The following is a 43037-nucleotide window of genomic DNA, read 5'->3' on the forward strand; positions in this document are numbered from 1 at the left end:
GTTCATCCGGCTCAGGCTGCCCGGTAGCGCTCCGGGCTCACCCCGTCCTGCCACGCCGGGCCGGATGAGGGAGTGTTCGGTTCGGTTCATCCGGCTCAGGCTGCCCGGTAGCGCTCCGGGCTCACCCCGTCCTGCCACGCCGGGCCGGATGAGGGAGTGTTCGGTTCGGTTCATCCGGCCCGGGGCGCCCGGCCGCGCTCAGCCGCTCGCGAGCGAACCCACCACCGAGGCGCGGGCCGCGCGCCGGGCGGGCAGGACCGCGGCGAGCACCCCGGCCAGGCCGGACAGCGCCACGAACGACAGGATCTGCGGCACCGGCAGCTGGAAGATGACGTTCTCGGTCATCGTCCGCGCGGCGGCCCAGCCGAACCCGATGCCCAGCACCACGCCGACCAGCGCGCCGATGAGCCCCAGGACCAGCGCCTCGACCGAGAGCATCCGCCGTAGCTGGGGCCTGGTCAGGCCGAGCGCCCGCAGTAGCGCCGACTCGCGGGTGCGCTCGTGGACCGACAACGAGAGCGTGTTGGCGATGCCCAGCAGGGAGATGAGCACCGCCAGGCCGAGCAGCCCCGTGATGATCATCAGCATCATGTCGAGTGCCTCGTCGAACTCGCCCCGTACCTCCGTCGAGCTGGCGACCTTCGCCGTCGGGTACGGCCGCGTCGCCGCCTCGACGGCCAGCAGCGCCCGGTCGGGATCCACGCCGTCGGAGCGGTTGACGATCACCCGGCTGTCGCCCACCTCGCCGAAGTAGCGGTCGAACTCCCGCTCCGGCACCGTCACGCTGGAAAGACCCGACTCCCGGTTGGAGACGCCCACGATCGACAGCTCGACCGCACCCGCCTTCGCCGTCCGCACGGTGACCCGGTCACCGACCCCGACCTTGAGCCGCTCGGCGACGTGGTCGGCGACCAGCGCCGTACCCGGCACGAGCCGGCCGACCGAGCCCGCGTCCAGCTTCGGGACGAAACCCGGAGCCGGGGTGAACGTGCCCACCTCGTATTTCTCGTCCCCGGTCGCGAGCCTGGCGGTGCTTGACCGGAACGCGACGACCGCGGTCAGCTCCGGCCTGGTCCGCAGGTCCTCGGCGATCGCCCGGGGCAGCTCCGAACTGCGATCCTGGCTCTGCACCAGGTAGTCGATCGGGAACTGCTCGTCGAGCTGATGGGCGTAGGTCACCCGGATGGTGCCGGTGAGGACGGAGATGACGGTCATCAGCGTCACGCCCACGGTGAGCGCCACCGTGGTGGTCGCCGACCGCTTCGGGTTACGCCGGGAGTTGTCCACGGCCAGCCTGCCCGGCACCCCGAAGAGCCTGGCCGGAACCCAGCCCGCGAAGGCGGACAGCGGCTTCACGATCACCGGGCCGAGGGTCAGCACCGCCAGGAAGATGAGCGAGCAGCCGGCCATGACCACGACGAGCGCGGTCTCGCCGGGCTTCATGGCCATTCCCGCCGCGGTGATCCCCGCGCCCGAGACCAGGAAGAGCGCCGCGAAGATCATCCGTACCAGGCCGGCCCTGAAGGTCTGCTCCTCGGCCTGCGAGCGCAGCGCCGCGATCGGCGCCACCCGCGTCGCCGACCTGGCGGGCAACAGCGCCGCGCCGACCGTGACGGTCAGGCCGATGACCAGACCCAGGACGATCGTACGAGGCGTCAGGGAGGCCGCGACCGACGGCAGCGGCGCGCCGACCGCGGTGAGCACGGCCAGCGCCCCCGCCCCCATCCCGTAGCCGAGCAGCAGGCCCAGCACCGACGACAGCAGGCCGACCACCGCCGACTCCAGCACGATCGAGCCGAAGACCTGCCCGCGCGTCGCCCCGATACAGCGCAGCAGCGCCATCTCACGGGTCCGCTGGGCCACCAGGATGTTGAAGGTGTTGTAGATGACCAGCGCGGCCACGAACATCGCCACCACGCCGAACAGCAGCAGACCCAGGGTGAGGAACTCGCTGCTGGCACCGTTGGCCTTGGCCAGGTCCGCCGCGTACCGCTCACCGGTCTTGACCTGGTGACCCGCCCCCACGACCGCCGCGACCGAGGCACGCAGCGTCTCCTGGGAGACACCCTCGGCGGCGGCGACGTCGACCTCCCGGAACCCCTGCTGCCCGGTCATCTTCCTGGCCGTGCCGGTGGTGTAGCCGACCGCGCCGCTGTACCCGATCTCCTGGTCCAGGCCGATGTCGAACAGGCCCACCAGGGTGAACTCGTGCCTGACGTTCTCCGAGTCGAGCACCGCGATGGTGTCGCCGACCTTGAAACCACGAGTCCTGGCCGTACCCTCGTCGAGCACCGCCTCCTTCGCGGTCCTCGGCGCCGCGCCGCTGACGATCGAGGTACGGTTCAGCGCGCCCTCGGGCAGGGAGATCCCCACCGTGGGATAGTCACCGGCCGCCTTGCCGTCCTTGCCGATCAGGGCGGACGTGCCCCGCACCAGCCCTTGGGCGTCGGCGACACCTTCCGTGGCGCGGATCCTCTCCAGGGTCGCCTCGGAGACGACCGGTGCCTCACCGCCCTTGTCCGGCAGCGGGAGCACCGCGACGTCGATCCGGTCGGCCGCCGCCGCGAACTTCTGGGTGAAACCCGCCTCGATGGTGTCGGTCAGTACGAACGTCCCCGCGATGAAGCCCACCCCCAGCGCGATCGCCAGCGACGTCAGCATCAGGCGCAGCCGGTGCGCGCGCAACCCGGCCAGCGTCGTCCTCAGCACCTCACGCCTCCAGCTTCATCAGCGTGTCCAGCACCGACTGCGGCGTCGGCCCCACCAGCTCACTGACCAGCAGGCCGTCACGGAGGAAGACCACCCGGTCGGCGTAGGAGGCCGCCACCGGGTCATGGGTGACCATCACGATCGTCTGGTCGAGCTCACGCACCGACGTACGCAGGAACGACAGCACCTCGGCACCGCTCCGCGAGTCCAGGTTGCCGGTGGGCTCGTCGGCGAAGATGACCTGCGGCCCGCTGATCAGGGCGCGGGCGACCGCGACCCGCTGCTGCTGGCCGCCGGACAGCTCGGCGGGCTTGTGCCCCAGCCGGTCGCGCAGCCCCACGGTCGCCACGACCAGGTCGAACAGCTCCGGGTCGGCCAGCCGCCCGGCGATCTCCAGCGGGAGCCGGATGTTCTGCTCGGCGGTCAGCGTCGGCAGCAGGTTGAACGCCTGGAAGACGAAGCCGATCCGCTCGCGGCGGAGCAGGGTGAGCTGCCTGTCGTTGAGACCGGTGAGCTCCACGTCCCCGATGCGCACCTGCCCGCCGCTCACCGTGTCCAGCCCGGCCAGACAGTGCATCAGCGTGGACTTACCCGACCCCGAGGGCCCCATGATCGCGGTGAAGGCGCCGGACGAGAACGAGACGTCCACGCCGCGCAACGCGTGCACGGCGGTGTCCCCCCGGCCGTACACCTTCGTGAGACCCCTGGCCGTCACGGCCGGCTCCGCGCCTTTTCCACGCGCGCCCCACGCGCCGACCTCTCCGGTGATGGTCACGGCAGTTCTCCTCAACAACGTATGGCGTTATGACGCACCAAACGCTATTGGTGGGGAAGGTGGGATCCATCAGGCTTTAGGCCTGACCTGCGGTGCGGTGAAGGGCGCCCAGAGGGGGACATGCGCCACCTTTGTCGTAGTACGACCTCGGCCATTCGGCCGAGACGACCGGGGCCTCACGCGTGCCCGAGCTCACTTCCATCGGGGCCCGCCCACGCCGGAGGTCGTTTCCGTTGACGGTTACTTCCGCGGGTATCTGATCTTGAAGCTGCCCAGGCCGACCTTGCCGGTGACGCGCAGCGTCGGCGCGTCCGGAAGGCCCGGATCGGTGGCCTTGTTGCTGATCGTGCCCATGTTCGTCGCCAGCGTGTCGACCCACACGGTCCACCCGCGCGGCACGATCACCCGGATCTCACCCATCCCGCAGGTCACCTCCAGCAGCACCTCACGGTGCGAGCACACCGCCCCGGTGAAGTCGATCTTCACCCTGCCCGAAGCGCAACTCGCCACGATGTGCGCGGGCACCACCCAGTGACCCGTCCGCTGCGCCAATCCGTGCTTCGTCCGCAGCTCCAGAACCCCGCTGACACCCGGTACGGCAGGCGACGAGTCTCCCGGCAGATCCGAGGTCAGTGCCCTCAGGTCGTCGTACGTCCTGGCGGACTGCGCCTGCTCGATCCGCTCCTCCAGCTCCTCCAGCGTGAGCCGCCCGTCTCCCGCGGCCACGCGTAGCCGCTCAATGACCGCGTCACGGTCGGCATGCGATGCGCGGAGCCGACCGTTGAGATCCGTCATGTGACGATGCTAGTCGGCCGAATGTGGAGTTACGAGCCCGGATTCATAGGCATACACAACGACCTGTGCCCGATCCCGCAGGCCCAGCTTGGCCAGCACCCGGCCCAGATGCGTCTTGACCGTCGCCTCCGCCAACTCCAGCCGACCGGCGATCTCCATGTTCGACAACCCCCTCGCCACCAGCACCAGCACCTCACGCTCCCGCGCCGTCAACCCCGACAGCGCGGCCAGCTCGGCCACCCCCGCCGAGGGAAGATGCACCGCGAACCGATCCAGCAACCGCCGCGTCGTGCTCGGCGCCACCACCGCGTCCCCGCTGTGCACCGAATGGATCGCACTCACCAGATCGGCGGGCGGCACATCCTTCAGCAGGAACCCCGACGCCCCCGCTTTCAACGCCGCGAACGCGTACTCGTCCAGATCGAACGTGGTCAGGATCAGCACCCGAGGCCCCCCGGCCATCGAACAGATCAACCGCGTCGCCTCCACCCCGTCCATGACCGGCATCCGCACATCCATCAGCACCACGTCGACCTCGACCGCCCGCACCGCCTCCACCGCGGCGGCCCCATTGCCCGCCTCCGCGACGACCTCGATACCGGGATGGGCACCGAGCACCATCCGGAACCCGGTACGCAGCAACTCCTGATCGTCGACCAGCATCACCCGAATCACCCGGTCGCTCACCGCTCCACACCCGTCCTGCTCTCCACGGGACACACCCGGCCGTTCTCCACCGAACGCACCCGATCGCCACCACACCCGACCCGGACACCCACTCTCAAGCCGCCCGACCCGTCCCGGCCTCACCGATCGGCAGTCGTGCCACCACCCGGAAACCGCCGCCGGGACCGGGCCTCGCCTCCACACTCCCACCGAACAGCGCGACCCGCTCCCGCATGCCGACCAGGCCGTGCCCGCCCTCACGCTGCGGCGCCGCGGCACCACGACCGTCGTCGGTCACCCGCAACAGCAACTCCCGCACGCCGTACTCCATCTCCACCACGGCCCTGCTCTCCGGACCGCCGTGCTTGAGAGTATTGGTGAGCGCCTCCTGCACGATCCGATAGACGGTCAACTGCTCCCCCTCAGGAAGCTCCAGAGGAACACCGGACACCCGCAGCTCCACCGGCAGCCCGGACCCGCGCACCCGCGCCACCAGATCGTCCAGCTGCGACAGGCCCGGCTGCGGAGCGTACTCCTCCTGCACCCCGTCGGCCCGCAACACCCCCACCATCCGCCGCATCTCCGCCAGCGCCCTGCGCCCCGTGGCCGAGACCGCCCGCATCGCCTGACGCGCCTGCTCCGAATCATGCTCGATCGCATAACCCGCGCCGTCGGCCTGAACGATCATCACGCTCACGTTGTGCGCGACCACATCGTGCAGCTCACGGGCGATCCGAGCCCGCTCCGCCGCCGCCGCCAACCGGGCCTGCTGATCACGCTCCCGCTCGGCCCGCTCGGCCCGCTCCTCCAACCCCTCCAGATAGCGGCGACGGGTGTTCGCGTAGATCCCCGCGATCCAGATCGCGGCCACGAACGCCGAGGCCGATGCAAAGGTGTCCAGGTCGAGTTCCAGCCCCGGGCGCGCGAGTGCCAGCGCCAACCCCAACTCCACCACCAGGCCCGCACCGACCGCCCAGCGCAACGGACGGCGCGACGCCACCCCGTACATGGCGACGAGCACCGAGACATTGAAGAACAAGGGCTGCACACCGAGCAGCCACTGCAGGAAACAGGTCAGCGAGATGATCACGAAGACCGTGACGGGACGCTGCCGCATCCAGAACAGGGGCACGAACAGCAGCAGCCACAGCCCCGCGAACCCCCAGAGCTCGAGCCTCGCCGCCCCCCATGTCTCCAGGTCACCCGTCCCGAGGGGCCAGACATTGAGCACGGAGAGCAGCAGGAACGGGCTCAGCCACAGCGCGTCCGTAATCCCGGGATGGCGCCTGCCCCAGGCGCGTAGTCTGCCGAACACACCACCACGATACGTATACGCAGATCACCGCCCTTCCCCCGGAAGGTGGAGCCCGATGTACGACCCAGGTCGCACATCCGGCGAGACTTACAGGGCCTTTACGGCCCCTGCGGCACCATGGTTTATGGGAGCGCCCTCCGGGGTGTGTAAAGGGAGACAGTTTGTGGTGATCAATCACAACGACGCTGGGTCGCGCGGCATTTAGACCACGCCGCGCGACCTGACGTTTTCCCCCGTTTCCCCTGCCACACCGGATAGAGCCGCCACACCGGATACCGCTCCGCGCCCGCTCGGATGCTTCGGTGATCTCACCCGACGCGCGGATCCACAGGGTTTTTCCCGTCCAGCGGTGGACATCGTGCCGTTCCGGGCGACGCCGGTCCCACGAGCGGTCGACCGGAGCTCACGCGGGTGACTCACCGAAGCCGTCTCCCACGGCGAAGCCACCCGAACGTGCATCCCCGGCCTCACCCGCCACACCGGACGCGGCGGCACGGTCTTCCGCGAGGACGGATTCGCGCATTAATTGAATGGCTCTGCGAATGACCGCAGATCTCGACGCGAATCGTCTTTCGGTCCGGCAATATTCTATGAAGAATGAATCCTGGGCCGATATTGTTATGCTGGTGTCTATCGACTTCATGTCGGCCGATTGGCTTTGAATTGTTTTGTGGGGTCGACGGGATTCGAACCCGCTCTGGACGGTACCTAAAACCGTGGCCTCTGCCGTTGGGCTACGACCCCTGTTCTTGCCTGCGAAATTCTCTGTCTGTGAATGGCAATTGGGGCAGAGAAAGCGCAGGTTTTCTTTTCTGTTGTCCAGCCAGTTGCCATTGATATGGTCAACGTGCAGTGTCAATGCCTGACCTTGCCAGGCGCCCTCGATCCTACAGCCCGCGCAGCGGTATGGCATCCCGATCTCGATCAGGCTGCGCCTGAGCTGCCCGGGGTTCGGGCGAGGGCTGCCCTCCGGCCGCATGGCGAGAACCTGTTCCGGGCGACTGCGTCGTGGTGAGGGCTTCCCTCTGTTGGGGGAGACCCTGCGAAAGTGCGACGTGTCGATTCCGAAGCGCTTCAGCTGGCGGCTGATGTGGGTGTAATTGCCGCCCGCGATGGTGATGCCGAGGCGGCGGAGGACATCGGCGATGCTGAGGGAGTCGGCTGCGGCCTCCGCCAGCATTTCGGGGGTGTATTTGTATTTGACGGGCACGCGTCAAGTCTAGGTAACGGGTATGACAATTCTCGACGCGTGCCCATGTCATGATAAATGGCTAAAAAAGGGATTTAATCGACGCCGAGTTCGCGGCGGAGCCGGGCCACGTGGCCGGTCGCCTTCACGTTGTAGAGAGCTTTCTCGATCTTGCCGTCGGCGTCGATGACAAAGGTGGAGCGGATGACCCCGACCGTCGTCTTGCCGTACATCATCTTCTCCCCGTAGGCGTCGTAGGCCTTGTGGACCTCCAGTGCGGGGTCGGACAGGAGCGGGAAGGTCAGGGCGTCGCGCTCGACGAACTTGGCGAGCTTGGCGGGGGTGTCCTTCGAGACGCCGAGCACGGCGAGGCCGGCCGAGCCGAGCGAGGCCAGGCTGTCGCGGAAGTCGCAGGCCTGTTTGGTGCAGCCCGGGGTCATCGCGGCGGGGTAGAAGTAGAGGATGACGCGCCTGCCGCGGTACTGCTCAAGCGACACGGTGGTGCCGTCGGCGGCCGGAAGCGTGAAGTCCGGGGCGGCGTCGCCCGGCTCGAGTTTCATGATGTCCCTCCGAGGAATGGTTCCCAGGTCAACTTACCGGCCTGTCCGAAGTGCCGTGGGTAGGCCGGACCTGACAGACTGATCGATGTCAAGGAGTAGGGGAGGAGAGCCATGGCGGACACCGATCCCGCGGAGTTGGAGCGGCAGATCGAGCGCACGCGCGCGGAGTTGGCCCAGACGGTGGACGCCATCGCGGACCGGGTGAGCCCCAAGCGGGTCGCGGAGCGTGGCGTGGCGAAGGTCAGGGCGAATGCCGAGCATTTTGTCGCCCAGGTGGGTGATCTGGTGGGCGGTGTGGCGGGGCCGAGGCCGGTCAGGGCCGAGGGCGAGCCTGAGGACCTGTGGGCGGACGATCGGCCTGAGCTGGCGCCGATCCTGATCGGCGTGGGTGCGGTGCTGGCGGTCAGTGCGGTGATCATGTTGTGGCGGCGCCGTCGCCGGTGATCGGCGGCCCCGAATTGAGTAGGGGTTTACTCATGTGCCCTTTTCCTTGCTCGCGGAATATTGCGAGCAGGGAAAAGGGAGGGTAAATCCGTGAAAAGCATCATTCGCGCTGTGGTCGCGGTGGCGGCGACCACCGGTCTCATGCTGACGGTGGCTCCGGCCGCCTTCGCGGCGGCGGCGCCGGCGTCGGCCGCACGTGACTTCGACGACAGCTTCGACCAGGAGTCCAGGAACGGGCTGGCCACGGTCGAGGCCGAATACTCGGTCGAGGGCGACGACGAGGACGAGAACACGTTCGTGCTGCGGGGCGGGCTGTACGACGGTGACCGGCGTTCGCTGGCGCGGGGCGGGCGGTGTGCCTACTTCGAGGTGCAGGCCGCCTCGTCCGATGACGAGGACTGGAATGTCATCAAGCGGGTGAAGCAGTGCGGCTATGACGACACCAAGTACTTCCGCGTCACGGCGCACGACGTCAGCGAGGTGCGGGTGAAGACCTGCCAGATCAGCTACCGGGGTTGGTCCACCTACAAGTGCAGCAGGTGGTACGAGCTCGACCTGGGCTTCTAGAGGTTTCCGCTGAGCCCCGTACGGGGGCCTCTCCGGGCGCGGGCGGCGCGGGCTGCCGGGGCCGGAGGGTGGGGGATGAGACACGAGCGGGCACCCGCCGGTGGGCGAGGTGCCCGCTCCGCGTGCACGGGTGGCGGGTCAGAGGAAGGTGCGGCCCTCGCCCCGGTAGGTGGGGACCTCGTCCACGACCCTGTCCCCGTCGATCAGGTACAGGCCGGCGAAGCGCTCGCAGAGCTCGCCGGCCTTGGCGTGCCTGAACCAGACCCGGTCGCCGGTGCGCAGGTCCTCGGCGGCCTGTCCGACCAGGGGGGTCTGGACCTCGCCGGCTCCCTCGTTGGGGTCGTATCGCAGCCCGCACGGCAGGTAGGGCTGGGGCAGGCGGTCGGCGCCGGGGGCGCCGGAGGCCGGGTAGCCGCCGCCGAGGACCGTGACGACGCCGGGTGCGGGGCGGCGTACGACGGGCAGGGCGAAGAGGGCGGCGGGGTGGCCGCCGAAGCCCCGGTAGAAGTCGAACAGGCGGGGGTGGAAGAAGCCGGAGCCGGCGGCGATCTCGGTGATGGCTCTTTCCCTGGCGGTCTTCTCGATGCTGCCGGTGCCGCCGCCGTTGACGAACTCCAGGTCGGTGATCTGGCGGACGGCCTGGACGATCCGGCCCCTGCGGGTGATCAGCTCGCGCTGGGACCGGGTCTGCATCAGGCGGATGGCCCGGGTGAGGGCGGGCTTGCCGGGAGGGTCGTCGCCGACCCCGGCGATCTGCGCCTCGTACGCCATCACGCCCACGAGGCGGAATCCGGGGCGTTTGGCGATCTGGGTGGCCAGGTCGGCGGCCTGGTCGCTCTCGCGGATGGGGGAGCGGCGGACGCCCGCCCGGAACCGGCCGCCGAAGGCGAGGTAGCCCGCGTCGATGTCGAGGCAGACCCGGATCTCCTGGCGGTCGTGGACGCCGGCGACGGCGGAGTCGACGAGGTCGAGGTGGTCGATCCGGTCCACCATGATGGTGATTTCCCGTGCGGCGAGCGGTTCGGCGGCCAGTTCGGCGAGCGCGGCGCGGTCCACCGTGGGGTAGGCGACGAGCACGTTCCGCATTCCGGTGGAGACCAGCCAGAGGGCTTCGGGGAGGGTGAAGGCCATGATCCCGGTGAAGCCGTCCATGGCGAGGATCCGTTCGAGCACGGCCCGGGACCTGATGGACTTGCTCGCGACCCTGATCGGCTTGCCGTGAGCCCGGTGGAGCATTCCCTCGGCGTTGGCGCGCAGGGCGGGCAGGTCGAGGACGGCGAAGGGGGGATCCAGGTGTGCGGTGGCCCGGTTGTAGCGCTGGAGGTCGTCCATGTTCGCAGGATAACCCGGCTCGAAAGAATATGAGTACTGTTCATGTTGCTGGAGAGGTGCTCAATGCTCCCGCCAGGAGGGGCCCAAGATCGCGCAAGAGGGCGGTTGATCCCGGCCTCGACCCCGCCGGAACGCGTACACCTGACCGAATGACGACTACTCTCCAGGACGTCCTGGCGGGCTCGGGGAGCACCGGGAGCGCGGGAGGCAGGGCGGCCGAGCAGTTTCAGGACGTCCGCCGCAGGTCGGTGCGGCTGCTCCGGCCGGGGAGGACCCCGGCGGGCGTGCCGGCGGCGCTGGTGGCGTCCGTCGTGCTGTCGGTCTCGGCCTCGGTGACCGTGGGCCTGCTGATGGAGTCGCCCGTCGCGCGAATGCCCTACCGGCGGCTCGTCAACGGGGCCGGCTCGTGGAGCTGGTCGGACCCCGTCGTGTTCGCCATGGCGGTGCTCGCCATGGCGGCGGGCCTGCTGATGCTCGGGCTCGCGGCCCTGCCGGGACGACCCAGGCTGGTGCCGCTGGAGTCGGGAGACCCGCACATGGTGATCGGGATCACCAGGTCCGGGCTCTGCCGCACGCTGGGGGAGGCGGCGGCGTCGGTGGAGGAGGTGAGCGGGGCACGGGTCCGGCTCGCGTCGCGGATCGTCGAGGTCACCGTGTTCACCGAGGCCGAGCGGACCGGGCCGGTGCTGCGCGGGGTGGGCGCGGCGGTGGGCGACCGGATGGCGGGCCTGGGCGCGATGTGCGCGGGCGACGTCGTGGTGCGGCTGCGCAGGCGGAGGGTCAGATGAGACCGTATCTCGGCAACCGGATCGGCCTGGCCGTCACCGGCGCGGTACTGGTCTGCGCCGGTCTCTACGCCTTCCTGCGGGGACGTGGCGACCTGCCCGGTCAGCCGCCCGGGGCCAGGCTCGTGCGCGGGGGGTTCCCCGGCTGGCTGGCCGCGCATCCGTGGCTGGGCTGGCTGGTCGCGCTGCTGCTGGTGGTGCTCGCGCTGCTGGCGGTGCGGTGGCTGCTACACGCCCTGGGCTGGGGACGGTGGGGCAGGCGGACCGGAACGGGGACCGCCATGCTCGCTGTTGCCCTTAAAGAAGTCGAAGGGCTCGTCCGGATTCGGGTCAGGTACGTAAGGCACGAGCGGTTGCGAATCAGTGTGGGCTGCGCGCCGGGGACCGATGTCGGCAGGCTCGTGGCGCGGCTGAACAAGGACGCGGTGGGGAAGGTCAGACGGGCTCTCGGGGAGGTAGAACTCGGCGCGATGGTTCGTCTGCACGTCCGCCGCCGCTGACCTGTCGTACGCCGGCTCCGCGACGGGGCTCGCGTACACCGGCCGCTCGACGGTCCTGGCGTAGTCCGGTTCGGAGTCCGGTTCGAAGTCCGGTTCCTCCTTCGCCGGTTCCTCGGGGGCGCTCTCCTGGTGCCGGACGCCGAAGGCCAGTCCGGCGGCCAGGCAGACCAGCGGGAGCGCGGGCACCACGTAGCGGTGGTCGAAGGCCGCGATGAAGGGCGGCAGGATCAGCAGCATGGTCCCCGCGGCCCAGGGCAGCAGCACCGCGCCGCCGAGCCGCCGCAGCCGCATCAGCACGCCGACCAGGCCGACCAGGCAGATCACCGCGAGGAACGGGCCGCGCACGAAGCCGTACTCCTGGTAGCCGCGCAACCAGCCCGCGTACGGCTCGGCCATCGTCGGCGCTCCCGAGGCGCCCTGGTAGGCCACGGTCAGCTGCTCGGCGGTCTTCCCCTGCGAGGCGGCCCCGGTGGGGAAGGGGCGCAGCGTGTCGGGGAAGACGTAGGCGCTCTGCGGTCCGGGGGTCGGGTAGACGCGCCGGGTCCAGTCGAAGATGTGGACCGCGTCGTCGAGGCCCGCCCGCAGGAAGTCCAGCGGCTGGGCCTTGATGGCCTGGGTGGCGAAGGCGCCGGCGAGCGCGTCGCGCTCGGCCCAGCTGCCCTTGACCTTGTTCAGCGGTGAGGCGCCGTCCCAGATGTAGACCGGCGGCGCCGCGCGCTGTCCCACCGGTTCGACGGGGCACAGGGCCGCCTCGGGGCCGGTCGGCTGGATCCTGGCGCAGTCGGCGAAGGTCATCGTCCGCGCCCACAGGAAGGTGCTGCCCCGGGTCAGCGCGTAGCTGCCGTGCTCGGATTCGAACCAGGCGGCGTACGAGCCCAGGCCGATGGCGGCGGTCAGGGTCGCGGAGACGACCGCCCGCCACCCGGCCCGGCGGATCACCAGGCAGACCAGCGCCACGGCGATCAGCGGCAGCCCGATGGTCCGGGTGACCGTCGCGGCGGCCAGCAGCAGGCCGGCCAGCGCCGCGACCCAGGCGGCCGGGCGTTGCCGCCACAGCAGCAGGGTGACCGCCAGCACCGCCAGGAACTGGAAGAGCAGGTCCGCCATGACGAGGTGTTCGAGCTGGATCTGGTGGGCGTCCAGCAGCACCGGCAGCGCGGCGAGCGTCGCGCCCCATCCCGGCAGGCGGCCCAGCCTGCGCAGCAGCAGGTAGACGCAGAGCGCCACGGCCAGCCCGAGCAGGTGCTGGACGACGACCACGGCCTGGACGCTGGCCAGCGGCTTGAGGATCCACAGGAACAGCGAGTAGCCCGCGGGACGGGACTCCAGGGGGCGAGGGTCGAGCCCGGCGTTCAGGTAGACGAAGGAGTCGGCCCAGAACCACAGGGCGGGCCGGTAGCCGAGCACGGCCAGGGCGCGCAGGCAGCCGCCGGCCAGCAGGGCGGCGATGAAGAGCCAGTGTGCCCCGAAGAAACGGAGCACCCGCGAGGCACGGTTCGCCGGGTGCGTTCCCGTTACCACCACGACCTCCCGAGTCCCGCGGACATGGCCACCCAGCATAGGCGCGGGACGGGAGGGGACTATACGTGATGCGAAATTTGGTGGCGATCGAGTTCTATGCGGCGTTCCTCATCTGAAGCGCGGATCCGGGGAGGCGTTCAGCACTCGATGACGTTCACCGCGAGCCCGCCGCGGCTGGTCTCCTTGTACTTGTCGAGCATGTCGCGGCCGGTGTCGCGCATCGTCTTGATGGCCTTGTCCAGCGAGACGAAGTGGCGGCCGTCGCCGCGCAGCGCGATCCTGGCCGCGGCGATGGCCTTGATCGAGGCGACGGCGTTGCGCTCGATGCACGGGATCTGCACCAGGCCGCCGATCGGGTCGCAGGTCAGCCCCAGGTTGTGCTCGATGCCGATCTCGGCGGCGTTCTCGACCTGCTCGGGGGTGCCGCCCATCACCTCGGTGAGCCCGGCGGCGGCCATCGAGCAGGCGGAGCCGACCTCACCCTGGCAGCCCACCTCGGCCCCGGAGATGGAGGCGTTCTCCTTGAACAGCACGCCGATCGCCCCCGCGGTCAGCAGGAAGCGGATCACCCCCTCGTCATCGGATTCGCGGACGAAGCGGTCGTAGTAGGTGAGCACGGCGGGGATGATGCCCGCGGCGCCGTTGGTGGGCGCGGTGACGATCCGGCCGCCGGCGGCGTTCTCCTCGTTGACCGCGAGGGCGAACAGCGAGACCCAGTCCATCGTCTGCAGCGAGTCCTTCTCTCCCGGCTCGCTCCGCAGCTGCCGGTGGAGCTGGTGGGCGCGGCGGCGGACCTTCAGGCCGCCGGGCAGCACGCCCTCCTTGCCGATGCCCCGTCGCACGCACTCGCTCATGACCTGCCACAGGACGAGCAGCTGGGCGCGGATCTCGGCCTCGGTGCGGCCGAACGCCCGCTCGTTCTCCAGCATCAGCCCGGAGATCGACAGCCCGGTCTCCGCGCACTGGGCGAGCAGCTCCGCGGCCGTGGTGAAGGGGTGCGGCAGGACCGTGTCGTCGGGTTTGATCCGGTCGGCGCCGGTGGCGTTCTCATCGACGACGAAGCCGCCGCCCACCGAGTAGTAGACCTTCTCGCGCAGCGTCTCGCCGGACTCCGACAGGGCGGTGAAGCGCATGCCGTTGGGGTGGTGGGGGAGCGAGATCTTGCGTTCGAAGACGAGGTCCTCGCCGATGACGAAGGGGATCTCGTGGGAGCCGTACAGGCGGACGGTGCCCGAGGCGCGCATGGCGGCCAGCCGCTCGTCGACCGTGTCGACGTCGACCAGCTCGGGTTTCTCGCCCGACAGGCCGAGCAGCACCGCCTTGTCGCTGCCGTGGCCCTTGCCGGTCAGCCCGAGCGAGCCGTACAGGATGGCGCTCACCCGCGCGGTCTTCTCCAGCAGCCCGTCCCGGTGCAGGCCCCGGGCGAACTTGTGGGCGGCGGCCATCGGGCCGCCGGTGTGCGAGCTGGACGGGCCGATTCCGATCTTGAAGAGATCGAAGACACTGATCGTCATCTGAATCCTTCCAGCGTGGACGGTCACGCGCGCCCGGGGACGCGCGTGACCGCGACGCGAGGCGTCGAACTTATGACTCACCCGAGGTGAGCGCGGTGTACTCCTCCGGCGACAGCAGGTCGTCGGCGGAGCCCTCAAGACGTACCCGGAACAGCCAGCCGTCGCCGTAGGAGTCGCTGTTGACCAGCGAGGGGTCGTCCACGACCGCCTGGTTGACCTCCACGACCTCGCCGGTGACCGGTGCGAAGATGTCACTCACCGACTTGGTCGACTCGACCTCGCCGACGGCGTCACCGGTGGCGATCGACGCGCCGACCTCGGGTACCTGCACGTAGACCACGTCGCCCAGCGCCTCGGCGGCGTAGGCGGTGATGCCCACGGTGAGGGTCAGGCCGTCGTCGACGCCGCTGATCCACTCGTGTTCCTTGGTGTAGTGCAGGTCCTCGGGAATGCTGCTCATTTTTTCCTCCTGTAGAAAGGCAGTTCGACGACCTCGACCGGCTCGCGGCTGCCCCGGATGTCGACGGCCAGCCCTGACGACAGGCCGCTGTCCACGTAGGCCATGGCGATGGGCCTGCCCAGTGTCTGGGAGGGCGCCCCGCTGGTGACCTCCCCGGCGACCGTGCCGTCATCGGCGACCACCACCGGATACCCGTGCCGGGGCACCCTGCGGCCGCTCGCGACCAGGCCGACCAGACGACGGGCCGGCGGGACGTCCCTGAGCGGTTCGAGGGCGGCCCGGCCGACGAAGTCGCCCGGCTTGTCAAACCTCACCACACGGCCGAGCCCGGCGTCGAACGGAGTGAGGTCCGCGGAGAGTTCGTTGCCGTAGAGCGGCATGCCCGCCTCCAGGCGGAGGGTGTCGCGCGCGGACAGGCCGGCGGGGACCAGCCCGTGCGGCGCGCCCGCCTCGGTGAGGGCGGTCCAGAGGGGTTCCGCCGCCGAGGCCGCGACGAACAGCTCGAAGCCGTCCTCGCCGGTGTATCCGGTGCGGGCGACGAGGACCTCGTGTCCGGCCACCACGGCGGGCAGGCCCGCGTAGTACCCGAGCCCGTCCAGGTCGGCGTCGGTGAGAGTGCTCAGGATCTCCACCGAGCGCGGCCCCTGGACGGCGACCAGCGCGTACTCCTCGGAGCGGTCCCGCACCGCGGCGTCGAAGTCCTTGGCGCGCTCGGTCAGCTCGGCGGCCACCCGGGGGTAGTTGGAGGCGTTGGCGACGACCATGAACTCTTCGGGGGCCAGCCGGTAGACGATCAGGTCGTCCAGCACGCCGCCCCCGGCGTCGACGATCATCGTGTAGCGGGCGCGGCCGGGCGCCAGCGCGGAGAGGTGGCCGACCAGCGCGTAGTCGAGTGCCTCGGCGGCCTGCGGGCCGGTCACGAAGATCTCACCCATGTGGGAGAGGTCGAACAGGCCGGCCGCCTGGCGGACCGCGTTGTGCTCGGCGGACTCGCTGCCGTAGCGGAGCGGCATCAGCCAGCCCGCGAAGTCGGTCAGCGTCGCGCCGAGGGACTCGTGCACGCCGCGCAGCGGCGTAGGTCGGGACATGTTCGCACCTCAGACAAGGGACAGATGAGATCATCCTCCCCCTCTGTCATTGGTGCCTGAGAGTTTCATCCGGGTTTTACCGGACTTTCACCTTCGGCGAGGTCGTGGGACCTGCTTTCCAGAGGCACCTACCCGCACGGTCCTTTGCCTTGAGAGGTTCGCGGGGAGGGCTTGCTCCTTCAGGGGTCCTGGCCTGGATGTCAGGACACTCTCCCGCGCGGGGTTCATCGGTGTCGCAGGCCAGCCTAACCGCCCGCACCGGCCGAGCGAAATCCCCTCGCGCCTGCCGGCCGGGATCAGGCCCCCTCGCCCAGTGCCCGGAGATCATCGTCCTCGGGCCTTACGGTGTGCACGTCCGCGCAGGCGGTGGCCATCGCCGCCAGGCGCTCCTCGGCGCCGTCGACGATCTGCAGGTCGGCTCTGGTGTGCGCGATGGCCGCGTCGATGAGCAGGGACACCAGAGGGTCGTCCTGTTCGCGGCGCAGGCGTGTCAGCGCCGCCAGGTCCGAGAGGTAGGCCTGGCGCTGAGCGGACACGAACGAGCCGAGCGCGTCCGTGCCCAGCCGGGTGGCCGCGAGCAGCTTGAGGAACAGTTCGTCCCGGAACCCCGACGAGCGGACCCAGGGAGCGCCCGCCCACTCCCGCAGCTCACCGGCGCCGCTCTCGGTCAGCCGGTACAGCGTCTTGTCCGGGCGGTCGCTCTGGGTCACGTGGCTGCGGGTCACGTGGCCGTCCCTGACCAGCCGGTCCAGGATCTGGTACAGGTGCCCGATGTTGAGGCCGCCCCACTGGGGGCCGACCGCCGCCTCGAACCGGGCCTTGAGTTCGTAGCCGTGGCTGGGCCCGTCGGCCAGCAGGGTGAGCACGGCATGGCTAAGTGGCATGATTCCTACATTGTCACAAGATAGGAACTTCACGGACCCTCGTACATTGTGACAATGTATCGGTCATGAGCGTTGAAGTCAGCCTGCGAGGCGTCAGCCGCGTCCACGGCTCCACCAGGGCACTCGACGAGGTCGGCCTGGAGGTCGAGGCAGGTCAGGCGGTCGCGTTCACCGGGCCCTCGGGAGCGGGCAAGTCCACGCTCCTCCATCTTGTCGGTGCGATGGATCTCCCCGACGGGGGCGAGATCCACGTCGGAGGGAAGCGCGTCGACGATCTCGGGCGCCGGGGTCTCGACCGGCACCGGCGCGCGGTGGGCTTCGTCTTCCAGCGCTTCCACCTGCTCCCGGCGCTGAGCCTGCTGGACAACGTGCTCGCCCCCGTGCTGCCGCGCAGGGTGGGCTTCGACCGTCGGGCCCGCGCCAGGGAACTGCTGGCCGCGGTCGGGCTGGCCGACCGGGAACGGGCGCTGCCCGGCGAGCTCTCCGGCGGGCAGCAGCAGCGGGTGGCGATCGCCCGGGCGCTGATCGCCCATCCGCCTCTGCTCCTGGCGGACGAGCCCACCGGCAACCTCGACAGCGTCACCGGCCAGGAGATCGTGGACCTGCTGTTCTCCCTGCGGGAGGAGTACGGCATGACCATGCTGGTCGCCACCCACAACCCCGAGGTGGCGGCGGCGTGCGATCGGGTGGTTCGGATGCGTGACGGCCGGATCACCGGCGACGACCGGGTGACGCCCGCCCAGGACGTGCTCGGCCGGATCGGGCGGCTCGGATGACCCGCCTGGTCTGGGCCCAGCTTCGCCACCGGCTCGTCCGGGCACTGGTGCTCCTGCTCGGCATCGTGGTCGCGGCCACCGGGTTCACCGTGCTGACCGGCACCGCCGAGACCCAGCGTCTGGAGATCATTGGCACCGTCGGGGAGAACTTCCGGGCGCAGTACGACATCCTGGTCCGCCCGGAGAACTCGGCCACCGCCATCGAGCGGTCGCAGGGGCTGGTCCGCGCCAACTACCTGTCGGGCATCTTCGGGGGGATCACCTTCGACCAGTACGAGCGGATCAAGCGGGTCAACGGCGTCGAGGTCGCCGCCCCGATCGGCATGATCGGTCATGTCGTGCACACGGCAGGTGTCAGGGTCGACGTGACGGACCTGCTGCACGAGGGCGACCGCACGATGCTGCGCGTGGAGCGCACCCGGGTCACCGACCGGGGCCTCACCCGGATCCCGTTCCTGCAGCCCCAATACGAGTACGTCACCCGCCGCCCCGTCACGCTCGACTTCACAGAGGTCGCGGACGGGGGCGAGTTCGTCGAGGCGGCCGAGGAGGAACTGCCCGGCGGCCGGCGGGTCCGGTTGGCGACCTCGCTCGGCTGGTCGCAGGACCCGGCGAGGACCAGCCCGTTCCCCTCCGAGCGGATGCTCCCCGACCGCGGCTACTGGTCCACGCGGACCGGTCTGGGCGACGGTGGCGGATACTTCTGGAACGGATTGAAGCCCGGCCAGGCGGGCGTGCCGCTCTACCAGGAGTTCCCGTTCGTGCTCGCGGCCGTCGACCCGGATGCCGAGGCCCGACTGGCCGGGTTGGCGGGGGCGATGGTCGAGGGACGTTACCTCACGGCGAAGGCGGCCAGGGACGATCCCAACGAGATCCCGCTGATCGCGGCCTCGGTGCCCTACGCGGACCAGCGGGACGAGGTCGTGATCCGGCGGCTGCCCGCCGAGGCGGCCGAGAAGGTCACCGAGGGTGTGCCGGCCAAGAGGCTTCTGCCCTATCTCGCCGCGAACCGGGGCGAGGAGGTCAGGCGTCTCACCCTCGACGCCGGACAGGTCTACGAGTCGATGCTCGACCGGTGGTCGGACCTGTCGGACGGGCACTACGTGCCGTTGACGAGGTACTGGGCATCCGGGCCCGTCGAGTACCGGCAGCGGGGAGCGCGTGAGCTCGCCGCGCTCCCGGTGCGGAACGGGTCCGGTGTCTGGAAGGATCCGTGGTTCTCGGGGGTGGCGGGCGTGGCCAAGGACTTCCCGGGTGCGACGGTCGGGGCATCCGACACCCAGTTCCGCACGCTGAACCGCAGGGCGATCTCCAGACGCTACACCGGGGACCTCAAGTCCCGCGTCGTCGGACGGTTCGACCCGGCCAGGCTGCCCGGTTTCAGCGAGCTGACCCGGCTCCCCATGGAGACCTACAACCCACCGGTCGCCACGCCGGGCGACGGCCGGACCGCCGCGCTCCTCGGCGGCCGGGCTCTGCTGCCCAACGACAACGTCGCCGGATACCTCCAGACGCCGCCCCTGCTCCTCACCAGCCTGCAGTGGCTGGAGGAGATCGCGGAGAGGACCGAGGGGCGGCCCGCGGCGCGGGCGCCGCTGAGCGTCATACGGGTGCGGGTCGACGGTGTCACCGGGCCCGACCCGGTCAGCCGGGAGCGGATCAGTCAGGTGGCCAGGGACATCGTGGCGGCCACCGGACTGAAGGTGGACATCACGGTCGGCTCGTCGCCGTCGCCGATGACGGTGGACCTGCCCGCCGGGTCCTTCGGGCGTCCCGCGCTGACCCTCCGGGAGGACTGGGTGAACAAGAACGTCGCCTACCGGATCCTGAACGCCGCCGACCGCAAGTCGCTCGTGCTGTTCGTACTGGTCCTGGCCGTCTGCGGGTTGTTCGTGCTCAACGGTGCGGCGGCGACCGTGCGGGCCAGGAGGTCCGAGCTCGGCGTGCTGGCCTGCCTGGGCTGGTCGCGGCCGAAACTGTTCGGGACCGTGCTCTGTGAGGTCGGCGCCATCGGCCTGCTGGCGGGCCTGCTGTCCGTCGCGCTGGCCTGGCCTGTCGCCCTGTGGTCGGGGGTCGCGCCGCCGGGGCAGCGGGCGTGGCTGGCGGTCCCGGCGGCGGTGATGCTGGCGCTGTCGGCGGGCCTGCTCCCTGCCTGGCAGGCCTCGCGGGTGCCGCCCGCGGAGGCGGTGCGGCCAGCCGTGCGGCTGCCGCGCAGGGCGCGCTCGCCGCGCGGGGTGGCCGGGCTCGCGGTGAGCGGGTTGACCAGGTCCCCCGGGCGGACCCTGCTGGGCGCGGCGACGCTCGCGGCCGCGGTCTTCGGGCTGACGGTGCTGCTCGGCGTCACCTACGGCTTCCGCGGCCGGGTGGTGGGCTCGCTGCTCGGCGACGCCATAGTGGTGCAGGCCCGCTCGGCCGACTACGCGGCTGTCGCGGTGATGTTCGGGCTGGCGGTGCTGGCCGTGGCCGATGTGCTCTACCTGGGGGTACGGGAGCGCGACACCGAACTGGCCGCGCTGCGCGCCTCGGGTTGGTCGGAGGGCTCGCTGGCCCGGCTGATCGTCCTGGAGGGGGCCGGTATCGGCCTGCTCGGCGCCCTCGCCGGGGTCCTGGGCGGGGTGACGGCCGCGTTCGCGCTGGCGGGCGACCTGCCGAGTGCGGTGGTCGTGGGAGCGGCGGTCGCAGCGGTGGTGGCCGTCACGCTCGCGGCCCTGGCCTCCGCTGTTCCCGCCCTGCTGGTGCAGCGGCTCCCGCTGGCCCTGATCCTCACGCGGGAATGAGCCCGGCTCCGGTGCTCCGCCCCACGGTGAGCGGGCCGCTCAGGAGCGGGCGTGCCGGACCAGCGCCTCGAACAGGGCCGGCTCGTCGTCGGTCTCGGGATGCCACTGGACGGCGAGGGCGAACGGATGATCCTCCACCTCCACGGCCTCCACCGTGCCGTCCTCGGCGTGGGCGGTCACGGTCAGGCCCTCGGCGAGCAGGTCAACGGCCTGGTGGTGGTAGTGGGCCACCTCCACGGTCTCGGTCCCGAAGACCTTCGAGGTCAGGCTGCCGGGAGCGAGCCGCACCGGCATCCTGCCGTAGCTGCCGGGGGCCGGGGCGTGCCCCTGGTGGCCCACCACGTCGGGCAGGTGCTGGTGGAGGCCGCCGCCGAGGGCGACGTTCAGGATCTGCATGCCCCTGCAGATGCCGAGGAAGGGCAGGTCCCGCTCCAGCGTCGCCCGGACCAGTCCCAGTTCGGCGTCGTCGCGGAACGGCCGGACGTAGCCGGTCCGCTCGTGCGGCTCCTGCCCGTACCGCTCCGGGCCGACGTCCCCGCCGCCGGCCAGGATCAGCCCGTCCAGGCGCTGCACGAGCGTCGCGGGGTCGCCCGCGGGCGGCAGGATCACCGGCTGCCCGCCCGCGCGGGCCACGTGGTCGACGTAGTCGTACGGCAGCAGCGCGGTGGTCGTCTCCCAGACGGTGAACCTCGCGGGCTCGACGTAGCAGGTGATGCCGATGACGGGACGGGACATGATCTCTTTCTCACGCGGACGCCGGGGACATGGGACATCCGCCCACGTCCTCGCACGTTATCGGGGCCAGGGTATGGCCTGGGCAAATCCCGCCACCGCCGGTCGCGAAGGTGGCGGGGAGCGGTCAGAGCGGCGTGACGTAGGCGCCCGAGATGCCGCCGTCCACCAGGAACTCCGCGCCGGTGACGAAGCTCGCGTCGTCCGAGGCGAGGAACGCCACCGCGGCGGCGATCTCGGTCGCCTCGGCGAAGCGGCCGATCGGGATGTGCACCAGGCGGCGCTGTGCCCGCTCGGGGTCCTTGGCGAACAGCTCCTGCAGCAGCGGGGTGTTGACCGGGCCGGGGCAGAGCGCGTTGACCCGGATGCCCTCGCGGGCGAACTGCACGCCCAGCTCGCGCGACATCGCCAGCACCCCGCCCTTGGAGGCGGTGTAGGAGATCTGGCTGGTCGCCGAGCCCATCACGGCCACGAACGACGCGGTGTTGATGATCGATCCCTTGCCCTGCCGCCGCATGTACGGGATGGCGTGCTTGCAGCACAGGTAGACGGAGGTGAGGTTGACCTCCTGGACCCGGCGCCAGGCGTCGATGCCGGTCTCCAGGATCGAGTCGTCCTCCGGCGGTGAGATGCCCGCGTTGTTGAACGCGATGTCCACGCTGCCGTAGCTGTCGAACGCGGTCTGGAACATCCGGACGACGTCGTCCTCGCTGGTCACGTCGGCCTTCACGAACAGGCCGCCGACCTCGGCCGCGGCCGCCGCGCCGGTCGTCTCGTCCAGGTCCACGCACACGACGCGGGCGCCCTCCTCGGCGAACCGGCGCGCGGTGGCCAGGCCGATCCCGCTACCGGCGCCGGTGATGACGGCCACCCGGTCCTGCAAACGCAGCATCGCTTCTACTCCTCGGAAATGAAGACGTTCTTGGTCTCGGTGAACGCGGACAGGGCGTCCGGTCCCAGCTCGCGGCCGAGGCCCGACTGCTTGAAACCGCCGAACGGGGTCCAGTAGCGGACGCTCGAATGCGAGTTGACGCTCAGGTTGCCCGCCTCGACGGCCCTGGCCACCCGGAGCGCCCGGCCGACGTCACGGGTCCAGATGGACCCGCTCAGGCCGTACGGGGTGTCGTTGGCGATCCGCACGGCGTCCGCCTCGTCGTCGAACGGCAGCACCGACACCACCGGTCCGAAGATCTCCTCGGTGAACGCCCGGTCGTCGGCCGAGGTCGGGGTCAGGACCGTCGCCGGGAACCAGAACCCCGGCCCCGACGGGCACGTGCCCCGCAGGTGGGGCGGCTCGGTGACGTAGGAGGCCACCCGCTCCCGGTGTTCGGCGCTGATCAGCGGGCCCATCTCGGTGCTCTCGTCGCGGGGGTCGCCGACCCTGACCTTCAGCACGGCCTCGCCGAACCGGGCCAGGAACTCGTCGTGCACCGAGCGCTCGACCAGGATCCGGGAGCGCGCGCAGCAGTCCTGGCCCGCGTTGTCGAAGACCGCGTACGGCGCGGTCGCCGCCGCCCGTTCCAGGTCGGCGTCGGCGAAGACCACGTTGGCGCTCTTGCCGCCCAGCTCCAGGGTGAGCCGCTTGACCTGCCCGGCGCAGACGGCGGCGATCTCCTTGCCCACCTCGGTGGAGCCGGTGAACACGATCTTCGCCACGTCCGGGTGCTCGACCAGCCGGGCGCCCGCGACCTCTCCGGCGCCGGGCAGGACCTGGAACACCCCCTCGGGCAGCCCGGCGGCCAGGGCCAGCTCGGCCAGGCGCAGGGCGGTCAGCGGGGTCCACTCGGCGGGCTTGACGATCACGGTGTTGCCCGCGGCCAGCGCCGGGGCCGTCCCCCAGGTCATGATGACCATCGGGAAGTTCCACGGCACGATCACGCCGACGACGCCCAGCGGTTCCTTGAAGGTGACGTCCAGGCCGCCGGGCACCGGGATCTGCAGGCCGTGGTCACGCTCGGGCGCCCCGGCGTAGAAGTCGAGCACGTCGGCGACGTTGCCCGCCTCCCAGCGGGCGTTGCCGATCGTGTGCCCGGCGCCCGCGACCTCCAGCAGGGCCAGTTCCTCGGCGTGCTCGCGCACCAGCGAGGCGAACCGGCGCAGCAGCCGGGCCCGGTCGGAGGGGCCGACGCTCCGCCAGGTGGCGAAGGCCCTTCTCGCGCGCTCCACCGCCCTGTCGACCTCGGCGGCGTCCGCCATCTCGACCTCGGCGAGCACCTCTTCTGTCGCCGGATTTATGATCTTCACCGTCACATCCGTTCGAATCCTCGGAACAGCTCCCAGTCGGTCACCGCCGCGTCGAAGGCGGCCAGCTCGGTCCGGGCGTTGTTCGCGTAGTGCGCCACGACGTCCTCGCCGAAGACGGAGGCCGCGAACGCGGAGCCCTCCCAGAGCTCCAGCGCGTCCCGCAGGGTGTGCGGGACGGTCTCCGCGCCCGAGGTGTAGGCGTTCCCCGTGATCGCCTCCTCAAGCGGCAGTTCGTTCTCGATGCCGTGCAGCCCGGCCGCGACCAGTGCCGAGACCGCCAGGTAGGGGTTGACGTCGCCGCCGGGCACCCGGTTCTCGATCCGCAGCGAAGGGCCGTGGCCGACCAGGCGCAACGCGCACGTCCTGTTGTCCACGCCCCATTTGACGGCGGTGGGGGCGAAGCTGCCCGGCACGTACCGCTTGTAGGAGTTGACGTTCGGCGCGTACAGCAGGGTCAGCTCGCGCATGAGGGCGAGCTGACCGGCGATGAAGTGCTGTCCCGTCGCGGACAGTCCGTGCGCCTCGGAACCCGCCATGACCGGCTCTCCGGCGGTGTCCCTGAGCGAGATGTGGATGTGGCAGGAGTTGCCCTCGCGCTGGTTCGGCTTGGCCATGAAGGTGATCGACATGCCCTCCTGGGCGGCGATCTCCTTGGCGCCGTTCTTGTAGACGGCGTGGTCGTCGCAGCTGGACAGGGCCTCGCCGAAGCGGAAGGCGATCTCGTGCTGGCCGAGGTTGCACTCGCCCTTGGCCGACTCGACGTACATGCCCGCGCCCTCCATGCCGAGCCTGATCCTGCGCAGCAGCGGCTCGACCCTGGCGGTGCCGAGGAGGGAGTAGTCGACGTTGTAGAGGTTGGCGGGCGTCAGATCACGGTAACCGCCGCGCCAGGCGTCCTCGTAGCTGTCGTTGAAGATCACGAACTCCAGCTCGGTCCCGACGAACGCCCCCCAGCCCCGCTCGGCCAGCCGGGCGAGTTGCCGGCGCAGGATCTGCCGCGGCGAGGCGGCCACGTCGGAGCCGTCCTCCCAGAGCAGGTCGGCCATCACCAGGGCCGTCCCCTCCTGCCACGGCACCCGGCGCAGGGTGGACACGTCGGGTTTCATGACGAAGTCGCCGTATCCCCGCTCCCAGGAGGACATCGCGTAGCCGTCGACCGTGTTCATGTCGACGTCGACCGCGAGCAGGTAGTTGCATCCCTCGGAGGCGTGCCCCAGCACCTCCTGCAGGAAGTAACGTGCCGACAGGCGTTTCCCCTGCAGGCGGCCCTGCATGTCGACGATCGCCAGCAGCACGGTGTCGATCCGTCCTGCCCGCACCTCGTCGTGAAGTTCGCGGACGTCCACACGCCCTCCTCGCCGGAGTCTTATTGGGCTAGTGTCAGACCATTGACGTGTAGCGGGGGGAGCATTGTCAAGGGTCGGAGGAGATCAATTGGACGAGGTGTCGCGACTGGCGACCGTGCTGCGGCCGGTGCGCGCGGGTAACGCGTTCGAGGAGACCGTGGAGCGCCTGCTCCAGGTCATCAAGCTGGGGCTGGTAGCCGAGAAGCTGCCGCCCGAGCGGGAACTCGCCGCCCAGCTCGGGATCAGCAGGGTCACCCTGCGCGAGGCCATCCGCGCCCTGGCGGAGGCGGGCTACCTCACCGTGCGCCGTGGCAGGTACGGCGGCGCCTTTCTCACCTACATCCCACCGCGTCCGCGCCGTGACGACCTGCGCAGGGCGGTCGTCGACATGGGCACCGACGACCTGGGCGACGCGCTCACCTTCAGGATGGCCGTGGAGTGCGGTGCCGCCCAGGTGCTCGCCACCACCGCGCTCACCGAGGAGCGGCGCGACGCCCTGCGGGAGCGGCTGCGTGAGGTCAACTCGGCGGGGCCCGACGACTACCGCCGTCTCGACACGGCCTTCCACCTGGCCATCGCCGAGCTGACCGGCTCCCCGCTGCTCGCCGCGGCCTGCGCCGACGCCCGGCTGCGGGTCACCGACCTGCTCAACGCCATCCCGGTGCTCCGGCGCAACATCGAGCACGCCGCGATCCAGCACGAGGCGATCGTGACGGCGATCCTGGCCGGCGACCCCGAGGGCGCGCGCCGCGCCGTGGCCGAGCACCTTGAGGGCACCGCCGCGCTGCTACGGGGCTTCCTCGCATAGCCTGATGAAACAGTGGGGGATTTGCTCCGAGATCGAATCATGGAAACAGGACGGCTGCCGCTGTTCTGTTTCTTTGTCGCGCTGATCGTCGCCTTCGTGTTCACCAGGATCAACGTCCGGCTCATCCGGGCCAAGATCGGCTGGTTCCGTAACGTCAACGTCGGTGAGATGCACATTCACCACGTGGTGTTCGGCGTGGTGCTGACCCTGCTCGGCGGGGTGTCCGGCCTCGTCGTCTCCGGGGTCTCCGAGGGCTGGTACGCGGTGACGGCGGCGATCTTCGGCATCGGCGCCGCCCTCGTCCTCGACGAGTTCGCGCTGATCCTGCACCTGCGCGACGTCTACTGGGAGGAGGAGGGCCGAGCCTCCGTGGACGCGGTGTTCATCGCCGTCGCGATCACCGGCCTGCTCCTGCTCGGCCTGCGCCCCCTCGGCTGGGAGAACTCCGACGGCACCCCCAGGGGCACCTGGCTGACCGCCGGTCTCATCGTGACCAACCTCGGGCTCGCCGTGGTCACGCTGCTCAAGGGCAAGATCTGGACGGGCCTGGTCGGGCTGTTCGTGCCGATCCTCCTGGTGCCGGGGGCCGTGCGGCTGGCCCGCCCGGGATCGCCCTGGGCACACTGGTTCTTCGCCCCGGGCGCCCGGCACCCGCGGCTCCGCAAGATGGCCAGGGCCGAGCGCCGCGAGGAGCGCTGGCGCCGCCCGGTGATCCGCGGCAAGATCGCCTTCCAGGAGTTCGTCTCCGGCCGTCATGACCTCCCCTCCACCCGCCGCCGCTCCCGCCGCTGAACCGCCGATGCCCTCGCCGTCGCCGTCGCCGTCGCCGTCGCCGGGTGGACCGGGAGCCGAGGTCGGCCCGCGAGTGTGGGCACTGCACGAGCGCGGTCTCGCCCGCGACGTCATCGACGTCGCCTCGGTCTCCGAGCCGTACGGTTTTCGCGAACTCGAACACCTCGCCCGCCGGTATGACGAGGGCTTCTCGCTCGCCGAGCTGGTGATGCGGCTGGAGTTCGTCGCCCTGATCGCCGACGAGGACTTCGAGGCCCACGGCGTGCGGGGCGAGCGGCTCTGGGAGATCCGCCGGTTCGCCGGCGCCTGGGTGGAGGACATCGGGCTGCGCCGCGCGGAGGAGGGCGACATCGACTACGACGACGTCCCCGACCCCGACTGAGGAACGAGGGGAAAGCGGCGGCACGGTCGTGGTGAGCTTTCGAACCCGTGCATATCCGGCCGCGCGCCGGGCAGATGACGGCCCTGCCTGCCTAAGGGGTGCTGATCATGGGTCTGATGGATAAGTTCAACCTGCGAGAACTGAAGGCCAGGGTCAAGCGGAGGCCGGCCGGACGGACGGGCGACCGCCGGCCGGCGGCTGAGGCCAGAACCGAGGAGGCCGAGGCGAGGCTGCTGAAGACCCAGGACGAGATCCTGGACACCGTCGCGGAGATGCGCAGGGAGTACGGCGTCCGCCGCCACTGACCCCGCTCGCCGGTGTCCCGCCGATGGGCCCCTTGCCGAGCCGGCTCCGGATCGGCGGGGCACCGGTACGCGGCGGCCGCTCCCTGGACCGGCCCCGGGAGGGGTGGTTTTTCCCCGCACCGCTCATCACTTAATGAGTAGAAATTTCAAGAATTCCGCCTGGTCGTACATAGACAGAACATATGTCTGTTTCGCTATAGTCCGAAGGCATTGTAGGGGCGCGAGTGGACCAATCCTTTTAAAGGTGGGCGAATGACAAGCCTCGATTCAGCGACATCCGTGGTCCGGTCGGCGATCGCCGAGGTGCTGAGCGTACCGAGCGATCAGGTGAAGCCGGGGGCCACCATCGCCGACCACCAGATCGACAGCCTGGAATGGGTAGAGATCTCCGTCATCATCGAGGAGAAGCTGGGCATCCAGCTCGACCCCAGTGACTTCGCCGGGGCGCAGACCGTCGCCGACATGGCGGGCGTACTGCACGCCGCGCTGGCGGCCCGGTGACGCGCGTCGTCGTCACGGGTCTGGGGGTCAAGAGCCCGGCGGGCAACACGGCGGGGGACGCCTTCGCCACGGTGCTCGCGGGCAAGTCGCTCGCGACCGCCATCCCCGAACTGGCCGACGCCCGGGTGCCGGTCTCGATCGGGTGCCCGCTGGCGCCGTTCGAGCCGGATGACTACTTCGGCGGGCGCGAGCTCCGGACCCTCGACCGGACCTCCCAGATCGGCCTCGCCGCGGCGATCGACGCCGTCGCCGACGCGGACGGCCTGCCCGCCGAGGGCTGCGGGGTGTACGTGGGCACCGGCGGCGGCGGGTTCGCCACCCTGGAGAACCTGATCGTGGGGCACACGCTCGGCAGGGAGAAGGTGCCGGTCCATGCGGTTCCGACGCTGATGTCCAGCTCGACGGCCTCGCGCGTCGCCATCAGGTACGGCTTCAGGGGGCCGTGTCTCACCTTCAACACGGCCTGCGCCAGCGGGGCCACCGCGATCGGCGAGGCGCTGCGCGCGATCCGCTCGGGCGTGGTCGGCTCCGCCGTCGCCGGGGGCCTGGACGCGCTGCTCTCCCCGCTCGCGATGGAGGCCTTCGCCCGGGTCGGCGCCCTGTCGGAGCGGACGCACGCCCCCTCGGAGGCGTCCCGCCCGTTCGACGCCGACCGTGACGGCTTCGTCATGGGGGAGGGCGCGGCCTTTCTGGTACTGGAGCGCGCCGACCTCGCCGAGGCGCGGGGCGCCCGTGTCTACGGCGAGGTCAGCGGCTACGCGGCCAACTGCGACGCCAACCACATCGTGGCGCCGCTCAGGGACGGCTCGGTGGCGGCCGGGTGCATGCGCGCCGCCCTGCTCGACGCCGGACTCGACACCGGCGACGTCGGGCACGTCAACGCCCACGGGACCTCGACCCCGCACAACGACAGCGCCGAGGCCGCCGCCCTGCACGCGTGTTTCGGTGGCCGTACGCCCCCGGTGACCTCGACCAAGGGCGTGACCGGCCACCTCGTCGGCGGCGCGGGCGCGCTGGAGGCGGTCATCGCCCTGCTGTCGGCCCGAGAGGGCCTGATTCCCCCGACCGCCAACTTCGCGGGCGGCCCCGAGGCCGACCTCATCGACATCGTCTGTGCCGAGCCCCGGTCCGTGGCCGTCGCCCCCGTCCTGTCCAACTCCTTCGGCTTCGGGGGCAGCAACGCCTGCCTGGTCCTCACCCCCTCCCTGGATTCCTGACATTCCGTACGGCCCCGCCGGCCCGCCGTGAAACGGCGCCGAGCCGACGGGGCCTTCGCCGACCCCCTGATGTCAACTTTGGTTAACAAGATTGGTGACGTCACCGACTTTCGCTACGAAATATGGCGAAGGCGCTCGGGACGGACTCGTGCGAGGTAAACAGGAAAAGCGGCCGGAGGTCGATCGCGTCGTTTCGAAGGGGGAGCGCATTGTCCGAGACCGCGTCCTGGCGGTTGCTGGTCGCCTATTTAGGGCCCCACCGGAAAACCCTGCTGCTGGGCGGGGTGCTCAGCCTCGTCGGCTCGCTGGCCGGATTGGCGATGCCGCTCCTGGCCAAGACGGTCGTCGACGCCTTCGGCGAGCAGCGCTCCCTGCTCGGCCCCGTGCTGGGGCTGACCGCCGCCGTGCTGGTGGGAGCCGGCCTCGGCGCGCTGGGCAGCTACGTGCTGGAGCGGATGGGGGAGAGCATCGTCTTCTCCGCCCGCCGCGGCCTGGTCGACCGGATGCTGCGGCTGCGCGCCTCCGAGGTCGACCGGCTCAAACCCGGTGACCTGATGTCCCGGGTGACCTCAGACACCACGCTGTTGCGCGCGGTGTTCGCCAACAGCGTGGTCGAGACGGTCAGCTCGCTCTTCATGCTCGTCGGAGCCGTGGTCATGATGGCGATCATGGACTGGGCGCTGCTGCTCATCACGCTGGGAGTGCTGGTCCTGGTCGGCGGGCTCGTCGGTCTGGTCCTGCCCCGTATCCAGCGGGCCTCGACGCAGGCCCAGATCGCGGTCGGCGAGATGGGCGCGGTCCTGGACCGGGTGCTCCAGGCGTTCCGTACCGTCAAGGCCAGCGGTGCCGAGGAGCGGGAGATCGCCGCGGTGACCGAGGCGGCCCGCGAGGCGCGTGACCGGGGCATCGCCGTCGCCTGGCTGACCTCGATCGCCGGTATCTCGGCGTGGGTCTCCGCGCAGCTGGCCTTCGTGGCCGTGCTCGGCGTGGGCGGCGCGCGCGTCTCCTCGGGCACGCTGGAGGTCTCCTCGCTGATCGCCTTTCTGCTCTACCTGTTCTACCTGGTCGCCCCCATCGGCCAGCTGGTCCAGGGCTTCACGCAGTTGCAGAACGGCCTGGCCGCGGTGCGGCGGATCCGCGAGATCGAGGAGCTTCCCGCCGAGCAGACGGGCGGCAAGGTCTACGAGGTCGGGAGCACTCCGGCCTGGGTCTCCTTCGAGAACGTCGTCTTCCGCTACGGCGACGACAGGCCGATCATCCACGACGACGTCTCCTTCGAGGTGCCCGCGGGCGGGCTGACCGCCCTGGTGGGGCCGTCGGGCGCGGGCAAGTCCACTGTCTTCGCCCTGCTGGAGCGGTTCTACGAGCAACAGTCGGGGACGATCAGGATCGACGGCCGGGACATCGGGGACTGGCCGCTGGCCGAGCTGCGCGCCTGCCTCGGCTACGTCGAGCAGGACGCGCCGGTGCTGGACGGCACGCTCAGGGAGAACCTCGTCTTCGCCGCGCCGGGCGTGGAGGAGGCCGACATCAGGCGGGTGCTCGCCCGCACCCGCCTGGAGGACCTGGTCTCCAGGCTCCCCGAGGGGCTGGACACCAGGGTCGGTCATCGGGGGATCCTGCTCTCCGGCGGTGAGCGCCAGCGGGTCGCCATCGCCCGTGCCCTGCTGCGCAGCCCCCGGCTCCTGCTGCTCGACGAGGCCACCTCCCAGCTCGACGCGGTCAACGAGCTGCGGCTCCGCGAGGTGATCGCGGAGGTGGCGGCGGAGACGACGGTGCTGGTGATCGCACACCGTCTCTCCACGGTGACCGGTGCCGACCGGATCGTGGTGATGGAGGCGGGCCGGGTGCGGGCCGTGGGCACCCACGACGAGCTGCTCGGTGACGACGCCCTCTACCGCGAGCTGGCCGCCACCCAACTCCTGCTGCCCGGCTAGTCCCGCCGCTCGGCGGCTGTCCGGCATGGTGAAGGCAGCGCGGTGGTTCTGGCGTGGTTGTGTAAATTCATATCGTTCACAAAGGAATAATTCGGACACCGGGCCGATGGCCTGATTCGCCATCCGGCGAACCGGGCATCCCCGCCTGTGCGAAGCCTCTCCTTCGCACCGGGGGTGCCCATCGGGCGCGCGCCGCATTCGATCTCCCGATCCCGTCCGTGCGGGACGAAGATCGGGGCGCGACGATCGTTACGGCCACCACCGGGGGGGTGTCGCGGGTGTGCCGCCCGCGACACCCCCTGCCGTGACACCCCTTCCCGGGTTGACCTGTAGCCTCCAGGTGACAAATATGAATGTATTCATTCATTCTTGATGGGGAGGTCCGGGCATGACCGGCAGCCGGGTTGTGCGCGCGCCGCGCGGTACCACGCTCACCGCCAAGGGATGGCCGCAGGAAGCGGCGCTTCGTATGATCCAGAACAATCTGGATCCCGAGGTGGCCGAGCATCCGGAACAGCTCGTCGTCTACGGCGGCTCGGGCAAGGCCGCCCGCGACTGGCGCTCCTTCGACGCGATCACCCGCACCCTGACCAACTTGGCGGGTGACGAGACGCTGCTGGTGCAGTCCGGCCGTCCCGTCGGCGTGTTCCGCACCCACGAGTGGGCCCCGCGGGTGCTCATCGCCAACTCCAACCTGGTGCCCGACTGGGCCGACTGGGAGGAGTTCCGGCGCCTGGAGGCCGCCGGACTGACCATGTACGGGCAGATGACGGCGGGCTCCTGGATCTACATCGGCACCCAGGGCATCCTGCAGGGCACCTACGAGACCTTCGGCGCCGTGGCCGCCAAGCGGTTCGGCGGGAGCCTCGCGGGGACGATCACGCTGACCGCCGGGCTCGGCGGCATGGGCGGCGCGCAGCCGCTGGCCGTGACCATGAACGGCGGCGTGGTGATCTGCGTCGACTGCGACCCCAGGTCGATCGACCGGCGGATCGAGCACCGCTACCTGGACGTCCGCGCCGCCGACCTCGACGAGGCGCTGCGCCTGGCGTACGAGGCCCGCGACCAGCGCAGGCCGTTGAGCATCGGGGTCGAGGGCAACGCGGCCGAGATCGTGCCCGAACTGCTCCGCAGGGGCGCCGAGATCGATGTCGTCACCGACCAGACCTCCGCCCACGACCCGCTGATGTACCTGCCGATCGGCGTGGCCTTCGAGGACATGGCCGACGAACGGGAGAAGGACCCGGCGGGCTTCACCCGCAGGGCCCGCGAGGCCATGGCCAAGCACGTGGAGGCCATGGTCGGCTTCCAGGACGCCGGAGCCGAGGTCTTCGACTATGGCAACTCGATCCGGGGCGAGGCCCGGCTGGCGGGTTACGGCCGCGCGTTCGACTTCCCCGGTTTCGTGCCCGCCTACATCCGGCCGCTGTTCTGCGAGGGCAAGGGCCCGTTCCGCTGGGCCGCGCTCTCCGGCTCCCCCTCCGACATCGCCAAGACCGACCGCGCGATCCTGGAGCTCTTCCCTGACAACGAGCCGCTCGCCAGGTGGATCCGGCTGGCCGGGGAGAAGGTCCACTTCCAGGGCCTGCCCGCCCGTATCTGCTGGCTCGGATACGGGGAGCGCCACCTGGCCGGGGAGCGGTTCAACGACATGGTGGCCTCGGGGGAGATCGAGGCTCCGCTGGTGATCGGCCGCGACCACCTCGACTGCGGCAGCGTGGCGAGCCCGTACCGGGAGACCGAGGGCATGGCCGACGGCTCCGACGCGATCGCCGACTGGCCGCTGCTGAACGCCATGCTCAACGTCGCCTCCGGTGCCGCGTGGGTCTCCATCCACCACGGCGGCGGTGTCGGCATCGGCCGCTCCATCCACGCCGGCCAGGTCACCGTCGCCGACGGCACCAGGCTCGGTGCCGAGAAGCTCAACCGGGTGCTCACCAACGACCCGGGCATGGGGGTCATCCGTCACGCCGACGCCGGCTACGACGAGGCCGTCGCCGTGGCCGAGGAGCGAGACGTCCGCATCCCGATGCGCGAATCCTGACCGGAGGCGCGGGTCCCGGCCGGACGCTCGGGCTCCGGCCGGGGCGCGCCGGCCCAGATCGGGAGATACCCGCACCGATCCGCCCACCGTGTCCCGATCCCGGGGGTGAATCCTGCCGGCGCCGCTCACCCCCGCCCCGCCCGGGTGTATGAACTACAACGGGGCGGGGTGGGGAGGGGAATGCTCGTGGAGTGTCGAGCGGTTGGAGAGGGCGTGGGGGACGGACTCGATCAGCTTCTGGAGGGGCGGCGGCTGTCGCCGGTGCAGCGGCGGATCGCGCGCTACCTGGGCGACCACCTGTCCGAGGCCATCTTCCTGTCCAGCGTGGAGCTGGCCGAGCGGGCGGGGGTCAGCCAGCCGTCGGTGACGAGGTTCGCGATGGTGCTCGGTTTCACGGGATATCCCGAGCTCAGACAGGCGCTGCGGCCCCTCGTCGTGGGCGGGCGGAGGCCGTCGCGGGCCAACGACCTGCAGGCGGCGATAGATGTGGAGATCGACAACCTGCGGAGCGTACGCGACGCGCTGGGCGACCCTTCCGACATCTCGGAGCTGGGTGCCAAGCTGGCGGGATGCGAGCCTCTGCCGGTGGTGGGCCTGCGGGTGTCGAGCGGGCTGGCCACCACGTTCGCCTACTTCGCGCGCCGGATCCACCCTGACGTCCGCCTGCTGACCCACGGCGGTTCCGAGCTGGCCGACGGCCTGTACGCGGCGCGCCGCGCGGGGGCGAGCTGGCTGGTCGCGGTGATCCTGCCCCGCTACCCGGCCGAGGCCCTGCAGGCGCTGCGTGGCGCCCGGGACCTGGGCCTGCGTACGGCGGTGATCACCGACCGGCGGGACGTGCCCTTCGAGGCCGACGCGGTCCTGGCCGCCCCCGTCGGCGAACGGCTGGTCTTCGACTCGCACGCGGCGCCACTGGCCCTGGCCATGGTGCTGGTGGAGGCCATGGCGGACGCGGCGCCGCTGCGCACGCAGGCCCGGCTGGAGGAGTACGAACGGATGACCGACCAGGCGGGGGTCTTCACCGAACGGTTCGGCTGACATCCGCGCCCGGGCGAGAGCGGGAGCATCCGGCCGCCGGTTCCGCCGAGGCCGGTGAAAAGCCGCGGAGCTAACCGGCGATCCGGTTCATCGAGCCGACCGACCAGCGCAGGCTGATCGCGGACAGGGCCAGGATGAGACCGAAGGCCAGCGGGATGGAGCCGTCGGAGAAGTCGCCGTCGAACAGCGCCCGGCCGGCCTCGACCGCGTGGTAGAGCGGGTTGAACTGCGCGACGGCCTGCATCCAGCCGGGGGCCAGCGACATCGGCAGCATGATGCCGGTGAGCAGGATCAGCGGCACCGCGAAGAACTGCATGATCTGCGACATGCCGTTCTCGTCGCGCAGCGCGAGGGCCGTGCCGTAGGAGAGCCCCGAGGCCAGCAGGCCGGTGGCCGCCATGAGCAGCAGCATCACCGCCAGCCCGGGGAGGCTGGCCCGCATGCCCATCAGCGTGGCCAGCGCGATCACCAGCAGGGCCTGGACGACCAGCACGATCATGTCGCGCAGGGTGCGCCCCAGCACGATCGCGGGGCGCCATGCCTGGCTGACCGCAAGCCTTTCCAGGTAGCCGTTGCGGATCTCGCCGATCATGCCGAAGCCCACGAAGAGCGAGCCGAACAGGGCGACCATCATCATCACGCCCGGTGTGAACATCCGCAGCGTGTCGCCCGTGCCACCGCCGACGCCGGTGTTGGCCACCAGCGGCGCGAAGAGCAGCAGGTACAGGATTGGCTGCAGCAGGCCGAACAGCGGCCAGACGGGGTTGCGCAGCGTCTGCCCGAGCTCCTGGCCCAGGAACAGCATGGTGTGTCGGAACACGGGGGGTCCTTGTCGGTTCGAAGGGGCGTCGGTCAGGCCGCGTCGCGCAGGGAGCGGCCGGTGTGGCGCAGGAAGACGTCGTCGAGCGTGGCGCGGTCAAGGGAGATCGACCGGATCGGCAGCCCGCCGCCCTCAAGGGTGCGGAGCAGGTGGGGCAGGTTGTGCTCGCCGTCGTCGAGGTAGGCGCGCAGCACGCTTTCCTCCTCGTGGACCTCCTTGATGTAGGGCTCGGAGGTGAGGAGCCTTCGTGCCTCGAAGGCCCGGTCCAGGCGGAGCGTGACGACGTCTCCTGCGATCTCCTTCTTGAGGTCGGCCGGAGTGCCCTCGGCGACGACCCTGCCGTGGTCGATGATGGCCAGCCGGTCGCAGAGGGCGTCGGCCTCCTCCAGGTAGTGGGTGGTCAGCAGCACGCTGGTGCCCCGCTCGCGTAGGGCGCGGACCTCCTCCCACAGGCGGGCGCGGTTCTGCGGGTCCAGACCGGTGGTGGGTTCGTCGAGGAAGAGCAGCCGCGGGCGGTTGACCAGGCCGACGGCCAGGGCCACGCGCCGCTTCTGGCCGCCGGACAGCGTTCTGACGGGCCGGTCGGCGACCTCGGTCAGATCGAGGGCGGTGAGCAGTTCCTCGCTCCGTGCCCCGGCGTCGGCGCGGGACATGCCGCCGATCCGGGCGGCCAGGATCAGCTCGCCGCGGCCGAGGGCGTTCTCGTTCACGCCGCCCGCCTGGCCGACGTAGCCGATCTTCTCCCGTACCCTGGCCGCCTCGGCGGTCACGTCGTGGCCGGCCACCCGGGCGCTGCCCGAGGTGGGGGCGACGAGAGTGGTGAGCATCCTGACGGTGGTGGTCTTGCCCGCGCCGTTCGGGCCGAGCACGGCGAAGATCTCGCCCTCGGCGACGGACAGATCGACCCCTCTCACCGCCTCGACCTGTTCGGCCCTGCCGCGCCCTCGCCGGGCGGTGAAGGTCTTGCGCAGGTCGTGCGCTTCGATGATCATTTTTCTCCGTTTCGGGGGTGCCGGTAAGGCTCAACGGGGCTTGCGGAGAGCGGGTCCCTCCGTGAGAGGGCTCGGCGTGAGGGGGCGGATCAGGGCAGGTCGCCGTCCTTGACCTTCGCGACCGACTCTTCGATCCAGTCGAGTTGCGCCTGGAACTGGTGGATGTTGAGCCGGAGGCACTCGTCGATGTGCCGGGGGGCTCCGTAGCCCTGCTTGCCGCCCAGGGCCCGCCGCATCATCGAGATGGACGCCCGCAACTGCTCGGCCCTCGTCTCCATGGCACTGACCAGATCGGCCGGGGAGAGCCGGTCCATGAAGGTGAGCGCGACCTGGAAGGGGTCGACGATCGGCTTCACGAACCACCAGCTGTTCATCAGTTGCTGCTGGAAGTCGGCCCGTCCGGTCTCGGTGATGCCGTAGACCGTCTTGCCTCCCCTGCCCTGCTCGATGATCTCCAGCAGCCCCTCCTCCGCCATCTTGGCCAGGCCGTGGTAGATCGAGCCGTAGGCCACGTTGGCCCAGTTGTCGGCGCCCCACAGTTCGAGGCGGCGCCGTACCTCATAGCCGTGCAATGGATTGTCGAGCAACACGCCGAGCAGTAGAACACGAGTGGAGGACATATACAAATTTTTATTAAAATTTGTATATGCTGTCAAACATGCGAGAGATCAGGCGTGACGACGACGGCGCCCTCATGGGTTTCATCCGCTCCGATGGCGAGGACTGGGAGCCACTGACCGTGTTCGGTTACCCGCTCGGGGCGTCGCGCTCGGAGGAGGAGGCGCTGGAGGAGGTGCACCGGTCCGGGCTGGAGGTGCTGATGAGGCCCTGGCGGTTCCTGGAGGACGGTGAGTGGTACCGCTGCGTGATCGTGGAGGCCGCGGCCGACGCGGTCACGGTCCGCCCGAACGACTTCCGCTACCCGCGCGAGAACACCGTCGCCGTGACGCTGGAGCGCCCCCGGCCGGAGGTCTTCCAGCCCGAGTAAGGTGATCGACATGCCTGTACGTCCGACCGCACTGGTCACCGGTGCCTCGCGAGGGGTCGGCGCCGCGATCGCCCGCGCCCTGGCCCCCACCCATGACCTGCTGCTCGGCGGCCGCGACCCCGAGGCGCTGGCCGAGATGGCCTCCGCCCTGCCCGGCGCGCGGCCCTGGCCGGTGGAGCTCACCACCGTCACGGAGGCCGACGTCGCCGCCATCGACCGGCTCGACGTGCTGGTGCACAGCGCGGGCGTGCTGCACCTGGGGCGGGTGGAGGAGACCCCGGCCGAGGTGTGGCGGCACACCATGGAGGTCAACGTGATCGCGGTGGTCGAGCTGACCCGGCTGCTGCTGCCCGCTCTGCGCGCGGGGCGCGGTCACGTGGTGCTGATCAACTCCGGCTCCGGACAGCGGGCCAGCGCTGGTTGGGGCTCCTACTCGGCGAGCAAGTTCGCGCTGCGCGCCTTCGCCGACGCGCTCCGCCTGGAGGAGCCGGAGCTTCGAGTGACGACGATCTACCCCGGACGGGTCGACACCGACATGCAGCGTGAGGTACGGGTCCGAGAGGGCGGTCCCTACCAGCCGGAGAGGTACCTGAACGCGGACTCGGTGGCCAGGGTGGTGCAGGCGGCCCTGACCGCGTCACCCGACGCCCACGTCACCGAGATCACCGTTCGTCCCGCCGCAGGCCCCCTGAACTGAGGGGGCCGTACGGCTTCTCGCCCGGCGAGGCGGAGCGGCTCCGCGGGACAGGGAATCGGGTGAAGGTGCGGCGGACTCGCCAATGAATGGGATCATTCACATAATGGGAGGGTGTTCGACGAGATGTGGGGTGCCATCGAGCACCTCGGACGTGATGGCCGGACCCGGGGCTACCTGCGAGACGCGTGGTCGCCGGCGGATCTGGAGCTTCGGCGCTGGTTCGGACAGGAGGCGGCCAGGCGCGGCCTCGACCTGAGGGAGGACCGTAACGGCAATCTGTGGGCCTGGTGGGGTGACCCGTCGGTGCGGCCGGGCGTGGTCACCGGCAGCCACCTCGACTCGGTACGGCAGGGCGGCGCCTTCGACGGCCCCCTGGGAGTCGTGTCGGCCTTCGCCGCCCTCGACCTGCTGCGGGCCAGGGACTTCCGGCCCGCGCGCCCCCTGGGGATCGCCTGCTTCAGCGACGAGGAGGGCGCCAGGTTCGGCGTCCCGTGCGTCGGCTCCCGCCTGCTGACCGGAATCCTGGACCCGGACAGGGCGCGCGCCCTGACCGACGACGAGGGCGACTCGCTGGCCGAGGTACTGCGCGGGGCCGGACGCGACCCGGGCGCCCTGGGCCGGGACGAGGAGACCCTGCGGCATGTCGGGGTCTTCGTCGAGCTCCATGTCGAGCAGGGCAAGGACCTGGTCCACCGGGACGCGCCGGTCGGCGTCGCCTCGGCCATCTGGCCGCACGGCCGCTGGCGGTTCGACTTCCACGGCCAGGCCAACCACGCCGGCACCACCAGGCTGGCCGACCGCGACGACCCGATGCTGCCCTTCGCCCGTACCGTGCTCCACGCCCGCCAGGCCGCCGAGCGCGGCGGTGTGGTCGCCACCTTCGGCAGGATGCGCGTGTCGCCCAACAACGCCAACGCCATCCCCGGACTGGTCAGCGCCTGGCTGGATGCCAGGGGCGGGGACGAGGACGCGGTCAGGGCGCTGGTCGCCGAGCTGACCGAGTTCTCCGGTGCCGAGGTCACCGTCGAGTCGTGGACCCCGGTCGTCGACTTCGACGCGGTCCTGCGCGAGCGGGTCGCCGCCGCCGCCGGGGGCGCCCCCGTCCTGCCGACCGGGGCCGGACACGACGCGGGCATTCTCGCGTCCGCGGGCGTGCCCAGCGCGATGGTGTTCGTCCGCAATCCGACGGGCATCTCTCACTCTCCGGACGAACACGCGGAGACGGCCGACTGCCACGCGGGGGTCACCGTTCTCGCCGCGGCCTTGGAGGACCTGTGCGCGAGCTGAACTACTGGTGCGAGCTGGCCTGGCTGCCACCGGGTGAGGCCGTCGCGGGAGTGCTCGTCAGGGTCCACGACACGGTGATCTCCGAGATCGTCACCGGTGTGGCGACCCCGCCCGGCGGAGCCGTCCGGCTGGCCGGGCTGACCATCCCCGGCTTGGCCAACGCGCACTCCCACGCCTTCCACCGCGCCCTGCGCGGGGTGACGCAACGGGAGAAGGGCAGTTTCTGGACCTGGCGCGAGCAGATGTACGAGGTGGCGGAGACCCTCGACCCCGACTCCTATCTCAGACTCGCCAGGGCCGCGTTCGCCGAGATGGCGCTGGCCGGCATCACCTGTGTCGGGGAGTTCCACTACCTGCACCACGGTCCGGGCGGCAGGCGCTACGACGACCCGAACACCATGGGCCACGTGCTCGTCCAGGCGGCGCGCGAGGCGGGGCTGCGCATCGCGCTGCTGGACGCCTGTTACCTGACCGGTGGCGTCGGCACCCCGCTGAGCGGTGTCCAGCTGCGGTTCGGTGACGGCGACGCCGACGGGTGGGCGGCACGGGCGGAGGCGCTCACGACCCACTACCGGGGCGATCCGGACGTGGAGATCGGTGTGGCCGTGCACTCGGTCCGTGCGGTCAGGCCCGAGCAGATCCCCGTGGTCGCCGAGTTCTCCCGCCACCACGCGGTCCCGCTCCACGCCCATGTCTCCGAGCAACGGGCGGAGAACACCGCCTGCGTGGAGGCGTACTCCGCGAGCCCGGTCCAGCTGCTGGAGGCGCACGGCGCGCTCGGCCCCCGCTCGACCGCCGTGCACGCCACACACCTGTCGGACGTGGACGTCGCGCTGCTCGGCGGCTCCGGCACGCGCGTGTGCATGTGCCCCACGACCGAGCGCGACCTCGCCGACGGCATCGGGCCGGCCAGGGCGCTGTTCGACGCGGGGTCGCCCATCACGCTCGGCTCGGACAGTCACGCGGTCGTCGACCTGTTCGAGGAGGCCCGCGCGGTCGAACTGGACGAGCGGCTGGCCACCGAGCGGCGCGGCCACTGGTCGGCCGCCGAGCTCCTGCACGCCGCCACGGCGGCGGGACACGACTCGCTCGGCTTCGCCTGCGCGGGCATGCTCGTCCCCGGCGCGTGGGCCGACCTGGTGTCGGTGCGCTTGGACTCGGTCCGTACAGCGGGCGCCTCCCCGGCGCACCTGGCCGAGACCGTCGTGTTCGCCGCCACGGCCGCCGACGTGCACTCCGTGGTGTCGGGGGGCCGCCACGTGGTCACCGAGGGCAGGCACGTACTCGGCGACGTGGGCGGCATGCTCACCCAGGCGATCATCGAGGCACGAGCGGGGAGGTCGGTATGACGAGCGAGGACCGGCAGGTGAGGAGCACCCTCTTCGATCGCATCGGACTGCTCTACACGGGCGATCCGGCGCGGGAGGAGATCGAGGACGCGGCACTGGTGGTGCAGGACGGCGAGGTGGTGTGGGCGGGGCCCGCCGGTGCGGCTCCCTGCGCCGACGAGCGGGTGGACGTGGACGGGCGCTGCGTGATCCCTGGGTTCGTCGACAGCCACGCCCACCTCGTCTTCGCGGGCGACCGCACGGCCGAGTTCGCCGCCCGCATGGCGGGCCTGCCCTACACGGCCGGTGGCATCCGCACCACGGTGTCGGCCACCCGCGCCGCCTCCGACGCCGAACTCGTGACGCTCACCGCCGCCCTGGTCTCGGAGATGCTCGCCCAGGGGACGACCACGGTGGAGATCAAGAGTGGTTACGGCCTCACGGTCGAGGACGAGCGCAGGTCCCTGGAGATCGCGCGGGGGTTCACCGAGGAGACCACCTACCTGGGCGCGCACGTGGTGCCCCCCGACGCCTCCTCGGCCGACGAGTACGTCCGCACGGTCACCGGGGAGATGCTGGAGGCCTGCGCGCCGCACGCCCGGTGGGTCGACGTGTTCTGCGAGCGCGGCGCCTTCGACGCCGACCAGAGCAGGGAGATCCTCCTCGCCGGGATGAAGGCGGGACTGCTGCCGAGGATCCACGCCAACCAACTGGGCGCGGGCCCCGGGGCGCGGATCGCCGCCGAGGTGGGTGCGGCCTCCGCCGACCACTGCACCCATCTGAGTGACGACGACGTCTCGGCGCTGTCGTCGGCGGGAGTGGTGGCCACCCTGCTGCCCGGCGCGGAGTTCTCCACCCGCTCGCCCTACCCGGACGCCCGCCGCCTGCTGGACGCCGGGGTGACGGTCGCGCTGGCCACCGACTGCAACCCGGGCTCCTCCTTCACCTCCTCGATGCCCTTCTGCGTGGCGTTGGCGGTCCGCGAGATGCGGATGACGCCGCTGGAGGCGATCAGGGCGGCCACCTACGGCGGGGCCAGGGCGTTGCGCCGCGGGGACGTCGGCACGCTGCGCGTGGGAACCAGGGGGAATCTGGTGATCCTGGACGCCCCGACGTACGTCCATCTCGCCTACCGGCCGGGGGTGCCGCTGGTGACACAGGTGTGGAAGGAGGGACGCCGTCTGGTTTAGCCCTCTTTGCCGGGGGCAGCCGTGGGCCTTGTCGCGGCGTCGGGAGGCATCCTCCCTGAGGAGGAGTTCAGAACCATTCTCCAGGCGTACTTCTTGAGGGAATCTTTGCTCTGATCCAGCCGTTGAAAAGTCAAGCGACGTGTCCGCGCGCATGGGGCGTTGAGCGAGCGGGTGGACACGTCATAAGCAGCCGGAGCGAGGTGCCATCGAATGGCAAGGCCGACGGGGAATCGGACGCAGGATCAGCATGTCTCTGACAGGGACCTGCTCGGAACCTACCTGGCAGAGATTGGCAGGGTGCCCCTGCTCACCGCGGAGGAAGAGGTGGAACTCGCCAAGCGGATCGAGGCGGGTCTCTTCGCTGAGCAGTTGCTGGACGGCGGGTTGACGGAGCCGCGGATCGCGGACGCCGCCGATGAGGAGCTTGAGCGTTTGGCTGTTTCCGGACGAAGGGCCAAGGATGAATTCATCCAGGCCAATCTACGTCTTGTGGTGGCCGTCGCGCGCAAATATTCAGGGCGGGGAATGCCGCTGATCGATCTGGTCCAGGAGGGAAACCTGGGATTGGTTCGCGCGGTTGAGAAGTTCGACTACCGGCGCGGTTACAAGTTCTCGACTTATGCCACCTGGTGGATCCGGCAGTCCGTGGGGCGCGCCATCCACGAGCAGGCCCGGCCGGTCCGCCTGCCCACCCACGCGGGTGAGCAGATGACCAGGCTGATGCGGGTCCGCCGGGACATGCTGGCCGAGTTCGACGCCGAGCCGACCGACGCCGACCTGGCGGCGGTGCTCGAACTGCCCATCGAGCGGGTCCGCGAGCTCCGCCGCTGGGCCTCCGACCCCGTCTCCCTGCAGCTGGGCGTGGGCGACGAGGACGAGACCGAACTCGGCGACATGATCGCCGACGACACGTGGGCCGATCCCGAGCAGCAGGCGATGGACGTCCTTGAGCGCGAGCGTCTGGAGGAGTGGCTGACGGGGCTGGAGGGGCAGACCCGCGAGATGCTCCGCTGGCGCTACGGCCTGATGGACGGCCGCGAGCACACGCTGACCGAGGTCGGCGAGCGCTACGGCATCGGCAGGGACCGCGCCCGCCGCATCGAGCGCGACGCCCTGGCCCGGCTGCGGAAGATGGCCACGGCGGCCTGAGCCGTCTGCGATCCGGCACGCTCCCTGTGGGGCGTGCCGGATCGTTTTTCTGGGTGTGCTTTGGTTCTGTGCCCGTTGCGGGTGCTTTGGTTCTGTGCCTGCTGCGGGTGCTTTGGTTCTGTGCCTGCTGCGGGTGCTTTGGTTCTGTGCCCGCTGCGGTGCTTTGGCGCTGTGTCCGCTGCGGTGGGCGGGCGTTCCGGGCGGCCGTCTCAGTTGCCGTCCCGTGGTTCAGGCCTCTGGCCTGCTCGGGCGCTGTGGTTCCTGGCTTCTTCCAAGCCGCCCGGAACGCCCGCCCACCTCCGCTGCACGCCGTCTCGCCGTACGGCGTGCGGGCCGTAGCGGGTTTCTTTCCGGCCGTCCGGTGTCCTGTGCGTGGCTGAAGCGATCTCTGCGGGGCCGTTCGGGCGAGGCGCCGTAGCTGAAGCGCCACTGCGGGAAGGAGCGCGGGGCCGGGCCGAGACAGGGACAGGGCTGGGCCGAAGGCGCGTGGTGTTGACGACGCGCGAACCGTGACCCCCTGACGACGGGCGAATGCTGACCCCCTTCAGTCACTCTGGAGGGTGATCAAGGTGGAAGACTGGGC

Annotated in this window: 39 protein-coding genes, 1 tRNA gene, 1 pseudogene and 2 riboswitches; of the genes and pseudogenes, 20 read left to right on the forward strand and 21 right to left on the reverse strand. The window is 70.6% G+C overall.

Going from position 1 to position 43037, the window contains the following annotated elements:
* Positions 1 to 198: 198 nt before the first annotated feature.
* The 8 genes and pseudogenes from ABT061_RS31545 to bcp all read right to left on the reverse strand — a co-directional run bounded on the left by ABT061_RS31545 (position 199) and on the right by bcp (position 8009).
* On the reverse strand, positions 199 to 2709 hold the full coding sequence (locus ABT061_RS31545; protein ID WP_350924819.1) for an ABC transporter permease: 2511 nt from the start codon (positions 2707 to 2709) through the stop codon (positions 199 to 201).
* A 1-nt stretch (position 2710) separates the two neighbouring features.
* Complete coding sequence (locus tag ABT061_RS31550) at positions 2711 to 3484, reverse strand: ABC transporter ATP-binding protein (RefSeq protein WP_350924822.1); 774 nt, start codon at positions 3482 to 3484, stop codon at positions 2711 to 2713.
* A 240-nt stretch (positions 3485 to 3724) separates the two neighbouring features.
* Positions 3725 to 4279: a DUF1707 SHOCT-like domain-containing protein gene (locus tag ABT061_RS31555; RefSeq protein ID WP_350924824.1), complete on the reverse strand. Its 555-nt coding sequence runs from the start codon at positions 4277 to 4279 to the stop codon at positions 3725 to 3727.
* Positions 4280 to 4288: 9 nt separating this feature from the next.
* Positions 4289 to 4954, reverse strand: coding sequence for a response regulator (locus ABT061_RS31560; protein WP_350924897.1), 666 nt, complete (start codon positions 4952 to 4954; stop codon positions 4289 to 4291).
* 106 nt (positions 4955 to 5060) lie between these two features.
* Positions 5061 to 6260, reverse strand: a complete 1200-nt coding sequence (locus ABT061_RS31565; RefSeq protein WP_350924826.1) for a sensor histidine kinase — start codon at positions 6258 to 6260, stop codon at positions 5061 to 5063.
* Between the two features lie 671 nt (positions 6261 to 6931).
* Positions 6932 to 7004: transfer RNA gene (locus ABT061_RS31570), tRNA-Leu, on the reverse strand.
* A gap of 28 nt (positions 7005 to 7032) precedes the next feature.
* A pseudogene (locus ABT061_RS31575) lies at positions 7033 to 7440 on the reverse strand (HNH endonuclease signature motif containing protein); the annotation flags it as partial.
* Positions 7441 to 7544: 104 nt separating this feature from the next.
* Positions 7545 to 8009 carry a thioredoxin-dependent thiol peroxidase gene (bcp, locus tag ABT061_RS31580; RefSeq protein WP_350924828.1) on the reverse strand — a complete coding sequence of 155 codons (465 nt, stop codon included), beginning with the start codon at positions 8007 to 8009 and terminating at the stop codon, positions 7545 to 7547.
* Between the two features lie 111 nt (positions 8010 to 8120).
* Here bcp and ABT061_RS31585 point away from each other — a divergent pair, with 111 nt between their 5' ends.
* Positions 8121 to 8453 carry a DUF3618 domain-containing protein gene (locus tag ABT061_RS31585; RefSeq protein ID WP_350924830.1) on the forward strand — a complete coding sequence of 111 codons (333 nt, stop codon included), beginning with the start codon at positions 8121 to 8123 and terminating at the stop codon, positions 8451 to 8453.
* Positions 8454 to 8543: 90 nt separating this feature from the next.
* A complete protein-coding gene (locus ABT061_RS31590; protein WP_350924832.1) occupies positions 8544 to 9020 on the forward strand; it encodes a hypothetical protein in 477 nt (158 codons plus the stop codon).
* Between the two features lie 138 nt (positions 9021 to 9158).
* Here the strand turns inward: ABT061_RS31590 and ABT061_RS31595 are convergent, their stop codons facing one another.
* A complete protein-coding gene (locus tag ABT061_RS31595) occupies positions 9159 to 10352 on the reverse strand; it encodes an amino acid deaminase/aldolase (RefSeq protein ID WP_350924834.1) in 1194 nt (397 codons plus the stop codon).
* A gap of 149 nt (positions 10353 to 10501) precedes the next feature.
* Here ABT061_RS31595 and ABT061_RS31600 point away from each other — a divergent pair, with 149 nt between their 5' ends.
* Complete coding sequence (locus ABT061_RS31600) at positions 10502 to 11140, forward strand: DUF6286 domain-containing protein (RefSeq protein WP_350924836.1); 639 nt, start codon at positions 10502 to 10504, stop codon at positions 11138 to 11140.
* Between the two features lie 224 nt (positions 11141 to 11364).
* On the opposite strand, the gene ABT061_RS31605 is transcribed toward ABT061_RS31600, so the two are convergent.
* From ABT061_RS31605 to ABT061_RS31625, 5 genes are all read right to left on the reverse strand, one after another.
* Positions 11365 to 13158, reverse strand: coding sequence for a hypothetical protein (locus tag ABT061_RS31605; protein WP_350924839.1), 1794 nt, complete (start codon positions 13156 to 13158; stop codon positions 11365 to 11367).
* 137 nt (positions 13159 to 13295) lie between these two features.
* Positions 13296 to 14672, reverse strand: a complete 1377-nt coding sequence (locus ABT061_RS31610; protein ID WP_350924841.1) for an L-serine ammonia-lyase — start codon at positions 14670 to 14672, stop codon at positions 13296 to 13298.
* A gap of 70 nt (positions 14673 to 14742) precedes the next feature.
* Positions 14743 to 15132: a glycine cleavage system protein GcvH gene (gene gcvH, locus ABT061_RS31615; RefSeq protein ID WP_350924843.1), complete on the reverse strand. Its 390-nt coding sequence runs from the start codon at positions 15130 to 15132 to the stop codon at positions 14743 to 14745.
* On the reverse strand, positions 15129 to 16220 hold the full coding sequence (gene gcvT / locus ABT061_RS31620) for a glycine cleavage system aminomethyltransferase GcvT (RefSeq protein ID WP_350924845.1): 1092 nt from the start codon (positions 16218 to 16220) through the stop codon (positions 15129 to 15131). Before gcvT ends, gcvH begins: the two co-directional genes overlap by 4 nt.
* Before the next feature lie 40 nt (positions 16221 to 16260).
* Positions 16261 to 16345, reverse strand: a riboswitch (glycine riboswitch).
* Positions 16346 to 16347: 2 nt separating this feature from the next.
* Positions 16348 to 16446, reverse strand: a riboswitch (glycine riboswitch).
* Positions 16447 to 16516: 70 nt separating this feature from the next.
* The gene (locus ABT061_RS31625) at positions 16517 to 17104 is read right to left on the reverse strand and encodes a helix-turn-helix transcriptional regulator (protein ID WP_350924847.1); all 588 of its coding nucleotides are present in this window, start codon (positions 17102 to 17104) and stop codon (positions 16517 to 16519) included.
* Between the two features lie 65 nt (positions 17105 to 17169).
* On the opposite strand from ABT061_RS31625, the gene ABT061_RS31630 reads away from it, so the two are divergent.
* Positions 17170 to 17880, forward strand: coding sequence for an ABC transporter ATP-binding protein (locus ABT061_RS31630; protein ID WP_350924849.1), 711 nt, complete (start codon positions 17170 to 17172; stop codon positions 17878 to 17880).
* Positions 17877 to 20657, forward strand: a complete 2781-nt coding sequence (locus ABT061_RS31635) for an FtsX-like permease family protein (protein WP_350924851.1) — start codon at positions 17877 to 17879, stop codon at positions 20655 to 20657. Before ABT061_RS31630 ends, ABT061_RS31635 begins: the two co-directional genes overlap by 4 nt.
* 39 nt (positions 20658 to 20696) lie before the next feature.
* Here ABT061_RS31635 and ABT061_RS31640 read toward each other — a convergent pair whose 3' ends face one another.
* The 4 genes from ABT061_RS31640 to ABT061_RS31655 all read right to left on the reverse strand — a co-directional run bounded on the left by ABT061_RS31640 (position 20697) and on the right by ABT061_RS31655 (position 25003).
* Entirely contained in the window at positions 20697 to 21392 is a 696-nt protein-coding gene (locus tag ABT061_RS31640) for a gamma-glutamyl-gamma-aminobutyrate hydrolase family protein (RefSeq protein ID WP_350924853.1), read from the reverse strand.
* A gap of 124 nt (positions 21393 to 21516) precedes the next feature.
* Positions 21517 to 22281, reverse strand: a complete 765-nt coding sequence (locus tag ABT061_RS31645) for a 3-oxoacyl-ACP reductase (RefSeq protein WP_350924856.1) — start codon at positions 22279 to 22281, stop codon at positions 21517 to 21519.
* 5 nt (positions 22282 to 22286) lie between these two features.
* Entirely contained in the window at positions 22287 to 23633 is a 1347-nt protein-coding gene (locus ABT061_RS31650) for an aldehyde dehydrogenase family protein (RefSeq protein ID WP_350924858.1), read from the reverse strand.
* Between the two features lie 2 nt (positions 23634 to 23635).
* Positions 23636 to 25003: a glutamine synthetase family protein gene (locus ABT061_RS31655; RefSeq protein WP_502991518.1), complete on the reverse strand. Its 1368-nt coding sequence runs from the start codon at positions 25001 to 25003 to the stop codon at positions 23636 to 23638.
* A 64-nt stretch (positions 25004 to 25067) separates the two neighbouring features.
* On the opposite strand from ABT061_RS31655, the gene ABT061_RS31660 reads away from it, so the two are divergent.
* From ABT061_RS31660 to ABT061_RS31700, 9 genes are all read left to right on the forward strand, one after another.
* Positions 25068 to 25787 (forward strand): FadR/GntR family transcriptional regulator, encoded by a 720-nt coding sequence (locus tag ABT061_RS31660; protein ID WP_350924862.1) that lies wholly within the window; start codon positions 25068 to 25070, stop codon positions 25785 to 25787.
* Between the two features lie 39 nt (positions 25788 to 25826).
* Positions 25827 to 26579, forward strand: coding sequence for a hypothetical protein (locus tag ABT061_RS31665; protein WP_350924864.1), 753 nt, complete (start codon positions 25827 to 25829; stop codon positions 26577 to 26579).
* A 73-nt stretch (positions 26580 to 26652) separates the two neighbouring features.
* Positions 26653 to 26961 (forward strand): hypothetical protein, encoded by a 309-nt coding sequence (locus tag ABT061_RS31670; RefSeq protein ID WP_350924866.1) that lies wholly within the window; start codon positions 26653 to 26655, stop codon positions 26959 to 26961.
* A 116-nt stretch (positions 26962 to 27077) separates the two neighbouring features.
* A complete protein-coding gene (locus tag ABT061_RS31675) occupies positions 27078 to 27266 on the forward strand; it encodes a hypothetical protein (protein ID WP_350924868.1) in 189 nt (62 codons plus the stop codon).
* Between the two features lie 252 nt (positions 27267 to 27518).
* The gene (locus tag ABT061_RS31680) at positions 27519 to 27767 is read left to right on the forward strand and encodes an acyl carrier protein (protein ID WP_084195145.1); all 249 of its coding nucleotides are present in this window, start codon (positions 27519 to 27521) and stop codon (positions 27765 to 27767) included.
* A complete protein-coding gene (locus tag ABT061_RS31685) occupies positions 27764 to 28984 on the forward strand; it encodes a beta-ketoacyl-[acyl-carrier-protein] synthase family protein (RefSeq protein WP_350924870.1) in 1221 nt (406 codons plus the stop codon). Before ABT061_RS31680 ends, ABT061_RS31685 begins: the two co-directional genes overlap by 4 nt.
* Before the next feature lie 209 nt (positions 28985 to 29193).
* Positions 29194 to 30921 carry an ABC transporter ATP-binding protein gene (locus ABT061_RS31690; protein WP_350924872.1) on the forward strand — a complete coding sequence of 576 codons (1728 nt, stop codon included), beginning with the start codon at positions 29194 to 29196 and terminating at the stop codon, positions 30919 to 30921.
* 388 nt (positions 30922 to 31309) lie between these two features.
* Positions 31310 to 32965 carry a urocanate hydratase gene (hutU, locus tag ABT061_RS31695; protein ID WP_350924874.1) on the forward strand — a complete coding sequence of 552 codons (1656 nt, stop codon included), beginning with the start codon at positions 31310 to 31312 and terminating at the stop codon, positions 32963 to 32965.
* Positions 32966 to 33178: 213 nt separating this feature from the next.
* Positions 33179 to 34003, forward strand: coding sequence for a MurR/RpiR family transcriptional regulator (locus ABT061_RS31700; RefSeq protein ID WP_350924876.1), 825 nt, complete (start codon positions 33179 to 33181; stop codon positions 34001 to 34003).
* A 70-nt stretch (positions 34004 to 34073) separates the two neighbouring features.
* Here the strand turns inward: ABT061_RS31700 and ABT061_RS31705 are convergent, their stop codons facing one another.
* The 3 genes from ABT061_RS31705 to ABT061_RS31715 all read right to left on the reverse strand — a co-directional run bounded on the left by ABT061_RS31705 (position 34074) and on the right by ABT061_RS31715 (position 36435).
* Complete coding sequence (locus tag ABT061_RS31705; protein ID WP_350924878.1) at positions 34074 to 34823, reverse strand: ABC transporter permease; 750 nt, start codon at positions 34821 to 34823, stop codon at positions 34074 to 34076.
* A 32-nt stretch (positions 34824 to 34855) separates the two neighbouring features.
* Positions 34856 to 35815, reverse strand: coding sequence for an ATP-binding cassette domain-containing protein (locus ABT061_RS31710; RefSeq protein WP_350924881.1), 960 nt, complete (start codon positions 35813 to 35815; stop codon positions 34856 to 34858).
* A gap of 89 nt (positions 35816 to 35904) precedes the next feature.
* A complete protein-coding gene (locus ABT061_RS31715) occupies positions 35905 to 36435 on the reverse strand; it encodes a PadR family transcriptional regulator (protein ID WP_350924883.1) in 531 nt (176 codons plus the stop codon).
* 38 nt (positions 36436 to 36473) lie between these two features.
* On the opposite strand from ABT061_RS31715, the gene ABT061_RS31720 reads away from it, so the two are divergent.
* From ABT061_RS31720 to ABT061_RS31745, 6 genes are all read left to right on the forward strand, one after another.
* A complete protein-coding gene (locus ABT061_RS31720) occupies positions 36474 to 36803 on the forward strand; it encodes a hypothetical protein (protein WP_350924885.1) in 330 nt (109 codons plus the stop codon).
* Between the two features lie 10 nt (positions 36804 to 36813).
* Positions 36814 to 37500: an SDR family oxidoreductase gene (locus ABT061_RS31725; RefSeq protein ID WP_350924887.1), complete on the forward strand. Its 687-nt coding sequence runs from the start codon at positions 36814 to 36816 to the stop codon at positions 37498 to 37500.
* A 123-nt stretch (positions 37501 to 37623) separates the two neighbouring features.
* Positions 37624 to 38787 carry an allantoate amidohydrolase gene (locus ABT061_RS31730; RefSeq protein WP_350924899.1) on the forward strand — a complete coding sequence of 388 codons (1164 nt, stop codon included), beginning with the start codon at positions 37624 to 37626 and terminating at the stop codon, positions 38785 to 38787.
* On the forward strand, positions 38775 to 40136 hold the full coding sequence (locus tag ABT061_RS31735) for a formimidoylglutamate deiminase (RefSeq protein ID WP_350924889.1): 1362 nt from the start codon (positions 38775 to 38777) through the stop codon (positions 40134 to 40136). Before ABT061_RS31730 ends, ABT061_RS31735 begins: the two co-directional genes overlap by 13 nt.
* Positions 40133 to 41305: an imidazolonepropionase gene (hutI, locus tag ABT061_RS31740; RefSeq protein ID WP_350924891.1), complete on the forward strand. Its 1173-nt coding sequence runs from the start codon at positions 40133 to 40135 to the stop codon at positions 41303 to 41305. Before ABT061_RS31735 ends, hutI begins: the two co-directional genes overlap by 4 nt.
* 210 nt (positions 41306 to 41515) lie before the next feature.
* A complete protein-coding gene (locus tag ABT061_RS31745; protein ID WP_343972014.1) occupies positions 41516 to 42454 on the forward strand; it encodes a sigma-70 family RNA polymerase sigma factor in 939 nt (312 codons plus the stop codon).
* Positions 42455 to 43037: the final 583 nt, after the last annotated feature.

The organism is Streptosporangium sp. NPDC002544 (genome assembly GCF_040295965.1).
Classification (GTDB): Bacteria; Actinomycetota; Actinomycetes; order Streptosporangiales; family Streptosporangiaceae; genus Streptosporangium.

Bases quoted from the DNA above. Each gene is read 5' to 3' on its own strand.
- ABT061_RS31555 (WP_350924824.1), bottom strand. From the start codon at position 4,279: ATGACGGATCTCAACGGTCGGCTCCGCGCATCGCATGCCGACCGTGAC.
- bcp (WP_350924828.1), bottom strand. From the start codon at position 8,009: ATGAAACTCGAGCCGGGCGACGCCGCCCCGGACTTCACGCTTCCGGCC.
- ABT061_RS31585 (WP_350924830.1), top strand. From the start codon at position 8,121: ATGGCGGACACCGATCCCGCGGAGTTGGAGCGGCAGATCGAGCGCACG.
- ABT061_RS31595 (WP_350924834.1), bottom strand. From the start codon at position 10,352: ATGGACGACCTCCAGCGCTACAACCGGGCCACCGCACACCTGGATCCC.
- ABT061_RS31600 (WP_350924836.1), top strand. From the start codon at position 10,502: ATGACGACTACTCTCCAGGACGTCCTGGCGGGCTCGGGGAGCACCGGG.
- ABT061_RS31610 (WP_350924841.1), bottom strand. From the start codon at position 14,672: ATGACGATCAGTGTCTTCGATCTCTTCAAGATCGGAATCGGCCCGTCC.
- gcvH (WP_350924843.1), bottom strand. From the start codon at position 15,132: ATGAGCAGCATTCCCGAGGACCTGCACTACACCAAGGAACACGAGTGG.
- gcvT (WP_350924845.1), bottom strand. From the start codon at position 16,220: ATGTCCCGACCTACGCCGCTGCGCGGCGTGCACGAGTCCCTCGGCGCG.
- ABT061_RS31625 (WP_350924847.1), bottom strand. From the start codon at position 17,104: ATGCCACTTAGCCATGCCGTGCTCACCCTGCTGGCCGACGGGCCCAGC.
- ABT061_RS31630 (WP_350924849.1), top strand. From the start codon at position 17,170: ATGAGCGTTGAAGTCAGCCTGCGAGGCGTCAGCCGCGTCCACGGCTCC.
- ABT061_RS31635 (WP_350924851.1), top strand. From the start codon at position 17,877: ATGACCCGCCTGGTCTGGGCCCAGCTTCGCCACCGGCTCGTCCGGGCA.
- ABT061_RS31640 (WP_350924853.1), bottom strand. From the start codon at position 21,392: ATGTCCCGTCCCGTCATCGGCATCACCTGCTACGTCGAGCCCGCGAGG.
- ABT061_RS31645 (WP_350924856.1), bottom strand. From the start codon at position 22,281: ATGCTGCGTTTGCAGGACCGGGTGGCCGTCATCACCGGCGCCGGTAGC.
- ABT061_RS31665 (WP_350924864.1), top strand. From the start codon at position 25,827: ATGGAAACAGGACGGCTGCCGCTGTTCTGTTTCTTTGTCGCGCTGATC.
- ABT061_RS31675 (WP_350924868.1), top strand. From the start codon at position 27,078: ATGGATAAGTTCAACCTGCGAGAACTGAAGGCCAGGGTCAAGCGGAGG.
- ABT061_RS31680 (WP_084195145.1), top strand. From the start codon at position 27,519: ATGACAAGCCTCGATTCAGCGACATCCGTGGTCCGGTCGGCGATCGCC.
- hutU (WP_350924874.1), top strand. From the start codon at position 31,310: ATGACCGGCAGCCGGGTTGTGCGCGCGCCGCGCGGTACCACGCTCACC.
- ABT061_RS31710 (WP_350924881.1), bottom strand. From the start codon at position 35,815: ATGATCATCGAAGCGCACGACCTGCGCAAGACCTTCACCGCCCGGCGA.
- ABT061_RS31715 (WP_350924883.1), bottom strand. From the start codon at position 36,435: ATGTCCTCCACTCGTGTTCTACTGCTCGGCGTGTTGCTCGACAATCCA.
- ABT061_RS31720 (WP_350924885.1), top strand. From the start codon at position 36,474: ATGCGAGAGATCAGGCGTGACGACGACGGCGCCCTCATGGGTTTCATC.
- ABT061_RS31725 (WP_350924887.1), top strand. From the start codon at position 36,814: ATGCCTGTACGTCCGACCGCACTGGTCACCGGTGCCTCGCGAGGGGTC.
- ABT061_RS31730 (WP_350924899.1), top strand. From the start codon at position 37,624: ATGTGGGGTGCCATCGAGCACCTCGGACGTGATGGCCGGACCCGGGGC.
- hutI (WP_350924891.1), top strand. From the start codon at position 40,133: ATGACGAGCGAGGACCGGCAGGTGAGGAGCACCCTCTTCGATCGCATC.
- ABT061_RS31745 (WP_343972014.1), top strand. From the start codon at position 41,516: ATGGCAAGGCCGACGGGGAATCGGACGCAGGATCAGCATGTCTCTGAC.